The sequence below is a fragment of the Holdemanella biformis DSM 3989 genome, from assembly GCF_000156655.1.
In the GTDB taxonomy this organism is placed as follows: domain Bacteria; phylum Bacillota_I; class Bacilli_A; order Erysipelotrichales; family Erysipelotrichaceae; genus Holdemanella; species Holdemanella biformis.
On sequence record NZ_DS996842.1, the window covers coordinates 125,785 to 177,214 of the forward strand.

Annotated in this window: 54 protein-coding genes and 1 other annotated feature; of the genes, 44 read left to right on the top strand and 10 right to left on the bottom strand. The window is 33.9% G+C overall.

The features are described 5' to 3' along the window. Positions 1–267: 267 nt before the first annotated feature. Positions 268–1,452, bottom strand: coding sequence for an acetyl-CoA C-acetyltransferase (locus EUBIFOR_RS05640; RefSeq protein WP_040466240.1), 1,185 nt, complete (start codon positions 1,450–1,452; stop codon positions 268–270). Between the two features lie 135 nt (positions 1,453–1,587). Next, positions 1,588–2,793, bottom strand: a complete 1,206-nt coding sequence (locus EUBIFOR_RS05645; RefSeq protein ID WP_003865001.1) for an acetyl-CoA C-acetyltransferase — start codon at positions 2,791–2,793, stop codon at positions 1,588–1,590. Positions 2,794–3,083: 290 nt separating this feature from the next. Between EUBIFOR_RS05645 and EUBIFOR_RS05650 the strand changes: the two genes are divergently transcribed. The 8 genes from EUBIFOR_RS05650 to EUBIFOR_RS05680 all read left to right on the top strand — a co-directional run bounded on the left by EUBIFOR_RS05650 (position 3,084) and on the right by EUBIFOR_RS05680 (position 10,457). Beyond that, positions 3,084–4,223 carry an acyl-CoA dehydrogenase gene (locus tag EUBIFOR_RS05650; RefSeq protein ID WP_003865002.1) on the top strand — a complete coding sequence of 380 codons (1,140 nt, stop codon included), beginning with the start codon at positions 3,084–3,086 and terminating at the stop codon, positions 4,221–4,223. A gap of 21 nt (positions 4,224–4,244) precedes the next feature. Continuing rightward, positions 4,245–5,039: an electron transfer flavoprotein subunit beta/FixA family protein gene (locus tag EUBIFOR_RS05655; protein ID WP_003865003.1), complete on the top strand. Its 795-nt coding sequence runs from the start codon at positions 4,245–4,247 to the stop codon at positions 5,037–5,039. A gap of 15 nt (positions 5,040–5,054) precedes the next feature. After that, positions 5,055–6,086 (top strand): electron transfer flavoprotein subunit alpha/FixB family protein, encoded by a 1,032-nt coding sequence (locus EUBIFOR_RS05660; protein ID WP_003865004.1) that lies wholly within the window; start codon positions 5,055–5,057, stop codon positions 6,084–6,086. 20 nt (positions 6,087–6,106) lie between these two features. After that, complete coding sequence (locus EUBIFOR_RS05665) at positions 6,107–6,943, top strand: 3-hydroxyacyl-CoA dehydrogenase family protein (protein WP_003865005.1); 837 nt, start codon at positions 6,107–6,109, stop codon at positions 6,941–6,943. 64 nt (positions 6,944–7,007) lie between these two features. After that, positions 7,008–7,787, top strand: coding sequence for an enoyl-CoA hydratase-related protein (locus EUBIFOR_RS05670; protein WP_003865006.1), 780 nt, complete (start codon positions 7,008–7,010; stop codon positions 7,785–7,787). Between the two features lie 22 nt (positions 7,788–7,809). Further along, entirely contained in the window at positions 7,810–8,424 is a 615-nt protein-coding gene (locus tag EUBIFOR_RS13400; RefSeq protein ID WP_003865007.1) for a CoA-transferase, read from the top strand. Next, positions 8,408–9,361 carry a CoA-transferase gene (locus EUBIFOR_RS13405; protein WP_003865008.1) on the top strand — a complete coding sequence of 318 codons (954 nt, stop codon included), beginning with the start codon at positions 8,408–8,410 and terminating at the stop codon, positions 9,359–9,361. Before EUBIFOR_RS13400 ends, EUBIFOR_RS13405 begins: the two co-directional genes overlap by 17 nt. 61 nt (positions 9,362–9,422) lie before the next feature. After that, positions 9,423–10,457, top strand: a complete 1,035-nt coding sequence (locus EUBIFOR_RS05680; RefSeq protein ID WP_003865009.1) for a threonine aldolase family protein — start codon at positions 9,423–9,425, stop codon at positions 10,455–10,457. Between the two features lie 2 nt (positions 10,458–10,459). Here the strand turns inward: EUBIFOR_RS05680 and EUBIFOR_RS05685 are convergent, their stop codons facing one another. The 5 genes from EUBIFOR_RS05685 to EUBIFOR_RS05705 are packed head-to-tail and all read right to left on the bottom strand — an operon-like array spanning position 10,460 to position 14,753. Beyond that, positions 10,460–11,533, bottom strand: a complete 1,074-nt coding sequence (locus EUBIFOR_RS05685) for a metallophosphoesterase (RefSeq protein ID WP_003865010.1) — start codon at positions 11,531–11,533, stop codon at positions 10,460–10,462. Further along, positions 11,530–12,285 (bottom strand): alpha/beta hydrolase, encoded by a 756-nt coding sequence (locus EUBIFOR_RS05690; protein ID WP_003865011.1) that lies wholly within the window; start codon positions 12,283–12,285, stop codon positions 11,530–11,532. The genes EUBIFOR_RS05685 and EUBIFOR_RS05690 overlap by 4 nt, the downstream gene beginning before the upstream one ends. Then, positions 12,282–13,478: an ATP-grasp domain-containing protein gene (locus tag EUBIFOR_RS05695; RefSeq protein ID WP_003865012.1), complete on the bottom strand. Its 1,197-nt coding sequence runs from the start codon at positions 13,476–13,478 to the stop codon at positions 12,282–12,284. The genes EUBIFOR_RS05690 and EUBIFOR_RS05695 overlap by 4 nt, the downstream gene beginning before the upstream one ends. A gap of 4 nt (positions 13,479–13,482) precedes the next feature. Beyond that, on the bottom strand, positions 13,483–13,995 hold the full coding sequence (locus EUBIFOR_RS05700) for an NUDIX hydrolase (protein WP_003865013.1): 513 nt from the start codon (positions 13,993–13,995) through the stop codon (positions 13,483–13,485). Positions 13,996–14,048: 53 nt separating this feature from the next. Then, positions 14,049–14,753 (bottom strand): N-acetylmuramoyl-L-alanine amidase family protein, encoded by a 705-nt coding sequence (locus EUBIFOR_RS05705; RefSeq protein WP_003865014.1) that lies wholly within the window; start codon positions 14,751–14,753, stop codon positions 14,049–14,051. Positions 14,754–14,843: 90 nt separating this feature from the next. Between EUBIFOR_RS05705 and EUBIFOR_RS05710 the strand changes: the two genes are divergently transcribed. From EUBIFOR_RS05710 to EUBIFOR_RS05765, 12 genes are all read left to right on the top strand, one after another. Then, positions 14,844–15,575, top strand: a complete 732-nt coding sequence (locus EUBIFOR_RS05710; protein ID WP_040466283.1) for a segregation and condensation protein A — start codon at positions 14,844–14,846, stop codon at positions 15,573–15,575. A 2-nt stretch (positions 15,576–15,577) separates the two neighbouring features. Next, entirely contained in the window at positions 15,578–16,123 is a 546-nt protein-coding gene (gene scpB, locus EUBIFOR_RS05715) for an SMC-Scp complex subunit ScpB (protein WP_040466241.1), read from the top strand. Positions 16,124–16,126: 3 nt separating this feature from the next. After that, positions 16,127–16,855 carry a pseudouridine synthase gene (locus EUBIFOR_RS05720; protein ID WP_003865017.1) on the top strand — a complete coding sequence of 243 codons (729 nt, stop codon included), beginning with the start codon at positions 16,127–16,129 and terminating at the stop codon, positions 16,853–16,855. Continuing rightward, on the top strand, positions 16,855–17,574 hold the full coding sequence (locus EUBIFOR_RS05725) for an RsmE family RNA methyltransferase (protein ID WP_003865018.1): 720 nt from the start codon (positions 16,855–16,857) through the stop codon (positions 17,572–17,574). The genes EUBIFOR_RS05720 and EUBIFOR_RS05725 overlap by 1 nt, the downstream gene beginning before the upstream one ends. A gap of 7 nt (positions 17,575–17,581) precedes the next feature. After that, positions 17,582–18,859, top strand: coding sequence for a tRNA (N(6)-L-threonylcarbamoyladenosine(37)-C(2))-methylthiotransferase MtaB (mtaB, locus tag EUBIFOR_RS05730; RefSeq protein WP_040466242.1), 1,278 nt, complete (start codon positions 17,582–17,584; stop codon positions 18,857–18,859). A 2-nt stretch (positions 18,860–18,861) separates the two neighbouring features. Then, positions 18,862–20,304, top strand: a complete 1,443-nt coding sequence (locus EUBIFOR_RS05735) for a UDP-N-acetylmuramoyl-L-alanyl-D-glutamate--2,6-diaminopimelate ligase (protein ID WP_003865020.1) — start codon at positions 18,862–18,864, stop codon at positions 20,302–20,304. Between the two features lie 79 nt (positions 20,305–20,383). Beyond that, positions 20,384–20,563, top strand: coding sequence for a 30S ribosomal protein S21 (gene rpsU / locus EUBIFOR_RS05740; RefSeq protein ID WP_003865021.1), 180 nt, complete (start codon positions 20,384–20,386; stop codon positions 20,561–20,563). Positions 20,564–20,575: 12 nt separating this feature from the next. Further along, positions 20,576–21,562: a PhoH family protein gene (locus EUBIFOR_RS05745; protein WP_003865022.1), complete on the top strand. Its 987-nt coding sequence runs from the start codon at positions 20,576–20,578 to the stop codon at positions 21,560–21,562. Positions 21,563–21,621: 59 nt separating this feature from the next. Further along, a complete protein-coding gene (locus tag EUBIFOR_RS05750; protein WP_003865023.1) occupies positions 21,622–22,356 on the top strand; it encodes a YebC/PmpR family DNA-binding transcriptional regulator in 735 nt (244 codons plus the stop codon). Next, positions 22,356–22,545 (top strand) — a binding site (T-box leader). Its footprint overlaps the gene before it by 1 nt. A 38-nt stretch (positions 22,546–22,583) precedes the next feature. Next, a complete protein-coding gene (gene hisS, locus EUBIFOR_RS05755) occupies positions 22,584–23,894 on the top strand; it encodes a histidine--tRNA ligase (RefSeq protein ID WP_040466244.1) in 1,311 nt (436 codons plus the stop codon). Positions 23,895–23,896: 2 nt separating this feature from the next. Further along, the gene (gene aspS, locus EUBIFOR_RS05760; RefSeq protein ID WP_003865025.1) at positions 23,897–25,633 is read left to right on the top strand and encodes an aspartate--tRNA ligase; all 1,737 of its coding nucleotides are present in this window, start codon (positions 23,897–23,899) and stop codon (positions 25,631–25,633) included. A gap of 59 nt (positions 25,634–25,692) precedes the next feature. Next, entirely contained in the window at positions 25,693–27,336 is a 1,644-nt protein-coding gene (locus tag EUBIFOR_RS05765) for an AAA family ATPase (RefSeq protein WP_003865026.1), read from the top strand. A gap of 54 nt (positions 27,337–27,390) precedes the next feature. Here the strand turns inward: EUBIFOR_RS05765 and EUBIFOR_RS05770 are convergent, their stop codons facing one another. Beyond that, positions 27,391–27,972, bottom strand: a complete 582-nt coding sequence (locus tag EUBIFOR_RS05770; protein ID WP_003865027.1) for a hypothetical protein — start codon at positions 27,970–27,972, stop codon at positions 27,391–27,393. A 279-nt stretch (positions 27,973–28,251) separates the two neighbouring features. Here EUBIFOR_RS05770 and truB point away from each other — a divergent pair, with 279 nt between their 5' ends. The 18 genes from truB to EUBIFOR_RS05850 all read left to right on the top strand — a co-directional run bounded on the left by truB (position 28,252) and on the right by EUBIFOR_RS05850 (position 42,712). Beyond that, a complete protein-coding gene (gene truB, locus EUBIFOR_RS05775) occupies positions 28,252–29,076 on the top strand; it encodes a tRNA pseudouridine(55) synthase TruB (protein WP_003865028.1) in 825 nt (274 codons plus the stop codon). After that, positions 29,076–30,062: a riboflavin biosynthesis protein RibF gene (gene ribF / locus EUBIFOR_RS05780; protein WP_040466245.1), complete on the top strand. Its 987-nt coding sequence runs from the start codon at positions 29,076–29,078 to the stop codon at positions 30,060–30,062. The genes truB and ribF overlap by 1 nt, the downstream gene beginning before the upstream one ends. A gap of 29 nt (positions 30,063–30,091) precedes the next feature. Further along, positions 30,092–30,421, top strand: coding sequence for an Asp23/Gls24 family envelope stress response protein (locus EUBIFOR_RS05785; RefSeq protein WP_003865030.1), 330 nt, complete (start codon positions 30,092–30,094; stop codon positions 30,419–30,421). 35 nt (positions 30,422–30,456) lie between these two features. Further along, positions 30,457–31,353 carry a 5'-nucleotidase gene (locus tag EUBIFOR_RS05790; RefSeq protein ID WP_003865031.1) on the top strand — a complete coding sequence of 299 codons (897 nt, stop codon included), beginning with the start codon at positions 30,457–30,459 and terminating at the stop codon, positions 31,351–31,353. After that, entirely contained in the window at positions 31,354–31,731 is a 378-nt protein-coding gene (gene nusB, locus EUBIFOR_RS05795; RefSeq protein ID WP_003865032.1) for a transcription antitermination factor NusB, read from the top strand. Continuing rightward, positions 31,728–33,059 (top strand): exodeoxyribonuclease VII large subunit, encoded by a 1,332-nt coding sequence (xseA, locus tag EUBIFOR_RS05800; RefSeq protein ID WP_003865033.1) that lies wholly within the window; start codon positions 31,728–31,730, stop codon positions 33,057–33,059. Before nusB ends, xseA begins: the two co-directional genes overlap by 4 nt. A 1-nt stretch (position 33,060) precedes the next feature. Continuing rightward, positions 33,061–33,270 carry an exodeoxyribonuclease VII small subunit gene (gene xseB / locus EUBIFOR_RS05805; RefSeq protein ID WP_003865034.1) on the top strand — a complete coding sequence of 70 codons (210 nt, stop codon included), beginning with the start codon at positions 33,061–33,063 and terminating at the stop codon, positions 33,268–33,270. After that, entirely contained in the window at positions 33,257–34,105 is an 849-nt protein-coding gene (locus EUBIFOR_RS05810) for a polyprenyl synthetase family protein (protein WP_118011937.1), read from the top strand. The genes xseB and EUBIFOR_RS05810 overlap by 14 nt, the downstream gene beginning before the upstream one ends. Positions 34,106–34,193: 88 nt before the next feature. Continuing rightward, positions 34,194–36,056: a 1-deoxy-D-xylulose-5-phosphate synthase gene (gene dxs / locus EUBIFOR_RS05815; protein ID WP_003865036.1), complete on the top strand. Its 1,863-nt coding sequence runs from the start codon at positions 34,194–34,196 to the stop codon at positions 36,054–36,056. Continuing rightward, positions 36,049–36,780: a TlyA family RNA methyltransferase gene (locus EUBIFOR_RS05820; RefSeq protein ID WP_003865037.1), complete on the top strand. Its 732-nt coding sequence runs from the start codon at positions 36,049–36,051 to the stop codon at positions 36,778–36,780. The genes dxs and EUBIFOR_RS05820 overlap by 8 nt, the downstream gene beginning before the upstream one ends. 105 nt (positions 36,781–36,885) lie before the next feature. Further along, positions 36,886–37,647 carry an AAA family ATPase gene (locus EUBIFOR_RS12150; protein ID WP_003865038.1) on the top strand — a complete coding sequence of 254 codons (762 nt, stop codon included), beginning with the start codon at positions 36,886–36,888 and terminating at the stop codon, positions 37,645–37,647. Then, positions 37,560–38,519: a DNA repair protein RecN gene (locus tag EUBIFOR_RS12155; protein WP_050755945.1), complete on the top strand. Its 960-nt coding sequence runs from the start codon at positions 37,560–37,562 to the stop codon at positions 38,517–38,519. Before EUBIFOR_RS12150 ends, EUBIFOR_RS12155 begins: the two co-directional genes overlap by 88 nt. Beyond that, positions 38,512–39,489 carry a DNA polymerase IV gene (gene dinB, locus EUBIFOR_RS05830; protein ID WP_003865040.1) on the top strand — a complete coding sequence of 326 codons (978 nt, stop codon included), beginning with the start codon at positions 38,512–38,514 and terminating at the stop codon, positions 39,487–39,489. Before EUBIFOR_RS12155 ends, dinB begins: the two co-directional genes overlap by 8 nt. Beyond that, positions 39,464–39,682 carry a hypothetical protein gene (locus EUBIFOR_RS12160; protein ID WP_003865041.1) on the top strand — a complete coding sequence of 73 codons (219 nt, stop codon included), beginning with the start codon at positions 39,464–39,466 and terminating at the stop codon, positions 39,680–39,682. The genes dinB and EUBIFOR_RS12160 overlap by 26 nt, the downstream gene beginning before the upstream one ends. After that, complete coding sequence (locus EUBIFOR_RS05835; protein WP_003865042.1) at positions 39,679–40,332, top strand: tRNA1(Val) (adenine(37)-N6)-methyltransferase; 654 nt, start codon at positions 39,679–39,681, stop codon at positions 40,330–40,332. Before EUBIFOR_RS12160 ends, EUBIFOR_RS05835 begins: the two co-directional genes overlap by 4 nt. Positions 40,333–40,352: 20 nt before the next feature. Next, positions 40,353–41,255: a tyrosine-type recombinase/integrase gene (locus tag EUBIFOR_RS05840; protein ID WP_003865043.1), complete on the top strand. Its 903-nt coding sequence runs from the start codon at positions 40,353–40,355 to the stop codon at positions 41,253–41,255. A gap of 3 nt (positions 41,256–41,258) precedes the next feature. Further along, positions 41,259–42,092 carry an Mrp/NBP35 family ATP-binding protein gene (locus tag EUBIFOR_RS05845; RefSeq protein WP_003865044.1) on the top strand — a complete coding sequence of 278 codons (834 nt, stop codon included), beginning with the start codon at positions 41,259–41,261 and terminating at the stop codon, positions 42,090–42,092. After that, the gene (locus EUBIFOR_RS05850) at positions 42,092–42,712 is read left to right on the top strand and encodes a M48 family metallopeptidase (protein ID WP_003865045.1); all 621 of its coding nucleotides are present in this window, start codon (positions 42,092–42,094) and stop codon (positions 42,710–42,712) included. The genes EUBIFOR_RS05845 and EUBIFOR_RS05850 overlap by 1 nt, the downstream gene beginning before the upstream one ends. Positions 42,713–42,739: 27 nt before the next feature. On the opposite strand, the gene purB is transcribed toward EUBIFOR_RS05850, so the two are convergent. Continuing rightward, complete coding sequence (purB, locus tag EUBIFOR_RS05855) at positions 42,740–44,170, bottom strand: adenylosuccinate lyase (protein WP_040466246.1); 1,431 nt, start codon at positions 44,168–44,170, stop codon at positions 42,740–42,742. Positions 44,171–44,282: 112 nt separating this feature from the next. On the opposite strand from purB, the gene EUBIFOR_RS05860 reads away from it, so the two are divergent. From EUBIFOR_RS05860 to EUBIFOR_RS05885, 6 genes are all read left to right on the top strand, one after another. Then, positions 44,283–45,599 carry a Mur ligase family protein gene (locus EUBIFOR_RS05860; RefSeq protein ID WP_003865047.1) on the top strand — a complete coding sequence of 439 codons (1,317 nt, stop codon included), beginning with the start codon at positions 44,283–44,285 and terminating at the stop codon, positions 45,597–45,599. Next, on the top strand, positions 45,596–46,327 hold the full coding sequence (locus tag EUBIFOR_RS05865) for a type 1 glutamine amidotransferase (protein WP_003865048.1): 732 nt from the start codon (positions 45,596–45,598) through the stop codon (positions 46,325–46,327). The genes EUBIFOR_RS05860 and EUBIFOR_RS05865 overlap by 4 nt, the downstream gene beginning before the upstream one ends. A gap of 163 nt (positions 46,328–46,490) precedes the next feature. Next, entirely contained in the window at positions 46,491–47,336 is an 846-nt protein-coding gene (locus tag EUBIFOR_RS05870) for a DNA/RNA non-specific endonuclease (protein ID WP_244264155.1), read from the top strand. A 10-nt stretch (positions 47,337–47,346) separates the two neighbouring features. Beyond that, the gene (locus tag EUBIFOR_RS05875; RefSeq protein ID WP_003865050.1) at positions 47,347–48,258 is read left to right on the top strand and encodes a hypothetical protein; all 912 of its coding nucleotides are present in this window, start codon (positions 47,347–47,349) and stop codon (positions 48,256–48,258) included. 50 nt (positions 48,259–48,308) lie between these two features. After that, positions 48,309–49,154: a patatin-like phospholipase family protein gene (locus EUBIFOR_RS13410; RefSeq protein WP_003865051.1), complete on the top strand. Its 846-nt coding sequence runs from the start codon at positions 48,309–48,311 to the stop codon at positions 49,152–49,154. A gap of 56 nt (positions 49,155–49,210) precedes the next feature. Then, positions 49,211–49,462 carry a hypothetical protein gene (locus EUBIFOR_RS05885; RefSeq protein ID WP_003865052.1) on the top strand — a complete coding sequence of 84 codons (252 nt, stop codon included), beginning with the start codon at positions 49,211–49,213 and terminating at the stop codon, positions 49,460–49,462. A gap of 673 nt (positions 49,463–50,135) precedes the next feature. Here EUBIFOR_RS05885 and EUBIFOR_RS05890 read toward each other — a convergent pair. Further along, positions 50,136–51,430 (bottom strand): ATP-binding protein (locus EUBIFOR_RS05890; protein ID WP_040466247.1); only part of this gene is annotated, 1,295 nt, incomplete at its 5' end.

Consider the following 51,430-nt stretch of genomic DNA (forward strand, 5'->3'; position numbering starts at 1 on the left):
TTTTTATTGTTTGTCGATAGTATTAAGAAACAGAGTCCTAATGGTAGATAAGTAAAATTCTTTGTTAAGAAGTATGTGAATATAAAACATATCCCTGCGAAAATAAATAATATTCGATTTAGATTTGACTTCATAGTTATAGTAACTCCTTTAAATTGATTATAACAGAAAAAAATTGTTGAATTGTAAAAAGTAAGAAAAAAAGAAGAGATTCAATTTTTGTTGAATCTCTTCTTAGAAGTAGTTTAGTTAGTTATTATATATAAATTAGTCACGTTCTACGATAGTAGCACAACCCATACCACCACCGATGCAAAGTGTAGCTAAACCTTTCTTAGCATCACGTTTTTGCATTTCGTGAAGTAAAGTAACAAGGATACGGCATCCACTAGCTCCAACAGGGTGTCCTAATGCAACGGCTCCACCGTTAACGTTAACTTTGCTCATATCGAATCCTAATTCTTTAGCAACAGCTACAGATTGTGCAGCGAATGCTTCGTTAGCTTCGATTAAGTCCATATCATTAACTGTTAATCCAGTTCTTTCCATAACTTTACGAGTAGCAGCCACTGGTCCAATACCCATGATTTCTGGTTCAACACCAGCTAATGCACCTTGTACCCAAGTAGCCATTGGTGTAACACCTAATTCTTTTGCTTTTTCTTCACTCATAACAACGATTGCAGCAGCACCATCATTAATTCCTGAAGCATTACCAGCAGTTACCATTCCGCCTTCTTTACCAGAGCAGCAACGTAATTTAGCTAATGATTCAGCCGTTGTTCCTGGACGAGGTCCTTCATCCACTTTGAATTCAACGATTTCTTTTTTAACTTTAACTGGAACTGGTACGATTTCATCATCGAATTTGTGTTCAGCCATAGCTTTTTCAGCTTTTTGTTGAGAGTTAGCTGAGAATTCATCTAATTCTTCACGAGTTAAGTTCCAACGATCACAGATGTTTTCTGCAGTAATCATCATGTGGTAGTGGTTGAATGCATCTGTTAATGCATCATTTACCATTGTATCAACGATAGTAGCGTTGTTCATACGGTAACCAAAACGTGCTTTAGTCATAGCATATGGTGCCATTGACATGTTTTCCATACCACCAGCAACAACGATGTCAGCTTGACCAGCCATGATCATTGCAGCAGCTTGGTTAACACAGTTTAAACCAGATCCACAAACAACGTTTAATGTTACGGCAGGAACTTCAATAGGTAGACCAGCTTTGATACTAGCTTGACGAGCAACGTTTTGTCCTTGAGCAGCTTGGATAACGCATCCCATTAATACTTCGTCAACTTGTTCAGGTTTAACACCTGCACGGTTCAATGCTTCTTTAATTACGATAGAACCTAAATCAGCAGCTGGAGTGTTACTTAAAGCTCCACCCATTTTACCAATAGCAGTACGACATGCACCTGCTAAAACTACTTTTTTTGTCATATTAATATTCCTCCATGTAAGACTATTAGTCATTTACCTTTTAAACTTTATCATAGTGAATGATGAAAATCAATCACAAATTAAAAAATTCACAAGTGAATTTAAAGAAATAAGGAGAACATGTCTCCTTATTGATTAATCGCACATTTTTACGATAACAGCGGCACCTTGTCCTCCACCAATACATAGGGAAGCAAGACCGATTTTTGATTTACGTTTTTGCATTTCATATAACAATGAAACTAATATACGGTTTCCACTAGCACCTACTGGGTGACCTAAAGCAATAGCTCCACCATTTACGTTTGTCTTAGCTAAGAAGGCTTCGCGATCCATACCTGTAGCTTCTTCTAATTCGTGGATAACACCTAATGATTGAGCAGCAAATGCTTCGTTCAATTCAACTAAGTCAAGATCTTCAATCTTTAGATCTGCATATTTTAATGCGTTTAAGATAGCTGGTGTTGGACCAAGTCCCATAACTCGTGGGTCAACTCCACCTTGTCCAAATCCGATAACTTCAGCAATTGGTGTTAAGTTATATTTCTTAACTGCATCTTCACTAGCAACGATAGTAAATGAAGCACCATCATTGATACCAGAAGCATTACCTGCAGTTACAGTTCCATCTGCGTTGAAGGCTGGACGTAATTTAGCTAATTTTTCTAAGCTTGTTTTACGAGGGTGTTCGTCTGTATCAAATACTACTTCACCTTTACGAGTCTTATAAGTAATAGGAACGATTTCATCTTTGAATTTACCTGCAGCAATAGCCGCTAAAGCTTTTTCTTGAGAAGCAAAAGCGAATTCATCTTGTGCCTCACGAGAAATGTTATATTTTTTAGCGATGTTGTCAGCAGTACATCCCATGTGAATTCCATACATTGCATCTGTTAAACCATCGTGTAACATAGCATCCACTAATTTTTGGTCTCCCATCTTAGTTCCTGTACGGTTTTTGTAGCTCAACATAAATGGAGCACGAGTCATTGATTCAACACCACCAGCAACATATAAGTCACCAAAGTTTGCTTGAATACGAAGTGTAGCTTCCATAACGGCTTTTAAACCTGAACCACATAACATATTGATTGATTGTGCACATACTTCAACAGGAATTCCTGCATCAAAAGCAACGTGACGAGCAATGTTTTGTCCTAAACCGGCAGCAATTACGTTACCGATAATAACTTCGTCTAAGTTAGCTGGATCAATATTTGCTTGTTTAATTGTTTCTTTTAAAACAGTTGCTCCAACAGTAGCTAAATCTACATCAGTTAAACTTCCTAAAAAAGTACCAATTGCACTACGTTTAGCAGCAACAATATAAGCTTTTCTCATTTGTATACCTACTTTCTACTCTAAATCGAGATTCACTTTTTTACATGCTTAGTCTAGTCCTTAAAATAGGGGATGTCAATAACTTGTTTAATTTTTCACATGTTAATAATACATAACATATATTAATAAGATAGGGCATTTAATACAATTTGTTAAAATATTAACAAAATCATTGACGAGGTTCAAAAAAGTATGTAGAATATGACTGTGTGAAAAGTTTAACATACTTTCTCATGCTATCGATGTCCTAATTCGAATAGTTCAAGAAACTGGAAAGGAGAACTTCATTTATGGATTTCAATTTAACAGAACAACAATTAATGATGCAAAAGTTGTTCAGAGAAGTTGCGCAAAACGAAGTAAAAGAAAACGCAGCGGATGTTGACGAAAACGAAAGATTCCCTAAGGAATCTGTAGAAGTGATGCGTCAAGCAAAAATGCTTGGTATTCCTTATTCACGTGAATACGGAGGAGCTGGCGCAGATTATTTATGCTATATTTTAGCAATCGAAGAATTGTCTAAAACATGTGCAACAAGTGGTGTAGTTTTATCAGCTCACACTTCATTAGGTACTTGGCCAATTGCTCAATTTGGTACTGAAGAACAAAAACAAAGATTCTTAACAGATTTATGTACAGGTAAGAAATTGGCTGCATTTGGTTTAACGGAACCAAACGCTGGTACAGATGCGGCTGGACAACAAACTACAGCTGTATTAGATGGTGACGAATATGTTATCAATGGTACTAAAATCTTCATTACAAATGCTGGAGAAGCCGATGTATATGTAATTTTTGCCATGACAGACAAAACAAAAGGAACTCGTGGAATTTCTGCTTTCATTCTTGAAAAAGGAACTCCAGGATTCACATTCGGTCTTCACGAAAAGAAATTAGGTATTCGTGGATCTGCTACATGTGAATTAATTTTCAATAATGTACGTATTCCAAAAGAAAACTTATTAGGAAAAGAAGGTATGGGATTCAAGATTGCCATGCAGACACTTGATGGTGGACGTATTGGTATCGCTGCTCAAGCATTAGGAATTGCTCAAGGTGCAATCGATGAAGCCGTTGCTTACGTAAAACAACGTAAACAATTTGGTCGTCCAATTGCTAAATTCCAAAACACTCAATTCCAATTAGCTGATATGCAAACTAAAACAGATGCAGCTCGTTGGTTAGTATATTCTGCAGCTACTGCTAAACAAGAAGGTCGTCCTTATACTCAATTAGCAGCTGAAGCAAAATTATTTGCTGCTGAAACAGCTATGGAAATTACAACAAAAGCTATCCAATTATTAGGTGGATACGGATATACTCGTGATTTACCAGTAGAAAGAATGTTTAGAGATGCTAAGATCACTGAAATCTACGAAGGTACTTCAGAAGTACAACGTATGGTCATCTCTGGCGCTATGTTGAAGTAAGAAAGGAATTGGTGTTGAAAAATGAAAATTGTTGTTTTAGAAAAACAAGTTCCGGATTCAACTGAAATTACAGTTGATAAAAAAACTGGTGCGTTAATTCGTGACGGCGTTCCTGCAATCACAAACCCAGATGATTTAGCTGGTTTGGAAGCTGCATTGGAATTAAAAGACAAAAACCCTGACACTGAAGTTGTTGTAATGACAATGGGATTACCTAAAGCTGCTGAAATGTTAAAAGAAGGTGTAGCTATGGGTGCTGACAAAGGTGTTTTATTAACAGACCGTGTATTAGGTGGATCTGATACATGTGCTACAAGTATCGCTTTAGCGGCTGCTTTGAAAAAAGTAGGATTTGACTTAGTTATCGCTGGTCGTCAAGCTATCGATGGTGATACTGCTCAGGTAGGACCTCAAACTGCAGAACGTTTGGATATTCCTCAAGTTACTTATGTAGATGAAATCTTAGAAGTAAAAGAAGATTCTATCACTGTTAAACGTTCATTAGAAGATGTTGAACAAATCGTAACAGCTAAGTTACCATGTGTTATCACAACATTATCAGGAATGAACAAACCTCGTTACATGCAATGTGACAACATCGTTGACTTATGTAAAGAAGACAAGATTGAAGTTTTAACAAATGCTGAATTAGGAATCGATCCTGAAACAGTTGGTTTCAAAGGTTCTCCTACATCCGTTAAAACTACTTTCACAAAAGATGTTACTGACAAAACAGAAGTATTCACATTGTCTGAGCAGGAAACTGCAGATATGATTGCTAAGACTTTGAAAGAAAAGCAAATCATTACAAAGTAGGGAGGATGAAGTAGAATGGCTCGATTTGAAGAATATAAAGATATCTTCGTTTTCGTTGAACAAGAAAACGGAAACATTGCAGAAGTAAGTTATGAACTTATTTCAGAAGCAAGAAAACTAGTTGCTTCTATCCCTGAATTTGGATACAAAGTAGTTGGTGTATTGCTTGGAGAAAATGTAAAAGAAAAAGCTCAAGAAGTTATTAGTCATGGAGCTGACAAAGTAATCGTTGTTGATGATGCTTTGTTAAAAGACTATTCAACTCAATTCTATGCTGATGCTTTAACACAAGTTGTTTTAGCTCACAAACCAGACTCAATGTTAACTGGTGCAACTCCATTAGGACGTGACTTAGCACCACGTGTAGCTGCTCGTTTAAATGTTGGTTTAACTGCAGATGCTACAAAAATTGAAGTTGACTTAGAATATGCTAAAGAAACTGGTGAATCATTATTAGACGTAACTCGTCCAACATTCGGTGGTAACTTATTTGGTACAATCGTATGTAAAGACACTCGTCCACAAATGGCTACAATCAGACCAAAAGTATTTGAATTGGCTCCAACAGATACAACTCGTACTGGTGAAGTTGAAGAATTTACTCCATCATGGACAACTACAGATCCTCAAGTATTTGTAGAAAAAGTAATCGAAAAAGTAAAAGCAGATGTAGATATCACTAAAGCTAATATTTTAGTAGGTGCTGGTCGTGGTGCTGAAAATTGCTTAGATGTACTTCAAAAAGTAGCTGACGAATTAGGTGGTGTAGTTTGCTGTACACGTGCTGTTGTTGAAGATGGATTCTTAGACAAAGATCGTCAAGTAGGTCAAACAGGTAAGACTGTACGTCCTTCATTATATATCGCTTGTGGTATTTCTGGAGCTGTACAACACTGTGCTGGTATGGATAAATCAGATTTGATCATCTCTATCAACCGTGATCCTCAAGCAGAAATCTTCAATATTTCTAATATGGGATTCGTTGGAGATTGTGCAACTGTATTACCTTTATTAGTTGAATCAATTAAAGCTGCAAAAGCTGAATAATAAAAAGGAGCATATTTAAAATGAAAAATGTAGGTGTTATTGGTGCTGGAACAATGGGGCAAGGTATTGCCAATGCATTTGCTACAGCTGGATACAATGTAACTGTATGTGATATTAAAATCGAATGGGCACAAAATGGTATCAACAAAATTGGTGCTAAATTAGATAAACTAGTATCTCGTGAAAAGATTACTGCTGAAAAAGCAGAAGGTATCAAAGCTAACTTAACTGCTGGTGAATACAAAGATTTAGCTGATTGCGATTTAATCGTTGAAGCTGTTCTTGAAAAAATGGAAATCAAAAAAGACTTATTCAAGACTTTAGATGAAATCTGTAAAGAAGACTGCATTTTCGGAACAAACACTTCAAGTTTAAGTGTTACTGAAATTGCTAACGGAATCAAACATAACGTTATCGGTATGCACTTCTTCAACCCAGCTGATCGTATGAAATTAGTTGAAGTTATCTCTGGTGAAAATACTCCAGTTGAAACAAAAGAAGCTATCATCGAATGCTCTAAATCATTAGGAAAAACTCCAGTAGAAGTTGCTGAAGGACCTGGATTCGTAGTTAACCGTATCTTGATTCCAATGATCAATGAAGCTTGCTTCATTTACCAAGAAGGATTGGCAAGTGTTGAAGATATCGATACAGCTATGAAACTTGGAGCTAACCACCCAATGGGACCATTGGCTTTGGGTGACTTAATTGGATTGGATATTGTTTTAGATGTAATGGAAGTATTATATACTGAAACAGGAGATCCTAAATATCGTCCATGTACATTATTAAAGAAAATGGTTCGTGCTGGAAAATTAGGTCAAAAAACTAAACAAGGATTCTACAGCTACAACTAGTGAAATAACTAAAGTGAAACACTCGTTGTTTCACTTTTTATTTAAATATTAGAGGAGAAAAATCATGGAAAACGTATTATTAGAAAAACAAGGTCACGTTTCAATTATCACAATCAATCGTGAAAAAGCATTAAATGCATTATCAACAGCTGTATTAAATGATTTAGAAGAAGCTGTTAACACCGTTGCAGCTGACAAAGACACATATTGTGTAGTTATCACAGGTGCTGGAAGCAAATCTTTCGTTGCTGGTGCAGATATTGCTGAAATGAAAGATAAAACGGTTGAAGAAGCGGCTGAATATGGAGCTTATGGAAACAAGATCTTCCGTCAAATTGAAACTTTACACTGCCCAGTAATTGCTGCCGTAAATGGTTTTGCATTAGGTGGAGGATGCGAATTAAGTATGGCTTGTGACATTCGTATTGCTAGTGAAAATGCTATTTTTGGACAACCAGAAGTAGGTTTAGGAATTACTCCAGGCTTTGGTGGAACTCAACGTTTAGCACGTTTAGTACCTGCTGGAATCGCTAAAGAAATGATCTTTACAGCTCGTAACATCAAAGCAGACAAAGCATTGGCTATCGGATTAGTAAATGCTGTTGTTCCTCAAGAAGAATTAATGGCTACAGCATTAAAAATGGCTAATGGAATCTGCAAAAACGCTCCAATCGCTGTTGCACAATCTAAAAAAGCTATCAATGCTGGACTTCAAACAGATATGGATTCAGCTATCGCTATTGAAGTAAAAGATTTCTCTGATTGCTTTGCTACAGAAGACCAAACATATGGTATGGAATGCTTCGTAAACAAAGTAAAAGAAAAAGAATTTAAAAACAAATAATTTATTTGAAAGGATGATTTAAATGTCAAAAGTAATGTCAGCCCAAGAAGCTATCAGTTTGATCAAAGATGGCGACAAAATTGGTGTAGGTGGATTTATTGGAATGGGTCACCCTCAAGAACTTAGTGTTGCCATTGAAAATAGTTTCTTAGAAACAGGACATCCTAGAGATTTAACCGTTATGTTCTCTGCTGGTGTAGGAGATGGTACACCAGATTTAGGATTGAACCATATGGGTCATGAAGGATTGTTAAAAAGAATCATTGGTGGACACTGGGGATTGATTCCTACTTTCCAAAAATTAGTTTTTGAAAACAAAGTTGAAGGCTATAATTTACCTTTAGGAACAATCAGTTTGATGTTCCGTGAAATTGCAGGACACCGTCCAGGTGTAATCACAAAAATTGGTTTGAAAACATTTATCGACCCTCGTCTAGAAGGTGCGAAAATGAATGAACGCACTAAAGAAGATTTAGTTGAATTGATCAATATGGATGGAGAAGAATGGTTACGTTATAAATCATTCCCATTAGATATTGCATTGATTCGTGGTACATATGCGGATGAAGATGGAAACTGCTCAATGTGTAAAGAAGCAGCCACTCTAGATTCAATCAGTATTGCGCAAGCTAGTTAAAAACAGTGGTGGTAAAGTTATTCTACAGGTTGAAAAAATTGTAGAACGAGGATCATTAAAACCAATGGATGTTAAGATTCCAGGAATTTATGTGGATGCGATCGTTGTTGCACAACCTGAAAACCATTGGCAAACGTATTCAGATCCATACAACCCATCATTCTGTGGTGAAATTCGTGTACCCGTTGATTCAATTGAACCAATGCCATTAAATGCACGTAAAGTTGTTTGTCGTCGTGCTGCAATGGAATTGGATCCAACGGCTGTTATCAACTTAGGAATTGGTATGCCAGAAGGTATCGCAAATGTTGCCAATGAAGAAGGACTTCCAGGACTTAAAATGACAGTTGAAGCTGGAGGAATCGGTGGTGTTCCAATGAATGGTACTGCCTTTGGTGCTTGTACAAACCCAGATGCAATCATTGATCAAACATATCAGTTTGACTTCTATGATGGTGGTGGATTAGACCAAGCTTTCTTAGGACTTGCAGAATGTGATCAAAAAGGTGATATCAACGTTTCTCGTTTTGGACCAAAAATTGCAGGATGTGGTGGATTTATTAATATCACACAAACTTCACCGGTCGTTGTTTATTGTGGAACATTTACAGCTAAAGGTTTAAAAGAAACAGTTGGAAATGGTAAATTGACAATTGATCAAGAAGGTCAAATCAAGAAATTTAAAAATCACATTGAACAAGTTACTTTCTCAGCTGATTATGCGAATGAAACAGGTCAAAAAGTCTTATATATTACTGAGCGTGCTGTATTTAAGTTAATTGATGGAAAATTAACATTGATTGAAATCGCTCCAGGTGTAGATTTACAAAAAGATGTATTAGATCAAATGGAATTCAAACCATATATTGCTGAAGACTTAAAACTTATGGATGCACGTCTATTTACAGACGAAGTTATGGGATTAAAAGAAGAATAAATCATAAAACAGGTCAAAGGACCTGTTTTTGTGTTACAATGATTTTGGGAGTTGATAAAAAATGTTATTTTTTAGAAATGATTATGGCCAAGGCTGTATTCCAGAAATTATGGAATATATGAATACGACAAATGGTCATTCTTTTACTGGATATGGTATGGATGAAATTTGCCAACGTGCAAAGGAAGCTATAAAAAAACATATTCCGGATTACGATGTGGACGTTCACTTTATTGTAGGTGGAACCATCACGAATCAAACAATCATCAAAGCATGTTTAAAACCTTTTGAAGCTGTCATCAGTTGTGATACAGGACATATTGCGACGCATGAAACAGGTGCGATTGAAGCGACTGGACATAAAGTGATTCCTGTCAATAACTATGCTGGAAAAATCAATCCGAGTGATATTCGTAAAGTGTTTGATACACATATGCTTTCGTATGAACATATGGTTTATCCAAAAATGGTTTATATTTCAAATGCCACAGAATATGGAACCGTATATACATTTGAGGAATTAAAAGAAATTCGTGCTGTTTGTGATGAATTAGGTCTATACTTAATGATGGATGGGGCAAGACTTGGTGTTGCTTTATCGACAGTGGATTATACATTAAATGATTTAGCCAATCTTTGTGATGTATTCTATATTGGTGGTACGAAAAATGGTGCTCTACTAGGAGAGGCCGTTGTCATCTCAAATCCTGAATTAAAACCATATTTCCGCTTTGTGATGAAACAAAATGGAGCTATGCTTGCCAAAGGATGGTTGCTTGGAATTCAATTTTTAGGATTATTTGAACATGATGCTTTCTTTGATTATGCAAAACATTCAGTCGCATTGGCTCAAAAGATTCAATCTAGACTTCAAGATTTAGGCTATGCTTTATTTATGAAGAGTGATACAAATCAGATTTTTGTCAATGTCACAAAAGAACAATACCAATTCTTAAGTGAAAATATTGATTTTGAAATCTGGGAAAAATGTGACGATCATTATGTCATTCGTTTTGTGACTAGTTTTCATACAACGGAAGATGAAGTTAATGCTTTATTCACTTACTTATCAGAAGCTAGCGTAAAAAAAGAATAGTATCATTCTAGGTTTGAACGATAGGTCCAGCCTAGTATACCATTCTTTTTGATTTGAACTTTATCTTGATAGGCGAATACCTCTTTTACGGTATCGCCTTTTTTTAATGGAATCTCATAATTTGTATAATCATAAGCTTTCATATCATTTGTCACGAATTCATTTTCAACCCAGAAAGTACGATTATTGTAAGGACAATATACTTTCGATTGTATCGAATTTCGTTCAAGAATTTGAATATTACCATGATTAAAAGTTATGAAGAAGGGAATTTGTGTATGATAATCTACATTTTGAATGACTTTTCTTTCTTTAAGAAAATCACATCGTTCAACTTTAACAATATTCTTTTCAAATATAAGAGCATTTAATTGACCGCCAAATTTAACCATGTTTCCACCATCAATACTATAAATGTTATGTTTTACATCATAAATGGGATCAAAAGAGGCAATATGACTACAATATTCTGTCACCGGCATATGTCCAACAATGATATTCTTTTTGAATACTTGATTTGATTCTAAAAAGAAGGCATGGGTCATGACATGTTTAAAATCCGTTCCATAATTTTCATTGCTTTCAATACCTGCATGTACATAAATATGCGCATCATCTTCTAATACATGGGGTAAATCGTTTAAGAAACAAAGTTCATCTAAATAATGTTTGCGTAAGATTTGACAAATTTGGGACATATTACTATTTTCGTTGATTTCAATATTTAGACTTTTAGCCATTTCATGAATCAAACTTGCAGTTCTAAATCCAAGAACATGCTTTAAAAAATCCAAACGATAGGAGTAAAGAACATTTTTCGCAATAAAATCACAATTACCCATGATACAATGTACATCTTCCGTTTGAACTTGATGCATAATGTAATGAAGAGTATCTAGATTTCTTTTTCCTTTTTCAACTAAATCACCTAAAAGAATCAAACAATCTATACCCGGTTTATAATCAATCTTGTGTAAGAGCGCTTGATATAGATCTAAATTACCATGAATATCACTAATCACAATCTTTCGCTCGGCTTTTGTTTTAAGTTTTTGAATTACTACATTCCGGTTCATTGTACTAAAAACGGAAGGAATGTATCACATTCTTTTTCCCAGTCTTCCTCACAATGTCTTCCTTCTGGAATCACATTATATAAGACTTTGACTCCTTTTTTTGATAGAGAATTACCAATTTCAGTACAAGCCTTAGTTTGCCAGACAAATTCATGCATTAAGCTTGCTTCATTTGAACCCCAAGATAAATAGATTGAAGTATTTTTTTGAATGTTTTTATGATGAATATCTTTCAAAATTGCATCTATACTCTCTAAGACATAAGGGGATATCACAATGGCTTTTGAATAGATGTCGGAATAAGTATAGGCTGCATATAAGGCCATTAGACCTCCGCAACTACTTCCACCGATAAATGTATTTTTTCTTGTCTTTTTGGTTCTGTAATTTTGATCAATATAAGGTTTTAATTCATTCACAAAAAAGTCCATTGTAGCATCACCTAAACCTTCAAATGATCCGTATTCAGGATCATAGAAAGGATAGGGTGCATATTCTTTTAAACGATTGTTTCCGATATGGCTACATTCTTGTCCAACGACAATTAAATCTAAATTGAGCTTTTCAATATGCTCTTGAATATGAATGGCCTTACCATATGTGGCATAGGCATCTAAAAAGATATTATGACCATCAAACGCATATAAAACAGGATATTGTTTATTGCTTGTATCATAATCTTCAGGTAAATAAATAAAGATTTTTCGCTTTTCATTTAATTTCGACATGAAAAGTTCTTTTTCAACTATCATAATCGATCCTTTCTTTTTAAGGCAACCTTGAAGAACTCATCTCGTCTTGAAGGACTTGTAAATTTGGCAACAATCGCAACATCACCCATGGCAGCCGCAATGGCTTCTGGAAGATATAAGATATCAATTAATTCTTCTTTAAACATGTCTTGAATTTCTTTCACTGTATAACGATATTTGATAGAATTCCTTCTGCCCACAAAACCTGCAGAATATCTTCTAAGTTTTGAATAAGATGCTTGTTGTTTTAAGATCACTTCAGCCCATAAACGGTATACATCGAGTTCACCTGCATAATTCATCAAATCAGGACAGAATCCTCCTGGAGGTCTGAAGTTTACTTCTAGACCAAAGATACGGCCTTTTTCACCTAATCCTTGTACATCATGATTCAATCGGAAGAATTCGCAATGAAAGAAACGATTCTTGATTTTAAAAGCATGAATTGTTCTTTGAACAATATCACGACATTCATCGCTGATTTCGAGTGTTGTGAAGCATCCAATACTTTGTTGATAAAGCACAGAATCCATGCAGTTACCAACATATTCTAAACTATTTAAATAACGAATATCTTCGTTTTCATCGCAAATCCCATCTAATGTAAAAACATCTCCATCAATATATTGTTCTAAAATCATAACATGATCTTTTGTCTGCATATAAACAGATTCTAATTGTTCGGCATTCATGATTTTATAAGTCATACTTGCACCTACACCATGATCTGGCTTCATAACAAGTGGATATCCAACTTTATTAGCGAAATCTAAGCCATCCTGAAGTGTATGTAATACTTTATAATCAGCTACTGGGACGTTGGCTTCTTTATAATATTTTTTCATTTGTGACTTCGATTGAAGCTCTTCGATTCTTTCTAATGAAAAACCTGTTTTTACATTAAAATCATCACGAAGACGTGCATCTAAATCAAGCCAAGCTTCATTATTGGATTCAATCCAGTCGATTTTTCCATATTTAAATGTAAAATAGCCACATGCCTTAATCATTTCATCATAGTCATGGAAGCTTTTCACAACATAGATTTCATCACAATACTCTTTTAATTCCTGTTTTAATTGGTTGTATGGAGTATCTACGATAGCCAATACTTTAGCCCCATTTTCTTTTAACCCCCTACAAAACATCCAGTAACTTTCTGGATAGTTTGGTGAAATCACCACAAAATTCATAATCTTATTTCCTTTCTGCCATCATTTGACTAATCGCAATGACAGTCTTTCCATCATCAATTTTTCCATTTCTTGTATATTCATAAGCCGTTTCTAAATCCAACCATAGAGTATCGATTTCCTCATCTTCATCTAAAGAAAGTTTAACATCTGCCATTCTTGGATGGATGGCTTTATAGATCCAAATTCTTTCATCACAAAAGCCTGGTGTTGATACAAAACTTAATAAGAGTTCTAATTTATCACAGGCCATGCCTGTTTCTTCGTTTAGTTCACGAAGTCCGCATTCCATGGGATCTTCACCATATTCGAGTTTACCTGCAGGAATTTCAAGTGTTTCTTTACCAATTGCCGGACGCTCTTGTCGTACAAGTAAGATCTTGCCATCGATGATACAAATGACACCCACACCTCCTGGATGACGAATGATGTCTCGTTTATACATTTTATCTTTGATTTTTACATCCTTTTGAACTAAATCAAAGATAATACCTTTATAGATCAATTTTTCTTCCATACAATACCTCTTTTTCGTTAAGATTATAGCACAAAAAAACACTCCTAAGAGTGTTAATTGATTTTAGCTAAAAAGCTTTCCGTAATCGCATCCGCTATTTTTTGTTGGAAAGTTTCATCCACTAATTTTGTATAGTCATCACTATTACTTAAATATCCAAGTTCTAAAAGGATAGCCGGAATTTGACTATCATATAAAATAGGGAAGTTTTCATAATGGTCGGAATCAATACCTTCAAATTGCGATAGGTTGATTGCGTTCATTGTATTGGATAGGTTTTTAGCCAATTGAATCATCTTATCGTTGGGCTGTGTGAAAATAGAATATCCCTTTGATAAAGAATCTGAACTTGAATTCATTTGAATCGAAATTAAATAATTTGCCTTTTGGGAGTTAATAGAAGTGATTCTTTCTTCTGTAGAAAGTGTGGAATCATCACTTCTTGTATAAACTACATTGTAGCCAACACTCGAAAGAGATTCCCCAATCTTTTTGGCTATAACCAAATTTAGATCTTTTTCACTGGTATGCCCATCGCTAGTATATCCACTATCACTTCCTCCATGACTTGCATCAATACAAATGATTGCTTTTGATTTACAACGCGAATTTGAAACCGTATCATTGGTAATAATGGTCGATTCTGTTTGTTCGGGAACATCGATTTTTGATTTTTCTTTGATTTGTTTATTAAGATTTGGCTGGATGACCATCGCCAAAAATAGTGCAAAAACTAAAAAGAGAATGGCTCTACGCATGACTAACCTCCTGTTTTCTTATTTTAACATTAGTCGTAAAGGATGAAAAGCTTTTTAAAATTTGTTATAATGAGTACCATGGGTGATAGTATGGATTTTTTAATAACATTAGATCAGTTTGAAGGTCCTTTGGATTTGATGCTGCATTTAATCAAAGAAAATAAATTAGATCTTTTTGACTTGGATATGAATGTTTTAGCAACGCAATATATTGAATATATTCATGCCATGCAAAATATGCATTTGGAAGTGGCCAGTGAGTATTTATCGGAACTAGCTAGTCTTATCGCATATAAGTCGAAAAAACTTTTACCAAGAGAAACCGTTGAGGTTATAGAAGAATATGAAGAAGATCAACGTGATCAATTGGTAGCTCGTTTATTGGAATATCAAAGATATAAGGAAGTATGTCTTGCATTAAAAGATGGTTATGATCAAAGACAACTCCATTTTTCTCGTCCAGTTTCCAGCTTAGTCGAAGAATGGAAGATTCCCGTTGAAAGTGATACTTTAGAAAATCAATCTCCTTATGATTTAATGAAGGCTATGCGCCATTGTATTGTACGTATGGAGCTTTTACAGCCTTATGAAACTAAGGTGACAATCAAAGAATTGTCTTTAGAAGAAAGAGCCATTCAAATCAAAGAAAGAATGAAGCATATAAATGGATCGATATCTTTTAAAGATCTTTGTAGCGATTGTACAAATTTACATATGGTGATCGTTACTTTTTTGTCGATACTTGACTTAATACATGAAAAATGGATGACATATTCCATTGATGAAACCCAAATGATATGGGTCGCAAGAGAGGATTTGTAGATATGGATAATGCGAAGGCAATATTAGAAGGCTTACTCTTTTTAAGTGGTGAAGAAGGTTTAAGCATAGATCAAATGATACTTGGTCTTAAAAACTTAGAAATGGATGATATCCGCGTTTTACTAGATACACTAAAAGAAGAGTATAGCAGCAACAGTAGAGGGATTGAACTTGTAGAATATGCGAATCGATTTAAATTTGTCACAAAAGAATTTGTATATCCTTATGGAAAACAATTATTTGAAGAATATAAACAACCCACACTATCACAAGCGGCTATGGAAACTTTGGCTATCATTGCCTATAAACAACCAATTACTCGTGTAGAAATCGAAGAGATTCGTGGCGTCAATTGTGAAATGATGTTAAAAAAATTAGTGGCGCGTGGCTTGATTGAAGCTAAAGATCGTTTGGATGCGATTGGCAAACCTTTATTATATCGTGTAACGGATGAATTTTTAGATGCTTTTCAGTTAGAGGATTTAAAAGAATTACCGGAATTACCACAAACAAAAAACAATAATGAAGAATTATTTGAAGGAGAATAGAAAATGGAAAGACTACAAAAAGTAATTGCCCAAGCGGGTATTTGTTCAAGAAGAAAAGCAGAAGAATTGATTTTAGATGGAAAAGTCAAAGTGAATGGTGAAATTTGTGATGTATTAGGTACAAAAGTATCAAAACAAGATATCATCGAAGTCAACGGTAATATGATTTCTAAAGAAGAAAAAGTCTATTACATCATGAATAAACCTAAGGGTTGCCTATGTACAAGTAGTGATGATAAGGGAAGAAAAACAGTACTAGACTATATGCCTAAAAACGAAAGAATCTTCTCTGTAGGGCGTTTAGATTATGACACAAGCGGTGTTTTATTATTGACAAATGATGGTGAATTTTGTAACCATATGATTCATCCTCGTTATCATTTAGAAAAAACCTATGTTGTTAATCTTCAAGGTATCTTGAGTGAAGATGATATCAAACAATTAAGAAAAGGTTTAAAGACAAAAACAGAAAAATATCAGCCGGCTAAAGTATTTGTGCTTCAAAAAGATTTAACGCGTAATCGTACGCAGTTTGAGCTTACTATTTCTGAAGGTAAAAATCATCAGGTAAAGAATATGATGTTGGCATTAGGCCATGAAGTTCGTCGCTTGCACAGAGTGAAATTTGCGTTTTTAGATGTTAAAGATTTAAGAGCGGGTGAATATCGTCGTTTAAAACCTTATGAAATCAAACAATTAAATCGTTTGGCTATGGAAGGCGAAAACAAGTAATGAAACAAGTATATTTAGATGCGGTTTTATCGATTCATGATGTGATTGAATTAGATACAAAACAAGCACACCATATTTTCGATGTACTTCGTACAACACCAAAAGAAAAGATTCGTATCATCACAAAAAATTCGGGTGTTTTCTTAGGACACGTTGAAAATAAACCCATTTTAATCATTGATTCCATTGTAGATGTGTTTGAAGAAAACCAATCGATCACATTATGTTGTGCTTTGATCAAACAGGATAAATTTGAATGGATGCTTCAAAAGGCATGTGAACTGGGTGTAACTAAAATCGTTCCTTTTGTATCGAAGAATACGGTTGTTAAATTGGATGAGAAAAAGGCAGAAAAGAAACAATCTCGATGGAATGAAATCTTACTTGCGGCAACAAAACAATGTAACCGCAATACATTGGTGGAATTAGAGCCTGTAATTCCTTTAAAAAAATTGTCGAATTATAAAAGTGAATGTAATTTGGTGGCTTATGAGAAGGAGAGTGATCCTTCTAAACATATGGCACACTATTTAAAAGAGAATCCCAAATCCATTACTGTATGTATTGGACCTGAGGGTGGATTTGAGGAAAGTGAAATTCAAGTATTAAATGAATTTGGTTATGAAAATTGTTCTTTAGGTAACAATATTTTACGAGCGGAAACAGCAGCTTGTTATGTATTAAGTGCAATTGAATACCAAAATCATGTGGAAGGATAAAGAATCAATGAAATTTTCAATTATTACACTCGGCTGCAAAGTAAATGCGTATGAATCGCAATACTATGCTGGTCAATTAGAAGAACTAGGATATGAACAAGTATCGCCTGAAAAAGCTTGCGATATTTGTATCATCAATACATGTACTGTCACAAATACGGCAGCTAGTAAGTCACGTCAAAAGATTCATTACGCAAAACGCATGAACCCTAATGCCTTATGCGTTGTGGTAGGTTGTTTTGTACAATGTGCAAGTGAAGAAGAAAGAAAGGCATTAGATGCAGATCTTATCGTTGGGGCTAAACAAAAGAATGAATTGGTGAATTTGATCCAACAAGCATTAAAGGATCATGAAAAAATTGATGTTGTTCATGAAGTTACACAGTTTAAAGATTTTGAGGCGATGCCTGTACATTGTTTTGAATCGATGCATCGAGCCTTTCTAAAAGTACAAGATGGCTGTAATCAATTCTGCTCATATTGTGCAATTCCTTTTGCACGTGGTCGAGAGCGAAGTTTAAATCATGAGCAGGTCATTCAAATTGCCAAAGATCTATGTGATAAAGGGCATACAGAAATTGTTCTAACAGGTATTCATACAGGTCGATATTTTGATGGAGAATACGATTTAGCGAAATTAATGAAAGCTTTATTAGAAAATACACCAGACTATGTATATTATCGTATTTCAAGTATCGAAATTACAGAAGTGAGTGATGAGTTGATTGGATTGATGCAAGAAAATTCTCGTATGTGCCATCATTTGCATATTCCAGTACAATCTGCATGCAACGAAACATTAAAACGTATGAATCGTCCGTATACAATTGAGCAATTTAAAGAAAAAATTGAATATATTCGTTCTTGCATTCCAGATATTTCAATTTCTACCGATGTGATTGCTGGATTTGTTCAAGAAAGTGATGAGGAATTTGAAACGACGTATAAAAATCTAGCCGAACTAGAATTAAGCTTCTTCCATGTTTTCCCTTATAGTAAGCGTAATGGAACAAAGGCAAGTACTTTAAAGGGTGAAATCAATGGTAAGATTGCCAAAGCTAGAGTGGCTCGTTTACTCGAACTTTCAAATGAATGTAGAAAACGTGATATGCAACGTTTTAACCCCGTACAAGTTTTGATTGAAAGACAACAAGATGGCTATTATACGGGTTATACAAATCAATATCATCCTTGTAAGATATTGAGTGATACTTCAATTAGTGGTAGAATCACATTCGAATGGCAACGTATTGAAGATGGTACGTACTATGGAAAGAAGGATTAAGTATGCGATTAAGCAAACTATTTAAAAATGCACCTACAGTGAACATTACAGGCTTAAGCTTTGATTCAAGAACGGTAAGACCTGGAAATATCTATTTCTGTTTACCTGGCCTTACAAATGATGGACATGACTTTATTGATTCTGCTATAAAAAATGGAGCCGTATGTATTGTTCATTCTAAAGAATTATTGAATATGGCATCTGGTGCTGTTTATATTCGTGTGGAAGATGTTAATGATGCGATGAATAAGGTGGCTCGTATTTTCTATGCCAAGCCTAGTGATAAACTAAAAATGTATGGTGTTACTGGGACAAATGGAAAATCAACAATCACAAATATCATTCGTGACATGATCAATGATAAAACGCCATGTGGTTATATTGGTACCATTGCGATTAAATATGGGGATATTGAATTGCAGCCAAATTTAACAACACCTGATGCACTTTTTTTACAATCTAAACTAGCCGATATGGTTCGTGTAGGGATGAAGGCATGCGCATTAGAAGTATCAAGTCATGGATTAGCTCAACATCGTGTAGATGGTATTTCATTTGATTGCGCAATCTTTACCAATTTGACATATGATCATTTAGATTTTCATGGAACAATGGAAAATTATTTTGAGGCGAAGAGCTTGTTGTTTAAAAATCTTGTCAAAGAAAATGGTGTTTCTATTTTAAATCGTGATGATGAAAAATATGAGGCATTAAAAGATTGCTCCAAAGCACGTGTTGTATCTTATGGTATTAATAAAGAAGCGGATTATCGTGCTATTAATATTAAGATGAGTTCACAAGGTACACAATTTGATTTAGTATACTCAGGTCATATGTATCCAATCAAGACAAATTTGGTGGGAAACTTCAATGTGTATAACTTACTTGCTGCTGTGTCTGCTTTAAATGAAACGGGTTATGATTTAGATAAAATTATTGAAAAATGCAGTCATATTGCACAAGTAGAAGGTCGTATGGAACGTATTGATTGTGGTCAGCCATACAATGTGATCGTTGATTTTGCGCATACTCCAGATGGTATGGAAAAGATGATGCAGTTTGGAAGAAGTATCACAATGCCAGGACATCGTTTAATTGCGGTGTTTGGTTCTGCAGGTAAACGTGACGTACATAAGCGTAAAGTATTTGGTGAATTAGCCGATAAATACTGTGATTATATTATTGTTACGGAAGATGATCCTCGTGATGAAGATCCAAAAGAAATTGCAGATCAAATTAAGTCTGGAATTCAAAATACATTACATGTATTTGTGCAAGATCGTTATGAAGCAATTCATCAAGCTATTAGTTCAGCTCAAGAAGGTGATACTGTTTTACTTCTTGGTAAAGGAGATGAAAGCTTTATTTATCGGGAGAACGGAAGAGCTCCTTGGGTAGGCGATAATGTAGCGGCTAAAGAGTGTATTCAGGCAAATTTAGGTTAAAATTTTATAAATAGACTTGCATTATACGAAATCTTTGATATAATATTTTTGCTAATCTTGGGAAGGGAGGTTTGTGAATATGCCAAAAGTAGTTCTTAAAGAAAACGAAGGACTTGATGACGCTTTAAGAAGATTTAAACGTCAGGTTTCTCGTAATGGCACCCTTGCTGAGGCGCGCAAAAGAGAATTTTACGTAAAACCAGGTGTACGCAGAAAGTTAAAATCTGAAGCTGCACGTAAAGCACGTAGAGGTAAATAATCTGCATTTTTAATGCAGATTTTTTTCTTGAGGAGGAAATTTGTGTCTTTTTTAGAATTTGATTGTTCCGATCGAACATTTGAAGAAATTCAGATTTTTGCAGGATTTCAAGATTCCAATTTGGAAATGTTGAATAAGTGCTTTAAATCTGTATTTATGATTCGTGACCAAAAAATTAAAGTAGAAGTGAATGATACTTTAGATACACATAAGGTCGAAGAAGTGATTGATGCTTGTTTTTCAATCATTGATACGCAACATCGTTTAAATAGCCAAGATGTGAATTATATTTGTTCGTTGGCTTCTAAGAATCGTTTGAAAGATTTTAAAGCGCATCAGCTACAAGCTGTATGTAAGACAAAAACAGGAAAAATGATATATCCAAAGACAATTGGACAAGCTATTTTATGTGATGCGATGCGTCATAATGAAATTGTATTTGCGACTGGTGTTGCGGGTACGGGTAAAACCTATTTAGCGGTTGCGTATGCGGTAAATATGCTTAAAAGTGAACGTGTTGAAAAAATTATTCTTACACGTCCTGCAGTTGAAGCGGGTGAATCATTAGGCTTTTTACCGGGTGACATGAAAGAAAAAGTCGATCCTTATTTAAGACCTTTATATGATGCGCTAAATGAAATGCTTGGTTTAGAAACGGTTGAAAAATATGTAGAAAAACAAGTGATTGAAATTGCGCCTTTAGCTTTTATGCGTGGACGTACATTGAATGATGCCGTTGTGATTTTGGATGAAGCTCAAAATGCGACTTGTGCACAAATGAAGATGTTTTTAACACGTATGGGTAAAAATTGTAAGATGGTTGTGACAGGGGATGTTACACAGATTGATTTGATCAAGAAAAAAGACTCGGGCTTGATGCAAGCTTGTACGATCTTGGATCATATAGATGGTATTTCGATCATTCACTTAGAAAATAGTGATGTAGTTCGTAATCCTTTAGTTCAAAAAATTATTGAACGTTATGCCAAGGTTGAATAATTTGGTTTTGACTGTTATAATTAAAAACTGTAAAAAATATATTGAAAGGTGATAAATCTATGGGAAGACATTTTGAGGTACGTGCTGCCGCAATGCAGAAAACTGCCAATGCGAAAGCAAAAATTTATTCTAGATATTCTAAAGAGATTTTAGTTGCTGCAAAGAACGGTGACCCAAATCCAGATATGAACCAAACTTTAAAGAAAGCCATTGATCGTGCTAAGGCCAACAATGTGCCTGCTGACGTAATCAAACGTGCAATCGAAAAGGCAAAAAGTAGTGCAGATGAAAGTTATTCAAGTGCTCGTTATGAAGGTTTTGGCCAAGGTGCAGGATCTACAATCATTATCGATTGTTTAACAGATAATGCGAACCGTACAATTGCCAATTTAAGAGCTTGTTTCAATAAATCACACGCTAAATTAGGTGTAGGTGGATCTGTATCATTTGGATATGAACACTTAGGTGTGATCGTTATTCAATATGATAATGAAGAAGCTATGATGGATGCTTTATTAGATGCTGAAATTGAATTAAATGACATTGAAATCGAAGAAGGATATATGACAATTACAGTTGATCCAACACAATTGGATGACGCAAAAGTTGTTGTTGAAAAATTGATTCCAGATGTTAAATTTGAAGTCTTAGAAGATAAGATGATTCCAAATGAAGAGGTTGAACTTCATGGTGAAGATTTAACTTTATTCAAACGTTTAGTAACTTTACTAGATGAAGTGGATGATGTACAAAATGTATATCATAACGTTTCAAATCTAGATGAAGCTGAATAATTAATCCTAAGAAAAAGAAGAAGATAAGGATATACTGTAGAGAGAAAATGGTTGGTGAAAATTTTCGTAGAATACTTATTGGGACACTTTGGAGGAGTTGGACAAAAACCAACCGTTGGTCGCGTTAAGACTTGAGGTGTATACTTTACGTATAAAATAAGGTGGTACCGCGTTTAAAACGTCCTTATATCAGGGCGTTTTTTTGTTTATTTAAAGGAGGAAAACGCATGGCATATCAAATTCCTAGAGGTTGTCAGGATGTATTTGGATCTGATTCTTACAAATGGCAAGCTCTTGAACAAACATTAAGAAGCTTTTGTTACATGTACAATTATGATGAAATTCGTACACCAATTTTTGAACATACAGAAGTCTTCAAAAGAGAAAATGACTCAAGTGATATGGTAAACAAAGAGATGTATACTTTTAAACTTGAAAACTCAAAAACATCATTAACATTACGTCCAGAAGGTACAGCTGGAGTGGTTCGTAGTTTTGTAGAAAACAAAATGTATGCCAATCCAGATCTACCCGCAAAATTCTATTATATGGGTCCTATGTCAAGACATGAACGTCCTCAAAAAGGTAGAATGCGTATCTTTAATCAATTTGGTGTAGAAGCATTGGGTGTAAAAAGTCCTTATGTCGATGTCGAAACAATCGTACTTGCATTCTCAATTCTTAAATCATTGGGATTAAATGATATTAAAGTATGTTTAAATACTTTAGGTGATGATGAATCTCGTGCAAACTATCGTAGTGCATTAAAAGAATATTTTGCACCTTATGTCGATGAATTGTGTAGTGATTGTAAACGTCGTTATGAACAAAATCCATTACGTATTTTGGATTGTAAAGTGGATCACGATCATGAATGTATGAAAAATGCACCTAAGATGTCGGATTACTTAAATGAGGCAAGCCAAGAATATTTCAACACAGTATGTGAATTATTAGATAAACTCGAAATTCCATATGAAGTTGATGATAAATTGGTTCGTGGATTAGATTACTATACGCATACTGTATTTGAAATTGTATCTATGAATTCAGAAATGGGTGCACAATCAACTGTTTTAGCAGGAGGACGTTATGACGGATTGATTTCATACTTTGGTGGACCAGAAGGCATGAGTGGTATTGGATGGGCCTTAGGTATGGAACGCTTGTTGATTGCTTTAGAAGCAGAAGGTATTGAACTTGAAACAAAGCCTGCATTAGATGCCTATGTAATGTGTCTAGATCCAGAAGCTAGAACATATGCGTTTGAAGTTTTAACTTCGCTTAGAGCTTATGGATATCGTTGTGATATGGATATGATGGAAAGAAGTTTTAAGGCACAATTTAAGGCTGTGGATCGTTCAAAGGCCAAACTTGCGATTTTAATTGGTAAATCGGAATTGGAAGAAAAGAAAGTCACAGTAAAAAATATTGCGCATAAAGAACAAGAATCAATCGAAGTCGAGAAATTGATTCCTTATGTTGACTCTGTTTTAGAAGAAGAAAGTCATCATCATCACGAGCATGAAGGAGAATAAAAATGTATAGAACACACAATAATGGTGAATTGCGTCTTCAAGATGTAAATTCAGAAGTCACTTTATGTGGCTGGGTAAGTAAACGTAGAAACTTTGGAGCTTTGGTTTTCATTGATTTAAGAGATCGTTATGGTATTACACAACTTGTATTCAATGAAGATATTGCAGCACAAATCAGTGATGTACGTAATGAATATGTACTTCAAGTAAAGGGTACTGTTGTAGAAAGAAAAGATAAGAATCCTAAACTTGAAACAGGTGAAATTGAAGTTGTAGTTAGTGAAGTAAAAATCGTCAATACAGCAATCACGACACCTATGATCATTGCGGATGAAACAGATGCATTAGAGGATACGCGTTTAAAATATCGTTATTTGGATTTAAGAAGACCTGTTCTTCAAAAGAATTTAATTTTAAGAAATCGTATTACTTTATTAGTTCGTAACTACTTAGCTAAATATGGTTTTACAGAAGTGGAAACACCTATTTTATGTCGTTCTACACCAGAAGGGGCTCGTGACTATTTAGTGCCTAGTCGTATTAGTAAAGGTGAATTCTATGCACTTCCACAATCGCCTCAATTATATAAACAACTATTGATGGTTGGTGGAATGGATCGTTATTTCCAGATTGCACGTTGTTTTAGAGATGAAGATTTAAGAGCTGACCGTCAACCTGAATTCTCACAGATCGATATTGAAATGAGTTTTGTGGATGAAGAAGACATTTGGTCAATGACGGAAGGTTTAATGAAAGAAATCTTCAAAGATATCAAAGGCATTGAATTACCAGAATTTAAACGTATCCCTTATGATACTTGTATGGAAAAATATGGTTCAGATAAACCAGATTTACGCTTTGACATGCCTTTATATAATGTGAGTGAGGTCTTCGCAAATACTGAATTTAAAGTGTTTGAAAATTGTTTGAATGAAGGTGGCATCATTCAGGCTATGAATGTTAAAAATGGGGCCGATAAGTTCTCAAGAAAACAATTAGATAAGTTACAAGATTATGTAAAGGTATATGGTGCAAAAGCACTTGCCAACTTAAAATTAACATCTGAAGGTTTTGCGGGTAGTGTCACAAAAGTATTGTCAGATGCTGAAAAAGAAGCGTTACGTACAATGTTAAATATTGAAGAAAACGATATTGTATTCTTTGTAGCGGATAAAAAGAAAGTGGCGCAAACATCTTTAGGTGCATTGCGTGTGAAATTAGGTCACGATTTAGATTTGATTAACAAGGATGCCTATGAATTCTTATGGGTTACTGATTTCCCTATGTTTGAATATGATGAAAATGAAAACCGTTATGTAGCGGCTCACCATCCATTTACATCTCCTAACTTAGAAGATGTCGATAAATTGATGTCGGATCCAGCACATTGTTATTCTAGAGCTTATGACTTAGTATTAAACGGATATGAATTATTATCAGGTTCAATTCGTATTCATGATCAAAAACTTCAAGAAAAAGTCTTTGAAGCCATTGGTATGACTTTAGAAGAAGCACATGAAAAATTCAGCTGGTTTATGGATGCGTTCCAATATGGAACTCCACCTCATGGAGGTGTAGGTATCGGTCTAGAACGTTTAACAATGATTTTAGCGGGTACAGACAACATTCGTGATGTAGTGGCATTCCCTAAAACAGCAAGTGCATCGGATTTAATGGCACAGGCACCAAGTCCAGTAGATCCAACACAATTAAAAGAATTAGGTATTGAAACAAAGTAAGACAGGATTTTTTCCTGTCTTTTCGTATTTCTGCTATAATTATATAGGTGGTGATATAGATGAAGGCAATTCCAATTGGCATTTCAAATTTTGAAGAACTCAGAAATAATAACTATTATTTTGTTGATAAAACCAATATGATTCAGGAATTTTTAGAAAGAAAAAGCAAAGTCACATTGATTACGCGTCCTAGGCGTTTTGGAAAGACTCTAAACATGTCTATGATGGCTTCTTTTTTTGATGTTACAAAAGATTCTAAATATATATTTGAAAATACAGTGATCATGAATTCTGACTATATAAACGAAATGAATCGATATCCTACTATTTTTATTTCGTTTGCGAATGCGAAAAGAGATAGAGAATCTATTATCACAACTATAAAAAAACAAATTCTAAGCGAATGGGCAAAATATGAATATGTTTTTAAAAATTTAAATAAATACGATCAAAAAGAACATGATTATATTGAATCTAATTTAATGGATTTTCACAGTAATAATTTAAATGGAATCAATGATGCATTATCATTCTTGATGGAAAGACTCTATGCTTACTATAATAAACAAGTCATGGTTTTCATAGATGAATACGATACACCATTTATTGAAGCTCACGTGAATGACTGCTATGAAGAATTACGAGGTGGATTATCAGGTTTACTTCATAATTCTTTAAAAACATCGGATTGTTTAAAATATGCACTACTTACTGGAATTCAAAGAGTTGCGAAAGAAAATATTTTTAGTGATCTGAATAATTTAGATGTGAATTCGGTACTCGATACTGCTTATAGTGAGTATTTTGGGTTTAATACAGATGAAGTTAATCAATTGTTAAATACGTATGGTTTAACTTTAAATGATGATGTTAAATCTATGTATGACGGATACAAAATCGGAAGTATTGATATATATAATCCTTGGTCTATATTAAATTACGCTCAAAAGAAAGAATTAATTCCATATTGGATCAATACAAGTGCAAATACAATGATTAAAGAGAATATCAAGAATGCAGATTTAGATTATAAAGATCAATATGAAGATTTAATCAAAAATGGATATTTAGATACACAAGTCAATACGCAAACTAGCTTCTATGAAGTGAAAAGCACTCCAAATTTATGGGGATTATTTGTGAATGCGGGATATTTAACAATAGATAAAGTCATTGATATTACGGATAGCTTCTATCGCATTCGAATTCCAAATCAGGAAGTGAATAGAGAATTTAGAAATTTAACTGAATATTATCTTTCCTTAAATGAAGGACAATTAAATCGACTATTACGTTTCTTGATTCAAGAACAACCGGATGAATTTATCAAAGAATATAAAAACATCTTAATGTTACCTAGTTATCATGATTTAAAGAATGAAAATAGCTATCATATGATGATGCTTGGGATGTGTTTATGTTTATCTAGAGATTATGAAATTATAAGCAATATGGAAGCTGGAAAAGGACGTTTTGACCTTGTATTAAAGGCAAAATATAGTAAATCTACTTCTTTTGTATTGGAATTTAAATATTTAAAAGGTACTTCTAAAAATTTAGAATCCGATCTTGATAATCTAACAAATGAAGAAATTGAACAGATTCAATCTAAAAATTACTCGTTTGATTTAAAAGAAGAAGTGATTTATATAGGATTAGCTCATCATGGAAAAGATATTAAGATGAAATGGGTTGAAAGATAGGCTTATATGCGGTACTTAGGTACTGCATTTTTTTCGTAAAAAAAAACAAGTCATCTAGACTTGTTCATCTAAAAAATATGTAGCCTCCATATCGGCAGTACTTAACGCAAAGGCTAAAGGGAACATCTCAAAAGCTTTCCCCACATTATTAACAGGATCACTTCCAGAAAATCCCATATGATAACGAATCGCAAACGCTTCTTCTCGTGTTATGCGCATAAATGGTTGAATCATGTATACACTTTTTTCACCATGACCAAAAGGAATGTCATCTTCAAATTCAAATACATCCACTTGCCGCCACTGCCCATCGATTTTTTTGTTTCTTGTACCTTTTTTATAGACATTGATCTTACATACATCATGAAGTAAGGCGACAAGCGCAATGGTTTCATCACTATAGCTCATCTTATAAATTTCTTTTACTCTTTGTCTATCTAGATAATCCTTTAAACAATGATAGACATGCACACTATGCGCACATAGGCCACCTTCCATGTTGCCATGAAAACGTGTGCTTGCAGGTGCTGTAAAAAAATCAGAGTGAGGACCTTCTAGAAATTCTAGAAAGGCATCGGCACCTTCACGATGGATATTTTCTTTATAGATTTGAATAAATTCTTCTTTTGCGTTCATACTTTTTACCTATTTAAAAAGCCTAAGAACATGAGATCTTTCCCTGTTAAGTACAGGTGGGTAATCTGTGAACAGCATTAGGATCCCCACGCGTAGCGGGTCTTCAACACAACAATTCAACATCCGATTTCCCTTATCTCGAGTGTAGGAAAAATTAATGTCCTTAGGCATTTTTATAATAGCGAACTTCATAATAGAATACAAGTCTTGACATTTTAGTATGAAATGTGCATAGTTGCAAGTGCCTTTAAAAACAAGTAGAATATAAAAGGTGAAATTATGGATGGAATTTTAATTATTGATAAACCGTATGGTATGACAAGCCATGATGTTGTAAATTGGCTTCGAAAAAAATATAAACAAAAAAAATTTGGGCACACAGGAACATTAGATCCTAACGCAACAGGCGTTTTGGTGGTTCTTTGTGGAAAGTCTTGTAAGTTACTTCAGTTTTTAAGTGATACAGATAAAGAATATATTGGTCAGATTGAATTTGGAAAAAGCACTTCTACCGATGATATTTGGGGTGAAGTAGAAGCTGAAAAAGAGGTGAATTTGGATTTTTCTTTTTCAGAGGAACTACAAAAATTTGTTGGAAAGAACCATCAATTGGTGCCAAAAACTTCAAATAAAAAAGTGAATGGTAAAAAATTAATGGATTATCAAAGAGAGGGGCTTGAAGTTCCTAAAGTCTATAGCGATATTGAAATCTATTCAATGGAAGATTTAGGGGATTATCGTTTTAGAGTGGCTTGTTCAAGTGGAACGTATGTTCGTAGTATTTGTCGAGATTTGGCTTTAAACACAAATAATTTGGGTTGTATGAAAAGCTTAAGACGAACTAAAGTGGGACGCTTTACAATTGATCAGGCACAGACTCTAGAAGATTTAGAAACACAAGAGCCTATCTTATATCCTTCAATTTATGTATTGGATCATTTGGATAAAATCAATTATCAGCCGATTGAAGACGTGTATCAGGGAAAACGTATTCGCTTAGATAATTCCAACAATGAAGTTTGTATCTTAGATGCAGGAAAGCCTATCGCAATTTATGAAAAAGAGCGTGAAGGCTTATTTAAAAGTAAAAGAGGTCTATGGTAATGGAAGTGATTCGTATTGATTATTTGAATGTTCCAAAAGATTTATTAAAAAGCTCTTGTTGTATTGGCTTCTTTGATGGTTTACATACGGGGCATCAAGCGTTGTTAGACAATTGTATTTTGAAGGCAAAAGAATTGGGCGTTCAAAGTGGATTGATTACATTTGATCCAGATCCTTGGAAAATCTTCTTTCCAGATCGCGTATGTAGACATATCACTACACTTGAAGATCGAATTCATTTGGCAAGTGCAATGGGAATTGAAGTGATGTATGTTATTACTTTTTCTAAGGATTTTGCCGCTTTAGATGTAGATGCATTTCACCTCTTGTTACAAAAGATGAATGTATGTCATATCACTTGTGGCTTTGATTTTAAATATGCTTCTAAAAATTCTGGGAATGTTCATACTTTACAAAATCAAGATTATTTCAATGTATCTGTGATTGATAGTGTGAATTCAAAAAATGAGAAGATTTCATCAAGTCGTATTGAGCCGTTGATTCAAAGTGGCAAGATCGATTTGGCCAATGAATTATTGGGATATATGTATTCGATTGAAGGAATCATTGAACATGGTTTCAAAAGGGGAAGCACCTTATTAAAATTTCCTACCGCAAATCTTGGGGCAAATGCTGATTATTTAGTTCCATCTAGTGGTGTTTATGCAGGCTTTGTTTGTGTGAATGATACATTTTATGGAGCTATGATCAATGTAGGAAACAATCCGACTTTTGAAAATAAAAAAGTTTCGATTGAAGCACATATCTTTGATTTTGATCAAGACATTTATGATCAAAGAGTTCGTTTCTTTTTCTTAAAAAAGACACGAAATGAAATTCGCTTTAATGGGTTTGAAGAGTTAAAGAAACAATTAGAGAGTGATATTATTACTTGTAAAAAAGTGATTTCACGTGAAAAGATGTATGTTCAAAAAACAGCTGTACTTTGGGATGCGAAAGTTTTTGAGTTTAAATCACTTTTTTGATATACTAAAAGAGAAGTGAAGGTGAAATTATGGCGAAAGAATATATTGAACTAGAACCAGGTAATGAATATGGTGTTATTTCTTTAAATAAGACAGTTTTTTCAACAATTGCACAGAATGTAATTGAAGAAGATGAAAACGTTCAAATTGCCCAAGGAACAAAACCATTTAAGACGGGAATTGTCACAAAAGTGGATGATAATAAATTGACATTATCCATTCCTGTTAAAGTCAATCACAAGGCAAATGTGAGTGATGTATGTTTAAATCTACAAAACAAGATCTTTGAAAGTATTTCTTATATGACCGACTTTAAACCTGAAGCCATCGAAATTCAGGTTACTGGATTTATTTTTTAAGGAAATCTTTCAAAGGTTTCCTTTTTTTAAAATTTATGAGTGTATCTTTTGAAAATTATCTTGTGGTAGGTATTAGTTCAAGGGCTTTGTTTAATTTGGAAAAAGAAAATGAAGTTTTTGAAAAAGAAGGATTGGATGCATATCGTGAATATCAAATAGTTCATGAAAATGATGTATTAAGTCCTGGAAGTGGTTTTGGGTTAGTAAAAAACTTATTAAACATCAATAAACTAGCTAAACGAAAATTGGTTGAAGTAATCGTTATGTCTAGAAATAGTGCGGATACGTCATTACGTATAATCCATTCACTTGAGCACTATGATATGGATATTGGTCGTATGGTTTTAAGTGGTGGAGAAGACATCAGTCGATATTTATCGGCTTTTGGTGTCGATTTATTCTTGTCATGTAATGAAAATGATGTATCGAATGCGATCCATGCTGGTTTTGCGGCCGGTATGATCTATGCCAGAGATACAAAATATAACTTTCCAGATCATCAGATTCGTATTGCCTTTGATGCAGATGCCGTATTATTTTCGGCAGAATCTGAAAAGATCTATCAGGAACATGGTTTAGAAGCTTTTACTGAAAATGAAATTCTAAATCAAGATGTGGCCTTAAAAAAAGGTCCTATGGCTTCGTTATTAAAGAGTTTATCTTGGCTTCAAAATGAAACGAAAGATTTAAATGTATTAAGAACAGCTATAGTCACAGCCCGAAATAAAGATACGGGAGTTCGTGTGATTAAGACTTTAAGAGCATGGAATATTGTCGTAGATGAAGTATTCTTTATGCAAGGTGCTAAAAAAGCAGATGTCTTAGCTTGTTTTGGCGCCAATATATTTTTTGATGATCAAGACGTGCACGCACTACCTGCAAGTGATGTAGTACCAAGTGCTCGTGTACCATATAGAGAAGGAGAAATGTAAATGAATAGACATGAACAACGTGTAGTTGCGATGCAAAGTGTGTATCAACACTTATTATTAGGAAAGGATATTCGTAAATGTGTATTTGACGTAATGAAAGGTTCAAATGACATTGATGGATATTTATACAGTTTAACAATGGGAACAATCGAAAACAAAGAAGCATTTGAACAAAAAATCAATGAATTATTACGAGACGATTGGGATTTTGATCGTTTAAGTATGTTAGAACAAGCTATTTTATTAATTTCTTTCCAGGAAATTTTGGCTAACGATACGCCAAAGGCTGTTGTCATTAATGAAGCTATAACACTGGCAAAAAAATATTGCGATGACAACTCATACAAATTATTAAATGGAGTTCTTGATCAACTATGAGAAATGAAATGGTTGTAAGTATTTCAAGTGTTATTGCTCGTATTAAAAATATATTAACACAAACGATGGATCTAGACGGTATCTGGATTCAAGGTGAAATCAGCAACCTGACAAAACATAGGTCTGGCCACTATTATTTTTCTTTAAAAGATAAAAGTGGTGAAATGAGTTGTGTTATGTTTTCAAGCTATGTATCGCGATTAAATTTTAATGTACAAGAAGGCATGCGCGTTTTAGTTTCAGGAAGCATTAATGTATATGAACAAAGAGGAAGTTTACAGCTTGTCATTCGTCAAATGAAACAAGATGGTTTAGGAGATCTTTATTTAGAGTTTGAAAAGAGAAAACAAGATCTTTTAAAAGCTGGTTATTTTGATGCGAATCACAAAAAAGCTAAACCTGAATATATTGAAAATATTGGTGTAATTACAGGCGCAGGTACTGCTGCATTACAAGATGTCTTGTCTACAATTCAAAAGCGTTGGCCGATGATGAAAGTCACTTTATACCCTAGTTTAGTGCAAGGTAATTTTGCGCCTAAAAGTTTGATTCAATCTTTGAAAAAGGCAGATACTTTTGGACATGATGCCTTATTGATTGTTCGTGGTGGAGGAAGTTTTGAGGACTTGTTTTGTTTTAACGATGTAGAGCTTATAAAGACAATTTATAACTTGAATACATATATTGTCAGTGGTGTAGGCCATGAAGTAGATACAACTCTATGTGATTTAGTATGTGATCATAGAAGTGTTACGCCTACAGCAGCTGCTCAATGGGTTACTTTCGATCAATATGATGTGATGAATAAAATTGCAAAAGATAAAGAATTGCTTTATCGAAATATGTCTTTGATTTTAAATGGCTATAAATCAAAATTAGAACAGTACAAGAGTCATCCGTATTTAAAAGATCCAAAAGCTTTTATTGTAGATAAACAATTAAAATTGGATGCATATCATACACAAATGGAACATGCACTTTCTTTAGAACTTCAAAAGATGAATTTAATTAAGAATTATAAGCATCAACTTGCTTTTAATATGAGTCAAATTCTTAAAGATTCCAAACAAAAACTTTCTATAATTCCTGAAAAACTTGAAGTTAGTATGCAAAATAAAATTCAAGAGAAAAGACATCTACTCATGCGTGATTGTGCTTTATTGGATGCCTATTCGCCTTTAAAAGTGCTTTCAAGAGGGTATAGTATTTCTAAAGTGGAAGATAAAGTTGTTAAAAGTATCCGTGATGTCAAAAGTGATGATATAATGATAACTAGAGTGCATGATGGTGTAATAACATCTCGTATTGCATCGTGCAAGGAGGAATAAAATGGCCGCAAAACAATTGAAATTTCAAGAAGCCATGAAACGATTAGATGAAATTGTGGCTTTACTTAATAATAATGAATTAGAACTTGAAGAGGCAATGTCATTATTTGAAGAGGGTTTAAAGTTAAGCGCTCAATGTGAGAAACAATTAAAGAAATTTGAAACGAAAATGGATCAGTTGATGGAGGTGAATCAAGATGTTGATGAATAAAGAATTTGAAGATTATCTATTAGTACGTGTACAAGAAAATGATGATAGTCGTACAAAAGATGCGATGGCTTATTCATTAATGAATGGTGGAAAAAGAGTACGTCCTATGTTGTTGTTTTCTGTACTAGAAGGCTATGGAATGGATGCTCATGTTGGATATCCTTGTGCTTGTGCCATTGAAATGATTCATACTTATTCATTAGTACATGATGATCTTCCAGCTATGGATAACGATGATTTGCGTCGTGGTAAACCGAGTTGTCATAAAGCCTATGATGAGGCAACGGCTATTCTTGCAGGGGATGGACTACTTACCAAAGCTTTTGAAGTCGTACTTGATAGTGAATGTAGTGCGAAACAAAAAGTGGCATTAGTTAAAGCACTTTCTTGGTATGCAGGTATTGATGGTATGATCTATGGTCAAACATTAGATTTGCAGGCTGAAAATGATACAAATCCAACATTTGCCCTTTTGCAAGAAATTGATCACTATAAGACAAGTAAATTATTAACTTTGCCTTTAGTATGTGGTTGTATTTTAGCGAATAAATTTGACGACATTGACCATTTCCGTAAGATTGGTCTTGTGTTAGGGTTGGAATTTCAGATGCAAGATGATATTTTAGATGTTGTTGGTAGTGAAGAAGTGGTTGGAAAATCATTGAGTGATGAAGATAATCATAAAGTAACAGCTGTATCTTTATTAGGTCTTGAAGGAGCTAAGGATATGGTTAAAAGTTATGATGAAACCATTCGTAAATCTTTAGATAAAGTCAGTTGTGATGTAACTTCACTAACAAAAGTATTGGATACTTTATTAAAGCGTACATATTAATATATGGAATTTCTTTGAAAAAAGGGGTATATTAATAATAGCTAAAACTAGTCTTTAGCGGACTAGTTTTTTTAACGAGGGTTATAAAATGAGAAAGATTAGTCAAGTGTATGATATTGAATCACCACGTCAAATCAAGGATTTGACAATCGATGAACTTACACAATTGTGTAGTGATATTCGAGCTTTTTTAATTGATTCAATCTCAAAAACAGGTGGTCATTTATCAAGTAACTTAGGCATTGTTGAAGTCACAGTGGCTATGCACTATGTCTTTGATTCACCTAAAGATAAAATGATTTTTGATGTTGGACATCAATGTTACACACATAAAATATTAACAGGAAGATCCACACAATTTGCGACATTACGCAAAAAAGGTGGTCTTTCAGGTTACCAAAAGCGTAGTGAAAGTAAATATGATTGTTGGGAAGCTGGGCATTCTTCAACCTCTTTATCGGCAGCACTCGGCTATGCGATTGCACGCGATCTAAAACAGGAGGATTATAATGTCATTGCCCTTATTGGAGATGGTTCATTAACAGGTGGAATGGCACTTGAAGCATTAAATGATATTGGTTCTAAACAAAAAAAGATGGTCATTATATTTAATGATAATAATATGTCAATTTCTAAGAATTATAGCGGAGTTGAAAAACGTATAACGGATATTCGTGCTTCACATTTATATATTGATTTAAAACATGATGTAAAGAATAACTTAAAATCGAATAAATTAGGTAGTAATGTATTAAGCACACTGTCTCATTTTAGAGACAAAATCAAAGACGGAGTGATTGATGCACCTTTATTTAAAGAGTTTAATTTAAATTATATGGGGCCTGTTGATGGTCATGATATTCAAAGTTTAATTAAGGTATTTGAAGCTGCCAAAGAACATGATGGTCCTATTGTAGTTCATGTATTAACACAAAAGGGTAAGGGTTATAAATATGCACAGCAAGATAAAGTTGGAAAATGGCATGGTGTAAGTCCTTTTGATGTGGCTACAGGTAAATCCTTAAGTCTTCTTCCTCCAAATGAAATTTCTTGGTCCCAAGTTATTTCTAATACGGTCATGGATCTTGCCGAAAAAGATAAAACGATTGTTGCGATTACACCGGCTATGGCGCAGGGAAGTAAGTTGTTAGAATTTCAAAAACATTTTCCAGATCGTTTCTTTGATTGTGGTATTGCAGAACAACATGCCGTAACAATGGCTTGTGCAATGGCACTAGGTGGTTTAAAACCATTTGTCAGTATTTATTCTTCTTTCCTTCAAAGAGCTTATGATCAAGTCAATCATGATATGGCTAGAATGAATGTTGGCGTTGTGATTGGAATCGATCGTTGTGGTTTAGTTGGAGATGATGGTGAAACCCATCAAGGTGTATTTGATATTGCGATGCTTAGAAGTGTTCCGAATTTGATTTTGTCACAACCAAAAGATGCTAAAGAAGCTCAAAATATGATTTATACAGCTTTTGAATCGAAAAAACCATTCTGTATTCGTTATCCTAGAGGAAATGCGTTGTATGCCAAAAATAAATCGTATTCATTGATTCCGATTGGTTCATGGGAAAAATTTGTAGTTGGAACTCCAACACAAATTGTGATTACGTATGGTCCAGACGTTGATCATGTGATCAATAAGGCAAGAGAAAATAAAATGGGTTTATTGGTTGTCAATGCACGTTTCTTCAAGCCTATAGATGAAGTTATGATGAAAGATTTATTAAAGATGGATCTTTCGATTACAGTTTATGAAACAGATGTTAAAATTGGAGGACTTTCAAGTGCTATTTTAGAATATATAAATACACTTGATGAAAAGATTCATATAATAGGTATTGAGGATCACTATGTATGTCATGGTTCGATTCGTTCTTTGCGTATTCAAGAAGGTATTAGCACCGAATGTTTATTTGAGGAATTAGAAAAACATGGATAAGATACGATTAGATAAAGCTTTACTTAAAACGATATCTAGCCGTGCAAAAGCACAGGATATGATTAAAGAAGGGAAAATCAGTGTCAATGGGAAAGTAATCACGAAAGCTAGTTATTTAGTGAGTGATGAAGATGATATTGTCGTAACACATACCCAGGATGAATTTGTGTCGCGTGGTGCTTTTAAATTAAAGGGTTGTCTTGACAAATACAATGTCGATATTTCAAATCAAGTTGTACTGGATATTGGAGCAAGTACAGGTGGTTTTACAGATGTTTGTCTTCGTTATGGCGCTAAAAAAGTATATGCGCTTGATGTTGGTCATTTACAACTCGCAAAAGAATTAGACCAAGATTGTCGTGTTGTAAAAATGGAAGGGCATAACGCAAGAGAAATTGTGCCTGACTGGTTTGATGAACCCATAGATTTTATGTGTATGGATGTAAGTTTTATATCTTGTAAGACCATTTTAAAACATGTATTGCATGTATTATCCATATCTCATATTGCGATTTTGGTAAAGCCTCAATTTGAATGTGGGCCTGCTGCTTTGAATAAGCATGGTGTTCTAATAAATTCGAAGCTTGCCTTACAGATTGTAGAAGATGTAAAAGCATTTTTATTTCAATATTATAAAAGCGTTGAAGCCATGCCAAGTATTCTAGAAGGAAGAAGTGGCAATCAAGAATATATGGTATATGCTAAAGATTTAAGAATATCTTAATGTGAAGATATTCTTATTTTTTTATTTACAGCTTCACCCGTGATGATAATCATTTATTTTCCTTTGAATTTAAGTTAAAATAATAAGTAGACTTGAGGTGGTTTTGTGATTGAACAATTGTCAGTAAAAGATTATGTATTATTCGAATCTTGTATCATAGATTTTACAAATGGAATGAGTGTGATTACGGGTGAAACAGGTGCCGGTAAATCGTTATTGATTGATGCGATTGGATATTTGAGTGGGGATCGCATTAAATCCAATGTGATTCGTAATGGAAAAGATAAGGCCATATTATCTATGGTTTTAACTTCGAATGAAAAAGTGAATTCGATTTTAGATGAAAATGGATTTGAAGTGGATGATCAAGTGATTATTTCGCGTACAATTTTGAATAATAATAAAAGTACTGTACGGATCAATCAACAGATCACAACTCTTTCTTTTGTTCGTAAAATCGTCAATTTATTAGTGGATGTTCATTCGCAAATGGATACATATCGTTTAATGGATACAAAACTTCAAATGGAATTATTGGATAGTTATGCCAAGGTAGAGGATTTAAAATCATCTGTAAAAGAGGCTTATTTTTCATATTCAAATGTTTTAAATGAATTAGAAACATTAAAAAATGAAGAATTTTCAGATTCGGAATTGGAGTTTTTAACTGCACAGCTAGATGAAATTGAAAATGCGAATATACAAGAAGATGAATTGGAGATGTTGAACGAACAGATTCATGAAGCTTCAAACTGGTTTAAAAATAAGAAGATCTTTCTATGTGTTTATATGAGATGGATAAAGAAAATGGTGCGTTGGATTCTTTGTATACGTTATATAAACAAGCTTCAAAATCATCAATACTAAATGCATATGAAGAAACATTTAAAAATTTATATTATTCTTTACAAAGTGTAGATGAAGAACTTAAGCATATTCGTGATACACATTCAAATGACGCTTTAGATTTGGATAGTCTTCAAAATCGTCAATATTTAATCAAGAAATTGTATCGTAAGTATGGTGGTTCCTACATGTCTTTAATGGAATCTAAAAAGAATATCATGGATAAAATTGATCGAATCATTCATCGTCAGGATGTATTTGATAAGTTGGAAAAAGAAAAAGAAGAATCCTTTGCGGCTTATATGAAATTGGCAAATGAATTGTCTGTTAAAAGAAAAGCTGTCTTTTCTTTACTTGAATCAAAGGTGATGGAGCATTGTAAAGATTTGATGTTAGAAAATGCTCGTTTTAAGATTTCTTGTACCGAAAAAAAGCCGTCTTCAAATGGTATTGATGAAATTGAATTTTTAGTGTCAATGAATCCAGGCCAGGATTTTTCAAGTTTAAGTGTATCTGCAAGTGGTGGTGAACTCTCTCGTTTGATGTTGGCATTAAAGGTTGTATTTCAGGCATCTAATGGAATTGAAACCATTATTTTTGATGAAATTGATACAGGTGTCAGTGGTAAAGTAGCTTTGGCAATGGGGGCTAAAATGAAGGCTTTATCCAATAAGTATCAAGTATTATGTATTACGCATTTAGCAAGTGTTGCCGTAATGGCTAACACGCATTATTTAGTAAGTAAAAAATCGACTTTTAATGAAACAATCACGCGTGTTCAAAAACTAGATCATGACCAAACGATTCAAGAGTTAGCTGTCATGACAAGTGGTGAAGCGAGTGTAAAGGCAAAAGAATCTATGCAAGATCTATGGGTGAAGATTCATGGCTAGAGTGATTTTACATATTGATTTAAATGCTTTTTTTGCGAGTTGTGAAGAAATAAAGAATCCGGATTTAAAGGAATTTCCAGTTGCGGTAGGATCGACTTCAAAGCGCGGCGTGATTTCGACTGCCAATTATGAAGCAAGAAAATATGGTGTGCATAGTGCAATGCCAGTTTATGAGGCTTTGCGTCTTTGTCCAGACTTAGTATTGATCCAAGGTGATTATGGATATTATCGTTCGATGTCCGCACAGTTTTTTGCGTGTTTAAAGACATTTACCCATCAAATTGAACCAGCAAGTATTGATGAGTGTTATATGGATGTTACCGATATTATCAAGCGTTATAAAAGGCCTTTAGATCTTGTGTTTGAAATTCAAAATGGAGTATATGAAAAATGTCATTTGAATTGTTCGATTGGTGTAGCACCCAATCGTTTTCTTGCGAAAATGGCGAGTGATATGCGCAAGCCCAAAGGAATCACAGTACTTAGAAAATCGGAACTTTCAACGAAGTTATGGCCTTTAAAAATCAACGAGATGCATGGTATTGGAAAAAAGAGTGTTCTCGTTTTAAATGAGATGGGAATCTATACGATTGGTGATTTTGCGGATGAAAAAAACGAACAAAAAATCTTACGTAAATTAGGTAAATCGAGTTATTCTCTGATTCAGAAAGCTCGTGGTAATTCAAGTGCAGCTTTGTGTTATTCAACAACACAAAAGAGTATTTCGATATCTAGAACCTATACCAATGATTTATATTCCATTGATGAGGTGAGTAGTAATCTTCAAATCATTATAAATGAATTGACGCATAAAATGCAGCGTGAAAATCAAAAAGGAAGACTTGTCACTTTAACATTAAGAGATACTGCTTTTCATAATGTGTGTCACAGTATGAATTTGAGTACATATTCAAATACATTATCCAATGATTTATGGGGCTTGTATGCAGCTATTAGAAGCTTATTTTGAGCCGATTGGATATCGTTATATTGGTGTTCATGTTGGTTCTTTAAAGGATGCCAAACAAATTGTAGAGCAGGTGGATTTGTTTGAAGTACCGCAAGAAAATACAGATTTCATATTAAATCGTTTAAATGCGAAAATGGATAGTAAATGTTTTATAAAAGCAAGTGATTTATTGAAGAAGGAGGGGTCAAATTGAGTTTAACGTTGGATTATTTTATTCATGAAGATTTAAAGTTATATCAAGATAGTGAACATTTTCGCTTTAATACGGATACGAAATTATTGGCGCAGTTTGTTCGTTTAAAAAAACAAGAACGTATTCTCGATATTGGTACAAACAATGGTGCTTTGTTGGTGTACTTTGATCAGTTTCATATAAAAGAGCTAGTGGGTGTTGAAGTATTAGAAGAAACGAGTAAAGTAGCTCAAAAGAATGCGGATTGTTTTATTAAGCATCCAGTAAAAATTGTAAATCAACCAATTCAAGAATATGTAGATGATTTATTTGATGTCGTTGTTAGCAATCCTCCTTATTTTAAAATGAATGCCAATCAAAAGCCGGAACATTTAAATTTTCGTCATTTGGGAAGAATGGAAGAAAATTTAACATTAGAACAATTGGTATTTCATGCGAATCGTTTATTGAAAAGTTATGGCCGTTTTTATATGGTGCATCGTCCCAATCGTTTAAATGAGATCAATAAAGTTCTATATGACAATAACTTTAGTATTCGTAATTTGAGGTTTGCGTATGATCATCGTGATCATAAGGTAAAATCTGTATTGATTGAGGCAATCAAAGAGTCGAATTGCGATATGAATGTATTAGAACCTATATATATTTAATTTTGTGTTATAATAGTTTTATGGAATTAAAAGATGCATTCGAGGATTATCATTTATATTTGAGTGTTGTGCAACGGAAATCAAAGAAAACTGTACAATCGTATCTACATGATATCGATGTTTACTTAGATTTTTTAAAGGATCGAAAGATTTCTAAGTGTGAAAATATTTCTGTTTTAGATATTGAGGCGTTTTTGGATTTTTATGCCGAGGATCATGTTGCGTCAAGTCTGAATCGCATGATTGCGAGTATTCATTCTTTTCATTTGCAGATATCAACTATGCATCCTGAAATCAAAGATGTATCTTTATTAATTCATGGGATGAAATCATCTAAGCATCTGCCTGTTTATTTAAGTGTGGATGAAGTAAAAAAAGTTTTTTCATCTTTTCAAGACAATGAGATCGACCAATATAATAAAACAATCTTAGTTGTATTATATTCTTGTGGTTTGCGTGTTAGTGAGCTTTGTGATTTAAAGCTAAATGATGTGCATTTGACAGAGCAAATCTTAAAAGTCAAAGGCAAAGGAGATAAGGAAAGAATCATTCCGATATCTTCTTATTGTGTTTCACAGATGAAATATTATTTAGATTCCATTCGCTTCGTTTGGGATGTAAAGAATGTTTCGTATTTTTTTGTGAATCGGTTAGGCCATATTTGTACAAGGCAATATGTTCACTTGATGATTAAACAAAAAGTGAATGAATTAAATTTAAATCCAAAAATATCTGCACATAGTTTCAGGCATTCGTTTGCGACGCATTTATTAGATGGAGATGCCGATTTAAGAATTGTTCAAGAGCTTTTAGGGCATTCCAATATTTCTACAACGCAAATCTATACGCATATTCAAGATAAGCGTTTATCGAGTGTTTATGATCGTTGTTTTCAAAAAATAGAAAAATCAAAGGAGGAATAGTATATGTCATGTGAAGGTTGTCCTTCTCAAGGAAAATGTGGTAAGAGCAGTGAAACATGTGGAATTCAATCCAATCCAGATAACCACATTAAAAATATTATCACTGTAATGTCTGGTAAGGGTGGAGTTGGTAAATCTACTGTTACGGTTATGTTAGCTAAGGCTATGGCTAAAAAAGGCTTAAAAGTTGGTATTATGGATGCGGATATTACGGGTCCTAGTATTCCTAGACTTTTAGCTTTGTCAAATCAACATGCGTTCGGAAATGAAAAGCAACAATTGATCCCAGTCGAATCCAAAGAAGGCATTAAAGTCATGTCTTTAAACTTTTTAGTTCAATCTGAATCGGATCCTGTGATTTGGCGTGGTCCTGTTATTGGTGGTGTTGTAAAACAATTCTATACAGATGTTGTATGGGGTGATTTAGATGTTTTATTGATTGATATGCCTCCAGGAACTGGTGATGTTGCCCTAACAATTATGCAGTCAATTCCAGTGCAGGGTGTTGTGATGGTTTCTACACCTCAGCCAATGGTGAGCATGATTGTAGAAAAGGCTTGTCACATGTGTGAAAAGATGGAAGTGAAAGTGCTTGGTATTATTGAAAATATGGCGTACTTAGAATGTCCAAATTGTCATGAAAGAATTGAATTCTATAAAAAAGAAGATGTGGAAACATTGTGTAATTCAACTTGTACAAAATTATATGGAACACTTCCAATGTTGGATTTGATTCGTGATATCAATGAGTATGATGCATATTCTAAGGATCAACAAGAAAAAGTAGATGCATATCTAAATGATATTGCCAATGAAATCTTAGAAGATATTGCCTAATGGAGTATATACTTCATAAAAAATCCAATTGTAAAAGAATAAAAATACGTGTAGTCAAAGGAGTGGTTTGTGTAAGCGCTCCTTTAAATGTTTCTAAAAGAGAAATTGATGATTTTGTAAAAGAACAATCGGCTTGGATCAAGAATCAATTAAGTAAGTATACTCTTTCTAAAGAGAATGACTTGATTTCTTTATTGGGTAAAAAATACAGATTACATTATATCGATCAAAGAGTTTGTTATGTTGAAGGTGATGATTTATATTTGTATCCAGATCAAACATTGATTCAAAAGTTCTTGAAACAAAACACAAAGAAATATATCGATCTTCGTTTTGAATTCTTTTGCGAACAATTACATATACACAATATTTCTTTACAATATGGCTTTTATAAAAGTAAGTGGGGAAGTTGTACACCTAGTAAACATAAGATTTGTTTCAATGTGAATCTTATATTTATGCCTTTAGAATTTGTGGATGCGATCATTCTTCATGAATTAGCGCATTTATTTCATTTCAATCATTCAAAAGCTTTTTATAATTTACTTTGTACTTGGATGCCAAATTATAGACAGGTTTTAAAAGAAAATAAAAGGAATCCAATTCCAAATTTGTATTAAAAAAGAGCTCAAATGAGCTCTCATTTTTTATACGTTAATAGCTGCTTGCATGCCTAATGCATCTTTTTCTTTAGCTAAAATTGGATCAATGAAGTCTTTGAAGAATTCTTCTGTTTGTTGAACAGAACGACCCACAAAGTTTTCTGGTTTCATGATAGAAAGGATTTGTTCTTTAGTCATGCCAAATTTTGGATCTTGTGCAATACGGTCAATCAAATCATTTGGTTTACCTTCTTCTTTAACAACACGACCAGCTGCCATTGAATGTTGACGAATCAATTCGTGTAACTCTTGACGATCCCCACCGGCTTTAACAGCATCCATCATAATGTTTTCTGTAGCCATGAATGGTAATTCTTTTAAAAGGTTTGCCTCTACAACTTTTGGATATACAACTAAACCATCACTTACATTTAAGTAAAGATCTAATAGTCCATCTGTAGCTAAGAAGGCTTCGGCTATTGAAATACGTTTGTTTGCAGAATCATCCAATGTTCTTTCAAACCATTGTGTACTTGCCGTAATTGCAGGGTTGATGGAATCAGCAATAATGTAGTTCGCAAGTGCTGCCATTCTTTCTGAACGCATAGGATTACGTTTGTAGGCCATTGCGCTTGAACCGATTTGTGATTTTTCAAATGGTTCTTCGATTTCTTTCATATGTTGTAATAAACGAATATCATTACTAAATTTGTGTGCACTTTGTGCGATTTGAACTAAGACTTGTAATACTTGTGTATCATATTTACGAGTATAGGTTTGTCCACTTACCGCAAAATATTGGTCGTAACCTAATTTTTCACAAATCTTTTTATCCAATGCTTTTACTTTGTCTGTATCTCCTTCAAACAATTCCATAAAGCTTGCTTGTGTTCCTGTTGTACCTTTACATCCTAATAGTTTTTTATTGTCTAATAAGTGTTGGATTTCAACGTAGTCCATATATAAGTCTTGTGCCCATAAGCTAGCTCTTTTACCTACAGTTGTTGGTTGAGCGGGTTGGAAGTGAGTAAACGCAAGACATGGCATGTCTTTGTATTTTAATGCGAATTCTCCTAATTTTTCTAATACATTGACAATTTTCTTTTGTACAAGCTCTAAAGCTTCGTGCATGATAATCAAATCTGTGTTATCCCCAACGTAGCAGCTTGTTGCGCCTAAGTGAATGATTCCTTTTGCTTTTGGACATTGCACTCCATATGCATATACGTGTGACATTACGTCATGTCGTACTTCTTTTTCTCTAGCTTTTGCGACATCGTAGTTAATATCTAAAGCGTGTGCTTTTAATTCTTCGATTTGTTCTTCTGTGATATCTAATCCTAATTCTTTTTCAGATTCTGCAAGAGCAATCCAAAGTCTTCTCCATGTCGTAAATTTTTTGTCGTTTGAAAATAATGCCTGCATTTCCTTAGATGCATATCTCTGTGAAAGAGGAGATTGGTAATATTCGTTCATTTGTTCCACCTATTCTAGTTAGTTTCTTCCTAACATTAATATTATATGTGTTTCAATTTTTAAATTCAACTTCAATTGTTGTATAATAGAAGAGTCTGAAAAAGGAGTACTTATGAAAACATTATCTATATTATCTACAAAACTAAGTGCCTGGGGACTTCATCTTATTGGAAGAGGTGGATCTATGCCTGGATCTATTGGTTGCAAGGTGGATAAGAATATATTAACGAAATTAAAATTTAATGGACCTGTCATTTTAGTTACGGGTACCAATGGTAAAACGAGTACCGCAAATATGATTACGGACTTATTTCAAAATGCAGGATACAATGTTATTTCGAATCGTAAAGGAGATAACTTAAAGGCGGGTATTGTGACTACATTACTTACAAATTGTAAGTTAAATGGTGAAATCAAAGCCAATGCGGTTGTATTAGAGTGTGATGAATTAAATGTAAGACACATTCTTCCTTTTATTCCGGTTACAGATTTTGTGGTCAACAACTTCTTTCGTGATCAATTAGATCGTGCGCGTGAAATGGAACAGTTGATTGATTCGATTGAAAAGGTTTTGCCAGATTATAAGGGGCGTTTGATTCTAAATGCGAATGATCCAAATGTTGTGCGTTTAAATTTAGTTGCTAAAAATGCGACTTGTTCTTATTTTGGAATGGATGAGAATAAGTATTCTGTTACAACCACAAAAGAGGCAAGTGAAGGGAAATTTTGTCCAAAGTGTGGGGCAAGGCTTGAATATAGTTATTATCAATATTCGCATATTGGTAAATTCCATTGTTCAAAATGTGATTTTAAAACACCAGAAATGGATGTTTGTCTAAAGAATATTGATTTGGATCAAGAAACATTTACGAGTGATAAAGTCAGCTTTAAATCTCCTTATGAAGGAATGTATTCGATGTATAATTGTGCGGTTGTATTAAATATTGCGAAAAATTATGGTATTTCTGTGGATTGTGTAAAATCTGTATTTAGTCATGCGCCTCAGCCTGCAGGAAGAAATGAAACGTTTAAGTCAAATGATCAAACATGTATTTTAAACTTAGTTAAAAATCCAACGGGTGCAAATGAGGTCATGAAGGTCATTGAAAAAGATGATTCAAATAAAACAATCGTAATTGTATTAAATGATCGTGAACAAGATGGTACAGATGTAAGCTGGATTTATGACACTTTCTTTGAAAAAATCATGAAGGATAGCACAAAAGAAATTATTTGTACGGGTCTGCGTGCAAATGATATGGCTTTAAGAATCTATTATGGTGGTTATAAAGGACCTTTAAGTGTGGTAGATACTTTAGATATTGCCATTAAAGCAGCTTTAGCTACAAAGCGTACTACTTATGCGATCGCAACGTATACGGCATTGCTTCCTACTCGTAATGCGATTAAAAAGGAGATGGGTCTATGAAAGTAGTTTGGATGTATCATGATATCATGGATCTTTATGGTGATAAGGGAAATATGATGGTTCTAAAGAAGCGTTGTTTAGATCGTGGTATTCCTTTTGAATTGGATACTTGTGGTATTGGTGAAGAAAAAGATTTAAGTGAATATGATTTAATATTTTTAGGTGGTGGTGCAGATAAGGAACAAATTAGTTTGATTCCTGATTTACTGTCGCGTAAAGAAAATATTAAAAAGGCAATGGATGAGAAGACGTTTGTTCTTTTAATTTGTGGTGGATATCAATTGTTTGGTCAATATTATATTGCGGCGAATAATGAAAAAATTTCTGGCTTGCAGTTCTATGATTATTATACGGATACGGGTAAAGCTGGTAGTCGTTGTATTGGAAATGTTGTGATTGATGCCGATTTGGATGGTTTAAAAACGCGTATTGTTGGTTTTGAAAATCATGGTGGTCAAACATTAAATGTAACACATCCTTTAGGTAAGGTGATTAAGGGGTATGGTAATAGTTTTGGTGCAGGTTATGAAGGTTTCTATGATGGAAAGATTTTAGGAACCTATTTACATGGTCCATTACTTCCTAAAAATCCTGAGGTTGCGGATTTTGTGATTTCAAAAGCAATACAAAAAAGAAATCCAGATTTTAAATATAGTGATTTAAAACCACTAGAAGATAAATTTGAAACAATGGCTCGTGAGGCTGTGTTTAAAAAATTAGAAATATAAAAAAGATGTCATTAGACATCTAAAAACATAGTACATAAGGGGTTTATTATATTTTTTGACTCGAACGATAATTGCGTACTATATTTTTTAACACTCACTCCTTTCATGGTTTTAGTATATGAGTTATATTGACATTAATTATGTCAATTATATGAGGAATAGTATGAAAAATTTAATTTTATCAATTGTTGTCATTCTTTCAACTTTGATTACGCCAATATCTGCTTACGAATTGGATGATATTCCAGAATATAATGGAACGCCTTATGTTGAGATTCATGATAATGAGCCTCAATTTAATTCGAGTGATATGAACAAGAAGAGTTTTGAATCGTATTCAAATTTGGATTCTTTAGACCGGCCACAAGTCGCATATGCGAATATTTCTAAAGATTTAATGCCAAATACGAAGCGTACAAGTATTGGTACTGTAAAGCCGGCTGGATGGCATACCGTTCGTTATAAGGGAATTGATGGGAAGTATTTATATAATCGTTGTCATTTGATTGGGTATCAATTGACAGGTGAGAATGCAAATCGAAAAAATTTAATGATAGGCACACGGTATTTGAACGTAGAGGGTATGCTTCCTTTTGAAAACGAGGTGTGTGATTATATAAAAAAGACCGATCATCACGTATTATATCGCGTTACACCTATATACGATGGTGATAATCTCGTTGCCAATGGTGTTCAAATAGAGGCTTATTCTGTTGAAGATAAAGGTCAGGGGATATCCTTTAATGTATATTGTTATAATGTGCAGCCAGGTATTAAAATTGACTATAAAACAGGCGATTCAAGTCGTTTGAAAGAGAGTATTATAAAGGAATATAAGGCAAGTGAAGACAATATGACGTATATTTTAAATGTAAATACGCATAAGTTTCATAAACCTACTTGTTCAAGTGTGAAAAAAATGAAGGATTCAAATAAGATTGAAACAAAAGATTCTAGAGATGTTTTGCTTCAACAGGGCTATTTGCCTTGTAAAAACTGTAATCCATAGGAGAATTAACATGAAAAAAATAATAAGTCTAATATGTATATGTGTTTTATCTTTATCTTTATTTGGCTGTTCAAAGCCAGAAAATCATGTGGATCTTACTTCTAATGTATCTTGTAAATTATTGGATGTTTTAACCGTAACAAATGAAACGGATAATTCAACATATTATTATTATTTGGCAAGTATAAAAAACAAGGGTAAGAAACCATTTAATACACAAGAGCTTTATTATACAGTTACGGATAATAACGAAAAAGATATTAGTGTCATTGATAAATATCAATCGACACCAACATATGCGATCAGCAAAGGACAAAGTACGTATATTTATGGATATATTGGTTTTCCAAATAATGATCAGAAAAACTTGGGTTTATCTTTCAATAAGAAAAAGCAATTCTTGCCTTTTAAAGCATTTAACATTCGTAAGGCGAGTGATAAAAATGTAAAGGATTCGAAAGCTAAAAAATATGTGTTCTTTGAGGATGATGCATTGAAAATCAGTGTGGATGGATCAAAAGCAAAATATGTATATGAGAATAATGAAACGGTATTAAAAAATGTTAAAATTCGCTATGAAAATAAAACAGAAAGCCGTATTACAGTTCCTTATATTACGCCAAGTGCTACTTTAGAGGGTATTGATTTAAGTGGCAAAGGTGAATTTTCAAGTATGGAAGATATTCAAAAAAAGGATTTTTCAACGAATGGGATGGCACCTAAAACACAAAGTTTTAAGGCTAAAGTAACGGGTTATATGTTGTATTTCTTAGATAGTAAACAGACAATCAACGCAGAAATTGAATTTCATTTTGAAAATGCAGCACCTGATTTTACGGACAAAAGTACAAAGCCTTTTGTGGTCAATATGAATTCGAAGGCTTTTGGAAAATCGAACACATTTAAGATTGGACTTGAATAAGTCCTTTTCTTTTTAGTTCACATTGTTGTATAATTTTCGAGGTGATGATTATGTCAGAAATGAAAGGATTAGTTCTTGAAGGCGGAGGCTTTCGAGGTATGTATACTTGTGGTGTCATTGATGCATTTATGGAAAATGGCTTATGTTTCGATGAAGTAGTTGGAGTTAGTGCTGGTGCAGCCTTTGGTTGTAACATCAAGTCAAAACAGATTGGTAGAGCTCTTCGTTATAATAAACGTTTTTGTCAAGATTCAAGATATTCTGGTTTAAAAAGTTTTATAAAAACAGGCGATTTATACAATAAGGAGTTTGCGTATGGCATTGTACCTACGATTTTAGATCCGTTTGATACAAAAACATTTAGAGAAAACCCATTAAAATTTACTGTGGTATGTACGGATATTCATACTGGAAATCCCATTTATCATGAGATTTTGAATGGGGATGCCACAGATATTGAATGGATTCGTGCTTCTGCATCGATTCCGATTGTTTCGAAACCCGTAAAACTAGATGGTTATGAGTTATTAGATGGTGGTGTGAGTGATTCAATTCCTGTAAATTGGATGTTAGAAAGATCTACTAAAACAGTTGTAGTATTAACGCGTGATAAATCGTATCGTAAAGAACCAATGAAGTATATCAAACTTTTAAAGAGGGCTTTCAAAGAATATCCAAATCTTACAAAAGCTTTAGAGAATCGATATATCGTATATAATAAAACGTTGGATCAAATTGAACAATTAGAAAGGGAAGGCAAAGTGTTTGTGATTCGACCTTCTAAACCGATTGCGTGTGCAATGATTGAAAAAGATCCAAATCATCTACAAGAGATTTATGATATTGGAAGACGGGATGCATTACATTATTTAGAGGACTTAAAAAAATATTTGTGAAGTGTTTCGCATATTAAATCGTGATATATTTATAAAAATATTTAGGAGTGATCACAATGAATATTTTAAAAAAACCAGGACGCATTCTATTAATGATTATGATTGTATTAGCTGTGGTTTGTCCATATCGTGTTCATATGTATAAAACAAAAATTGAAGAGATTCAATCTGGCAAGCTTCAAATTGATGATATGCCGTATGCAGCATCGGATCTGCATCCATATTCAGCATATTTAATGGCCGTACCATATATCATTATTGAAGTTGTATTAGGTTCCTTATATTATGTAAGAACTAGAGATTCATAGGACTCTGTGATTTGTCGTGAAATCAAAAAAGATGAACAACTATACGTCTCAATTCAAATTAGAGAATGTGTATTTATAATATAAATCTAGATATTGTACTTAATCATAAACTAAGAATCTTGATTTACACGAATTTGAATTAAAGAATACCTAATACGAAGCATCAATCCTTGCATTGAATCCGTCAAATATCAATATTAAGCAGATTTATTCGATTTCTATCGAATTTCTGCTCTATTTTTAATTTTATAAATATTACATAAGATAGATTATGCGAAGTTCTTGCTCTTTTTAAGAAGCCTATTCATTTGCTTTTTGAAACAGAGAAACTAAGCATCACCTAAGTAAAACTAAGCATCACTTATAAGAAACTTTCGTGTTTTTACTTAACTAAACTAAGCATCACCTAAGATAATGTTTTGTCTTTTATAAGTATATTAATCTTCTTAATAAGTATATCTTATATAATTAGACTTAGGTTAATTTATTTTACTTGACATAGTTTGTATTATATAAGTTTGTATAGTATTAGTTCTTATAGAAAATCAATACAGTTCTATGCAATCAAACTAAAAGGTTCTTATAGAAAAGTGTTGTGTATTCCCTATGTCAAAGTAAAAGGTTCTTATGCCTTGGTGAGCATAAAAAAACAAAGAAACACAGAGTCTCTTTGTTAGTTATCATCTGTAATGTAATCACAGATGTTCTTCGATGCAGGAGTTCTTCTTGTAGCCTTTCTCTTTGGCTTTACAGGCTCCTCATTTAGAATGGCGATCACCTGTTTAGCTACTTCATGTGGCTTCAGGCGATGATTGACATCTTCTTCTAAAACCATTCGAGTTGCTCTGCCGATTGAGTCAGAGTCAAACTCTACATAGATTTCACGGACCAAGTCGATGACCTTTGTCATCATCTTGCTCTCATAAACCATGTTGCTGATGTTGGATTCAGGCATTTGATATTTGTTCTTCTCTTCCTCAGCAATCGTAAGAATACGTTCATCTTCAAGTTCTTCAGTTCTTGCCTGATTAACAATGTCGATAGCACCTTTCAACTGTTTGAAATGCTTGTTGTTAACACGCACAATGAACTTCTTGTCGATGGTCTCAATCTTCCCTTTGGACTTACTGTCAATGTATTCCAGCATGATCCATTTGTACAACCAAATCAGCATGTTAATGATACCACCTGAGCACTCATACAAAGTGTCTGAAAGTTCCTTAGACCATTGAATCGGTGTATCCAGCCATTGCCAAGTCAAAAGCATATTCACCAGCATGTTGAAATAATCCTTGTCAGTCGTATATGCGGAAGCGTCAATGAAGTCACCTGCTCTACGTGCATTTCTAAGCATTGTAAACAGCTTCTTGTAGGCTTCATCTGTTCCAACTACACTCAAGGCTACCTTTGTCTTGTTGACGATACCTAACAGACCTTCATAGCTGTTTTCTCTATTGGTGTTGAAGTCGATAAGCTGGATTTCGTCCATCACAATAGTTCCAATCGAGAACATTTCGATAAGCTGGCAGACTTTTAATTGCTTGTCTGCAAGGCTTTTGCACTTCTTGTTAATCATGACTTCATAGATAGGTTCGGGATTTCCTAAAGCATTATCAATGGCTTCTCCAATCTGTCTATACAAGGTTGAAAAGTTGCTGTTTGGCATACAACTTACGACCAGATATGTAATCTGTGGAATCGAAGTTCCAGGATCTGGATGGTGCATGATTACTTGTGGGATGTTATCGAACAACTGCTTCAATGAAGATGATTTGCCGCATCCTGAATAGCCTAGCAAGGCAAACCCAGATGGAGCACTATCTTCGATTTTACCCTTCATTTTGATGAGTTTCTTGTCAGTTGACTCGCCAATAGCATTTGTGTCCCAGACATAGGATTTGCGAAGCATATAGGAGCTAACGATTACATCATAGTTGATGAATTCCAAACTGCTTTTGGAACGATAAA

Bases quoted from the DNA above. Each gene is read 5' to 3' on its own strand.
- EUBIFOR_RS05820 (WP_003865037.1), top strand. From the start codon at position 36,049: ATGGATAAGATACGATTAGATAAAGCTTTACTTAAAACGATATCTAGC.
- dinB (WP_003865040.1), top strand. From the start codon at position 38,512: ATGGCTAGAGTGATTTTACATATTGATTTAAATGCTTTTTTTGCGAGT.
- EUBIFOR_RS05765 (WP_003865026.1), top strand. From the start codon at position 25,693: ATGAAGGCAATTCCAATTGGCATTTCAAATTTTGAAGAACTCAGAAAT.
- ribF (WP_040466245.1), top strand. From the start codon at position 29,076: ATGGAAGTGATTCGTATTGATTATTTGAATGTTCCAAAAGATTTATTA.
- EUBIFOR_RS05680 (WP_003865009.1), top strand. From the start codon at position 9,423: ATGTTATTTTTTAGAAATGATTATGGCCAAGGCTGTATTCCAGAAATT.
- EUBIFOR_RS05750 (WP_003865023.1), top strand. From the start codon at position 21,622: ATGGGAAGACATTTTGAGGTACGTGCTGCCGCAATGCAGAAAACTGCC.
- EUBIFOR_RS05700 (WP_003865013.1), bottom strand. From the start codon at position 13,995: ATGGAAGAAAAATTGATCTATAAAGGTATTATCTTTGATTTAGTTCAA.
- EUBIFOR_RS13410 (WP_003865051.1), top strand. From the start codon at position 48,309: ATGTCAGAAATGAAAGGATTAGTTCTTGAAGGCGGAGGCTTTCGAGGT.
- scpB (WP_040466241.1), top strand. From the start codon at position 15,578: ATGGATAATGCGAAGGCAATATTAGAAGGCTTACTCTTTTTAAGTGGT.
- EUBIFOR_RS05650 (WP_003865002.1), top strand. From the start codon at position 3,084: ATGGATTTCAATTTAACAGAACAACAATTAATGATGCAAAAGTTGTTC.
- EUBIFOR_RS05785 (WP_003865030.1), top strand. From the start codon at position 30,092: ATGGCGAAAGAATATATTGAACTAGAACCAGGTAATGAATATGGTGTT.
- EUBIFOR_RS05710 (WP_040466283.1), top strand. From the start codon at position 14,844: ATGGATTTTTTAATAACATTAGATCAGTTTGAAGGTCCTTTGGATTTG.
- EUBIFOR_RS05665 (WP_003865005.1), top strand. From the start codon at position 6,107: ATGAAAAATGTAGGTGTTATTGGTGCTGGAACAATGGGGCAAGGTATT.
- hisS (WP_040466244.1), top strand. From the start codon at position 22,584: ATGGCATATCAAATTCCTAGAGGTTGTCAGGATGTATTTGGATCTGAT.
- EUBIFOR_RS05840 (WP_003865043.1), top strand. From the start codon at position 40,353: ATGGAATTAAAAGATGCATTCGAGGATTATCATTTATATTTGAGTGTT.
- xseA (WP_003865033.1), top strand. From the start codon at position 31,728: ATGAGAAATGAAATGGTTGTAAGTATTTCAAGTGTTATTGCTCGTATT.
- EUBIFOR_RS05870 (WP_244264155.1), top strand. From the start codon at position 46,491: ATGAAAAATTTAATTTTATCAATTGTTGTCATTCTTTCAACTTTGATT.
- EUBIFOR_RS05695 (WP_003865012.1), bottom strand. From the start codon at position 13,478: ATGAATTTTGTGGTGATTTCACCAAACTATCCAGAAAGTTACTGGATG.
- EUBIFOR_RS05885 (WP_003865052.1), top strand. From the start codon at position 49,211: ATGAATATTTTAAAAAAACCAGGACGCATTCTATTAATGATTATGATT.
- EUBIFOR_RS05850 (WP_003865045.1), top strand. From the start codon at position 42,092: ATGGAGTATATACTTCATAAAAAATCCAATTGTAAAAGAATAAAAATA.
- EUBIFOR_RS05725 (WP_003865018.1), top strand. From the start codon at position 16,855: ATGAAACAAGTATATTTAGATGCGGTTTTATCGATTCATGATGTGATT.
- EUBIFOR_RS05670 (WP_003865006.1), top strand. From the start codon at position 7,008: ATGGAAAACGTATTATTAGAAAAACAAGGTCACGTTTCAATTATCACA.
- EUBIFOR_RS05660 (WP_003865004.1), top strand. From the start codon at position 5,055: ATGGCTCGATTTGAAGAATATAAAGATATCTTCGTTTTCGTTGAACAA.
- EUBIFOR_RS12155 (WP_050755945.1), top strand. From the start codon at position 37,560: ATGTGTTTATATGAGATGGATAAAGAAAATGGTGCGTTGGATTCTTTG.
- truB (WP_003865028.1), top strand. From the start codon at position 28,252: ATGGATGGAATTTTAATTATTGATAAACCGTATGGTATGACAAGCCAT.
- EUBIFOR_RS05705 (WP_003865014.1), bottom strand. From the start codon at position 14,753: ATGCGTAGAGCCATTCTCTTTTTAGTTTTTGCACTATTTTTGGCGATG.
- rpsU (WP_003865021.1), top strand. From the start codon at position 20,384: ATGCCAAAAGTAGTTCTTAAAGAAAACGAAGGACTTGATGACGCTTTA.
- EUBIFOR_RS05770 (WP_003865027.1), bottom strand. From the start codon at position 27,972: ATGAACGCAAAAGAAGAATTTATTCAAATCTATAAAGAAAATATCCAT.
- xseB (WP_003865034.1), top strand. From the start codon at position 33,061: ATGGCCGCAAAACAATTGAAATTTCAAGAAGCCATGAAACGATTAGAT.
- EUBIFOR_RS05640 (WP_040466240.1), bottom strand. From the start codon at position 1,452: ATGACAAAAAAAGTAGTTTTAGCAGGTGCATGTCGTACTGCTATTGGT.
- EUBIFOR_RS05865 (WP_003865048.1), top strand. From the start codon at position 45,596: ATGAAAGTAGTTTGGATGTATCATGATATCATGGATCTTTATGGTGAT.
- EUBIFOR_RS05745 (WP_003865022.1), top strand. From the start codon at position 20,576: ATGCAGATTTTTTTCTTGAGGAGGAAATTTGTGTCTTTTTTAGAATTT.
- EUBIFOR_RS05690 (WP_003865011.1), bottom strand. From the start codon at position 12,285: ATGATAGTTGAAAAAGAACTTTTCATGTCGAAATTAAATGAAAAGCGA.
- EUBIFOR_RS05720 (WP_003865017.1), top strand. From the start codon at position 16,127: ATGGAAAGACTACAAAAAGTAATTGCCCAAGCGGGTATTTGTTCAAGA.
- dxs (WP_003865036.1), top strand. From the start codon at position 34,194: ATGAGAAAGATTAGTCAAGTGTATGATATTGAATCACCACGTCAAATC.
- EUBIFOR_RS13400 (WP_003865007.1), top strand. From the start codon at position 7,810: ATGTCAAAAGTAATGTCAGCCCAAGAAGCTATCAGTTTGATCAAAGAT.
- purB (WP_040466246.1), bottom strand. From the start codon at position 44,170: ATGAACGAATATTACCAATCTCCTCTTTCACAGAGATATGCATCTAAG.
- EUBIFOR_RS05655 (WP_003865003.1), top strand. From the start codon at position 4,245: ATGAAAATTGTTGTTTTAGAAAAACAAGTTCCGGATTCAACTGAAATT.
- EUBIFOR_RS05645 (WP_003865001.1), bottom strand. From the start codon at position 2,793: ATGAGAAAAGCTTATATTGTTGCTGCTAAACGTAGTGCAATTGGTACT.
- nusB (WP_003865032.1), top strand. From the start codon at position 31,354: ATGAATAGACATGAACAACGTGTAGTTGCGATGCAAAGTGTGTATCAA.
- EUBIFOR_RS05790 (WP_003865031.1), top strand. From the start codon at position 30,457: ATGAGTGTATCTTTTGAAAATTATCTTGTGGTAGGTATTAGTTCAAGG.
- EUBIFOR_RS05685 (WP_003865010.1), bottom strand. From the start codon at position 11,533: ATGAACCGGAATGTAGTAATTCAAAAACTTAAAACAAAAGCCGAGCGA.
- EUBIFOR_RS05860 (WP_003865047.1), top strand. From the start codon at position 44,283: ATGAAAACATTATCTATATTATCTACAAAACTAAGTGCCTGGGGACTT.
- EUBIFOR_RS05845 (WP_003865044.1), top strand. From the start codon at position 41,259: ATGTCATGTGAAGGTTGTCCTTCTCAAGGAAAATGTGGTAAGAGCAGT.
- EUBIFOR_RS05735 (WP_003865020.1), top strand. From the start codon at position 18,862: ATGCGATTAAGCAAACTATTTAAAAATGCACCTACAGTGAACATTACA.
- mtaB (WP_040466242.1), top strand. From the start codon at position 17,582: ATGAAATTTTCAATTATTACACTCGGCTGCAAAGTAAATGCGTATGAA.
- EUBIFOR_RS12160 (WP_003865041.1), top strand. From the start codon at position 39,464: ATGCAGCTATTAGAAGCTTATTTTGAGCCGATTGGATATCGTTATATT.
- aspS (WP_003865025.1), top strand. From the start codon at position 23,897: ATGTATAGAACACACAATAATGGTGAATTGCGTCTTCAAGATGTAAAT.
- EUBIFOR_RS05875 (WP_003865050.1), top strand. From the start codon at position 47,347: ATGAAAAAAATAATAAGTCTAATATGTATATGTGTTTTATCTTTATCT.
- EUBIFOR_RS05810 (WP_118011937.1), top strand. From the start codon at position 33,257: ATGTTGATGAATAAAGAATTTGAAGATTATCTATTAGTACGTGTACAA.